Annotated in this window: 52 protein-coding genes, 1 tRNA gene and 1 pseudogene (1 of these 54 cut by a window edge); 20 read left to right on the top strand and 34 right to left on the bottom strand. The window is 59.1% G+C overall.

From position 1 onward, the window contains the following. A protein-coding gene (ppsA, locus tag ACIQY3_RS16515; RefSeq protein WP_054053998.1) for a phosphoenolpyruvate synthase crosses the window boundary here: on the bottom strand, positions 1-1002 show its start. The gene continues 1374 nt to the left of window position 1, outside the view; 1002 of the gene's 2376 nt are visible here — the first part of the coding sequence; it begins with the start codon at positions 1000-1002; its stop codon lies off the left edge, out of view. Between the two features lie 175 nt (positions 1003-1177). Between ppsA and ACIQY3_RS16510 the strand changes: the two genes are divergently transcribed. Then, on the top strand, positions 1178-1996 hold the full coding sequence (locus ACIQY3_RS16510) for a pyruvate, water dikinase regulatory protein (RefSeq protein ID WP_290025270.1): 819 nt from the start codon (positions 1178-1180) through the stop codon (positions 1994-1996). Positions 1997-2107: 111 nt separating this feature from the next. Here ACIQY3_RS16510 and ACIQY3_RS16505 read toward each other — a convergent pair whose 3' ends face one another. Then, entirely contained in the window at positions 2108-3517 is a 1410-nt protein-coding gene (locus tag ACIQY3_RS16505) for a PLP-dependent aminotransferase family protein (protein WP_403021206.1), read from the bottom strand. A gap of 140 nt (positions 3518-3657) precedes the next feature. Here ACIQY3_RS16505 and ACIQY3_RS16500 point away from each other — a divergent pair, with 140 nt between their 5' ends. Next, complete coding sequence (locus ACIQY3_RS16500; RefSeq protein WP_403021312.1) at positions 3658-4545, top strand: DMT family transporter; 888 nt, start codon at positions 3658-3660, stop codon at positions 4543-4545. Positions 4546-4662: 117 nt separating this feature from the next. On the opposite strand, the gene prpD is transcribed toward ACIQY3_RS16500, so the two are convergent. From prpD to ACIQY3_RS16470, 6 genes are all read right to left on the bottom strand, one after another. Next, complete coding sequence (gene prpD, locus ACIQY3_RS16495) at positions 4663-6147, bottom strand: 2-methylcitrate dehydratase (RefSeq protein WP_403021204.1); 1485 nt, start codon at positions 6145-6147, stop codon at positions 4663-4665. 290 nt (positions 6148-6437) lie between these two features. Beyond that, the gene (prpF, locus tag ACIQY3_RS16490) at positions 6438-7628 is read right to left on the bottom strand and encodes a 2-methylaconitate cis-trans isomerase PrpF (RefSeq protein WP_403021201.1); all 1191 of its coding nucleotides are present in this window, start codon (positions 7626-7628) and stop codon (positions 6438-6440) included. A 54-nt stretch (positions 7629-7682) separates the two neighbouring features. Further along, a complete protein-coding gene (gene acnD, locus ACIQY3_RS16485) occupies positions 7683-10274 on the bottom strand; it encodes a Fe/S-dependent 2-methylisocitrate dehydratase AcnD (RefSeq protein WP_403021199.1) in 2592 nt (863 codons plus the stop codon). Positions 10275-10479: 205 nt separating this feature from the next. Next, on the bottom strand, positions 10480-11607 hold the full coding sequence (gene prpC / locus ACIQY3_RS16480; protein WP_290025277.1) for a 2-methylcitrate synthase: 1128 nt from the start codon (positions 11605-11607) through the stop codon (positions 10480-10482). Positions 11608-11835: 228 nt separating this feature from the next. Then, positions 11836-12726 (bottom strand): methylisocitrate lyase, encoded by an 891-nt coding sequence (gene prpB, locus ACIQY3_RS16475; protein WP_008146328.1) that lies wholly within the window; start codon positions 12724-12726, stop codon positions 11836-11838. Further along, on the bottom strand, positions 12723-13442 hold the full coding sequence (locus ACIQY3_RS16470) for a GntR family transcriptional regulator (RefSeq protein ID WP_403021309.1): 720 nt from the start codon (positions 13440-13442) through the stop codon (positions 12723-12725). Before ACIQY3_RS16470 ends, prpB begins: the two co-directional genes overlap by 4 nt. Positions 13443-13750: 308 nt before the next feature. Here ACIQY3_RS16470 and ACIQY3_RS16465 point away from each other — a divergent pair, with 308 nt between their 5' ends. The 4 genes from ACIQY3_RS16465 (at position 13751) to pabB (ending at position 18466) form a co-directional block, all read left to right on the top strand. Further along, a complete protein-coding gene (locus tag ACIQY3_RS16465; protein WP_403021194.1) occupies positions 13751-14287 on the top strand; it encodes an ATP-dependent zinc protease in 537 nt (178 codons plus the stop codon). Between the two features lie 5 nt (positions 14288-14292). Then, positions 14293-15825, top strand: coding sequence for an inactive transglutaminase family protein (locus ACIQY3_RS16460; RefSeq protein ID WP_403021191.1), 1533 nt, complete (start codon positions 14293-14295; stop codon positions 15823-15825). Continuing rightward, a complete protein-coding gene (locus ACIQY3_RS16455) occupies positions 15825-16811 on the top strand; it encodes an alpha-L-glutamate ligase-like protein (RefSeq protein WP_054053975.1) in 987 nt (328 codons plus the stop codon). The genes ACIQY3_RS16460 and ACIQY3_RS16455 overlap by 1 nt, the downstream gene beginning before the upstream one ends. A gap of 317 nt (positions 16812-17128) precedes the next feature. Further along, positions 17129-18466, top strand: a complete 1338-nt coding sequence (gene pabB, locus ACIQY3_RS16450; protein WP_403021189.1) for an aminodeoxychorismate synthase component I — start codon at positions 17129-17131, stop codon at positions 18464-18466. 139 nt (positions 18467-18605) lie between these two features. Here pabB and thrH read toward each other — a convergent pair whose 3' ends face one another. After that, the gene (gene thrH / locus ACIQY3_RS16445) at positions 18606-19223 is read right to left on the bottom strand and encodes a bifunctional phosphoserine phosphatase/homoserine phosphotransferase ThrH (protein ID WP_213936975.1); all 618 of its coding nucleotides are present in this window, start codon (positions 19221-19223) and stop codon (positions 18606-18608) included. A gap of 173 nt (positions 19224-19396) precedes the next feature. Here thrH and ACIQY3_RS16440 point away from each other — a divergent pair, with 173 nt between their 5' ends. The 3 genes from ACIQY3_RS16440 (at position 19397) to ACIQY3_RS16430 (ending at position 23039) form a co-directional block, all read left to right on the top strand. Next, positions 19397-20137 carry a phosphoadenylyl-sulfate reductase gene (locus ACIQY3_RS16440; protein ID WP_008042297.1) on the top strand — a complete coding sequence of 247 codons (741 nt, stop codon included), beginning with the start codon at positions 19397-19399 and terminating at the stop codon, positions 20135-20137. A 575-nt stretch (positions 20138-20712) separates the two neighbouring features. After that, positions 20713-22254 carry an NCS1 family nucleobase:cation symporter-1 gene (locus tag ACIQY3_RS16435; protein ID WP_403021185.1) on the top strand — a complete coding sequence of 514 codons (1542 nt, stop codon included), beginning with the start codon at positions 20713-20715 and terminating at the stop codon, positions 22252-22254. Between the two features lie 56 nt (positions 22255-22310). Further along, complete coding sequence (locus ACIQY3_RS16430; protein WP_403021183.1) at positions 22311-23039, top strand: aspartate/glutamate racemase family protein; 729 nt, start codon at positions 22311-22313, stop codon at positions 23037-23039. A 117-nt stretch (positions 23040-23156) separates the two neighbouring features. Here ACIQY3_RS16430 and ACIQY3_RS16425 read toward each other — a convergent pair whose 3' ends face one another. Further along, positions 23157-24080 carry a LysR family transcriptional regulator gene (locus tag ACIQY3_RS16425; protein ID WP_403021181.1) on the bottom strand — a complete coding sequence of 308 codons (924 nt, stop codon included), beginning with the start codon at positions 24078-24080 and terminating at the stop codon, positions 23157-23159. 125 nt (positions 24081-24205) lie between these two features. Here ACIQY3_RS16425 and ACIQY3_RS16420 point away from each other — a divergent pair, with 125 nt between their 5' ends. Continuing rightward, positions 24206-24952, top strand: a complete 747-nt coding sequence (locus tag ACIQY3_RS16420) for a 3-oxoacyl-ACP reductase family protein (RefSeq protein ID WP_403021179.1) — start codon at positions 24206-24208, stop codon at positions 24950-24952. A gap of 124 nt (positions 24953-25076) precedes the next feature. Here the strand turns inward: ACIQY3_RS16420 and ACIQY3_RS16415 are convergent, their stop codons facing one another. After that, on the bottom strand, positions 25077-25772 hold the full coding sequence (locus ACIQY3_RS16415) for an HAD-IA family hydrolase (protein ID WP_403021176.1): 696 nt from the start codon (positions 25770-25772) through the stop codon (positions 25077-25079). Between the two features lie 261 nt (positions 25773-26033). Here ACIQY3_RS16415 and ACIQY3_RS16410 point away from each other — a divergent pair, with 261 nt between their 5' ends. Together ACIQY3_RS16410 and ACIQY3_RS16405 are read left to right on the top strand one after the other, a co-directional pair. Beyond that, positions 26034-30899, top strand: a complete 4866-nt coding sequence (locus tag ACIQY3_RS16410; protein WP_403021174.1) for an RHS repeat-associated core domain-containing protein — start codon at positions 26034-26036, stop codon at positions 30897-30899. 3 nt (positions 30900-30902) lie between these two features. Next, positions 30903-31301, top strand: coding sequence for a hypothetical protein (locus ACIQY3_RS16405; protein ID WP_403021171.1), 399 nt, complete (start codon positions 30903-30905; stop codon positions 31299-31301). A 77-nt stretch (positions 31302-31378) separates the two neighbouring features. Here ACIQY3_RS16405 and ACIQY3_RS16400 read toward each other — a convergent pair whose 3' ends face one another. From ACIQY3_RS16400 to ACIQY3_RS16380, 5 genes are all read right to left on the bottom strand, one after another. After that, a complete protein-coding gene (locus ACIQY3_RS16400) occupies positions 31379-31597 on the bottom strand; it encodes a hypothetical protein (protein ID WP_403021169.1) in 219 nt (72 codons plus the stop codon). Between the two features lie 84 nt (positions 31598-31681). Continuing rightward, entirely contained in the window at positions 31682-31867 is a 186-nt protein-coding gene (locus ACIQY3_RS16395; RefSeq protein ID WP_403021166.1) for a hypothetical protein, read from the bottom strand. A 127-nt stretch (positions 31868-31994) separates the two neighbouring features. Continuing rightward, positions 31995-32417, bottom strand: a complete 423-nt coding sequence (locus ACIQY3_RS16390; protein WP_054053956.1) for a hypothetical protein — start codon at positions 32415-32417, stop codon at positions 31995-31997. Positions 32418-32582: 165 nt separating this feature from the next. Then, the gene (locus ACIQY3_RS16385) at positions 32583-32954 is read right to left on the bottom strand and encodes a bacteriocin (protein ID WP_403021163.1); all 372 of its coding nucleotides are present in this window, start codon (positions 32952-32954) and stop codon (positions 32583-32585) included. A gap of 322 nt (positions 32955-33276) precedes the next feature. Then, positions 33277-33465, bottom strand: coding sequence for a hypothetical protein (locus ACIQY3_RS16380; RefSeq protein WP_403021161.1), 189 nt, complete (start codon positions 33463-33465; stop codon positions 33277-33279). Positions 33466-33726: 261 nt separating this feature from the next. Between ACIQY3_RS16380 and ACIQY3_RS16375 the strand changes: the two genes are divergently transcribed. Beyond that, entirely contained in the window at positions 33727-34440 is a 714-nt protein-coding gene (locus ACIQY3_RS16375) for a hypothetical protein (protein ID WP_403021159.1), read from the top strand. Positions 34441-34480: 40 nt separating this feature from the next. Here the strand turns inward: ACIQY3_RS16375 and ACIQY3_RS16370 are convergent, their stop codons facing one another. Next, positions 34481-34801, bottom strand: a complete 321-nt coding sequence (locus ACIQY3_RS16370) for a YbjQ family protein (protein WP_403021156.1) — start codon at positions 34799-34801, stop codon at positions 34481-34483. A 155-nt stretch (positions 34802-34956) separates the two neighbouring features. Here ACIQY3_RS16370 and ACIQY3_RS16365 point away from each other — a divergent pair, with 155 nt between their 5' ends. Further along, positions 34957-35592: a hypothetical protein gene (locus ACIQY3_RS16365; RefSeq protein ID WP_403021154.1), complete on the top strand. Its 636-nt coding sequence runs from the start codon at positions 34957-34959 to the stop codon at positions 35590-35592. 16 nt (positions 35593-35608) lie between these two features. On the opposite strand, the pseudogene ACIQY3_RS16360 reads toward ACIQY3_RS16365, so the two are convergent. Then, positions 35609-35814 (bottom strand): annotated as a pseudogene (locus tag ACIQY3_RS16360) (6-aminohexanoate hydrolase); the annotation flags it as partial. A 216-nt stretch (positions 35815-36030) separates the two neighbouring features. Between ACIQY3_RS16360 and ACIQY3_RS16355 the strand changes: the two are divergent. Then, positions 36031-36798 carry a hypothetical protein gene (locus tag ACIQY3_RS16355; RefSeq protein ID WP_403021152.1) on the top strand — a complete coding sequence of 256 codons (768 nt, stop codon included), beginning with the start codon at positions 36031-36033 and terminating at the stop codon, positions 36796-36798. A 124-nt stretch (positions 36799-36922) separates the two neighbouring features. Here ACIQY3_RS16355 and ACIQY3_RS16350 read toward each other — a convergent pair. Continuing rightward, a tRNA-Ser gene (locus ACIQY3_RS16350) sits at positions 36923-37012 on the bottom strand. A gap of 309 nt (positions 37013-37321) precedes the next feature. Here ACIQY3_RS16350 and ACIQY3_RS16345 point away from each other — a divergent pair. The 3 genes from ACIQY3_RS16345 (at position 37322) to ACIQY3_RS16335 (ending at position 40051) form a co-directional block, all read left to right on the top strand. Further along, entirely contained in the window at positions 37322-38011 is a 690-nt protein-coding gene (locus tag ACIQY3_RS16345; RefSeq protein WP_403021149.1) for a crotonase/enoyl-CoA hydratase family protein, read from the top strand. Positions 38012-38224: 213 nt separating this feature from the next. Next, positions 38225-38947, top strand: a complete 723-nt coding sequence (locus ACIQY3_RS16340; RefSeq protein ID WP_403021146.1) for a 1-acylglycerol-3-phosphate O-acyltransferase — start codon at positions 38225-38227, stop codon at positions 38945-38947. Between the two features lie 132 nt (positions 38948-39079). Further along, on the top strand, positions 39080-40051 hold the full coding sequence (locus ACIQY3_RS16335; protein WP_054048547.1) for a magnesium and cobalt transport protein CorA: 972 nt from the start codon (positions 39080-39082) through the stop codon (positions 40049-40051). A 111-nt stretch (positions 40052-40162) separates the two neighbouring features. Here the strand turns inward: ACIQY3_RS16335 and ACIQY3_RS16330 are convergent, their stop codons facing one another. The 3 genes from ACIQY3_RS16330 to ACIQY3_RS16320 all read right to left on the bottom strand — a co-directional run bounded on the left by ACIQY3_RS16330 (position 40163) and on the right by ACIQY3_RS16320 (position 44361). Further along, complete coding sequence (locus ACIQY3_RS16330) at positions 40163-40891, bottom strand: amidotransferase (protein ID WP_403021144.1); 729 nt, start codon at positions 40889-40891, stop codon at positions 40163-40165. Positions 40892-40986: 95 nt separating this feature from the next. After that, positions 40987-43131 (bottom strand): 3-hydroxyacyl-CoA dehydrogenase NAD-binding domain-containing protein, encoded by a 2145-nt coding sequence (locus ACIQY3_RS16325; protein ID WP_403021140.1) that lies wholly within the window; start codon positions 43129-43131, stop codon positions 40987-40989. A 24-nt stretch (positions 43132-43155) separates the two neighbouring features. Then, positions 43156-44361 carry an acetyl-CoA C-acetyltransferase gene (locus tag ACIQY3_RS16320; protein ID WP_403021138.1) on the bottom strand — a complete coding sequence of 402 codons (1206 nt, stop codon included), beginning with the start codon at positions 44359-44361 and terminating at the stop codon, positions 43156-43158. Positions 44362-44957: 596 nt separating this feature from the next. Here ACIQY3_RS16320 and ACIQY3_RS16315 point away from each other — a divergent pair. Then, on the top strand, positions 44958-45779 hold the full coding sequence (locus ACIQY3_RS16315; RefSeq protein ID WP_403021135.1) for a c-type cytochrome: 822 nt from the start codon (positions 44958-44960) through the stop codon (positions 45777-45779). Between the two features lie 130 nt (positions 45780-45909). On the opposite strand, the gene ACIQY3_RS16310 is transcribed toward ACIQY3_RS16315, so the two are convergent. The 10 genes from ACIQY3_RS16310 to ACIQY3_RS16265 all read right to left on the bottom strand — a co-directional run bounded on the left by ACIQY3_RS16310 (position 45910) and on the right by ACIQY3_RS16265 (position 55076). Next, the gene (locus ACIQY3_RS16310) at positions 45910-46725 is read right to left on the bottom strand and encodes a transglutaminase domain-containing protein (RefSeq protein ID WP_403021132.1); all 816 of its coding nucleotides are present in this window, start codon (positions 46723-46725) and stop codon (positions 45910-45912) included. Then, the gene (locus ACIQY3_RS16305) at positions 46722-47672 is read right to left on the bottom strand and encodes an alpha-E domain-containing protein (RefSeq protein ID WP_133836635.1); all 951 of its coding nucleotides are present in this window, start codon (positions 47670-47672) and stop codon (positions 46722-46724) included. Before ACIQY3_RS16305 ends, ACIQY3_RS16310 begins: the two co-directional genes overlap by 4 nt. Positions 47673-47684: 12 nt before the next feature. Next, positions 47685-49094 (bottom strand): circularly permuted type 2 ATP-grasp protein, encoded by a 1410-nt coding sequence (locus ACIQY3_RS16300; RefSeq protein ID WP_403021130.1) that lies wholly within the window; start codon positions 49092-49094, stop codon positions 47685-47687. 440 nt (positions 49095-49534) lie between these two features. Then, positions 49535-49876 carry a ribonuclease E inhibitor RraB gene (locus ACIQY3_RS16295; protein WP_054048564.1) on the bottom strand — a complete coding sequence of 114 codons (342 nt, stop codon included), beginning with the start codon at positions 49874-49876 and terminating at the stop codon, positions 49535-49537. A 214-nt stretch (positions 49877-50090) separates the two neighbouring features. Then, a complete protein-coding gene (locus ACIQY3_RS16290; protein WP_054048566.1) occupies positions 50091-50324 on the bottom strand; it encodes a hypothetical protein in 234 nt (77 codons plus the stop codon). 223 nt (positions 50325-50547) lie between these two features. Then, positions 50548-51423 carry a polyamine aminopropyltransferase gene (speE, locus tag ACIQY3_RS16285; RefSeq protein ID WP_133836632.1) on the bottom strand — a complete coding sequence of 292 codons (876 nt, stop codon included), beginning with the start codon at positions 51421-51423 and terminating at the stop codon, positions 50548-50550. Between the two features lie 274 nt (positions 51424-51697). Beyond that, on the bottom strand, positions 51698-51889 hold the full coding sequence (locus tag ACIQY3_RS16280; protein WP_123403173.1) for a PLDc N-terminal domain-containing protein: 192 nt from the start codon (positions 51887-51889) through the stop codon (positions 51698-51700). A gap of 71 nt (positions 51890-51960) precedes the next feature. Then, positions 51961-52491: a hypothetical protein gene (locus tag ACIQY3_RS16275; protein ID WP_403021125.1), complete on the bottom strand. Its 531-nt coding sequence runs from the start codon at positions 52489-52491 to the stop codon at positions 51961-51963. Between the two features lie 143 nt (positions 52492-52634). Further along, the gene (locus ACIQY3_RS16270) at positions 52635-53153 is read right to left on the bottom strand and encodes an ankyrin repeat domain-containing protein (RefSeq protein ID WP_403021123.1); all 519 of its coding nucleotides are present in this window, start codon (positions 53151-53153) and stop codon (positions 52635-52637) included. 96 nt (positions 53154-53249) lie between these two features. Next, complete coding sequence (locus tag ACIQY3_RS16265) at positions 53250-55076, bottom strand: long-chain-acyl-CoA synthetase (RefSeq protein ID WP_403021121.1); 1827 nt, start codon at positions 55074-55076, stop codon at positions 53250-53252. A 343-nt stretch (positions 55077-55419) separates the two neighbouring features. Here ACIQY3_RS16265 and ACIQY3_RS16260 point away from each other — a divergent pair, with 343 nt between their 5' ends. Continuing rightward, positions 55420-55698, top strand: coding sequence for a DUF3509 domain-containing protein (locus ACIQY3_RS16260; RefSeq protein WP_054048577.1), 279 nt, complete (start codon positions 55420-55422; stop codon positions 55696-55698). A gap of 128 nt (positions 55699-55826) precedes the next feature. On the opposite strand, the gene mtnC is transcribed toward ACIQY3_RS16260, so the two are convergent. After that, positions 55827-56510 (bottom strand): acireductone synthase, encoded by a 684-nt coding sequence (gene mtnC / locus ACIQY3_RS16255; protein ID WP_403021118.1) that lies wholly within the window; start codon positions 56508-56510, stop codon positions 55827-55829. Between the two features lie 4 nt (positions 56511-56514). Beyond that, a complete protein-coding gene (locus ACIQY3_RS16250) occupies positions 56515-57060 on the bottom strand; it encodes a 1,2-dihydroxy-3-keto-5-methylthiopentene dioxygenase (RefSeq protein WP_403021116.1) in 546 nt (181 codons plus the stop codon). Positions 57061-57145 lie beyond the last annotated feature (85 nt).

Below are 57145 nucleotides of genomic sequence, written 5' to 3'. Positions count from 1 at the left end.
GGTTTCAGGGCGGGCCTGAACGATGTAGAGCTTGCCGTCGTCGCCGTCTTTGGCCCATTCGATGTCCATCGGGCACTTGTAGTGCTTCTCGATGATCATCGCTTGCTTGGCCAGCTCGCTGACTTCAGCGTCGGTCAGGCAGAAGCGTGCGCGATCGGCCTTGTCCACGTCGATGGTCTTGACCGACTTGCCGGCCGTGGCCACTTCGCCGTAGATCATCTTGATGGCTTTGCTGCCCAGGTTGCGGCGCAGGATCGCCGGACGACCGGCTTCAAGCGTTTGTTTGTGGACGTAGAATTCGTCCGGGTTCACCGCGCCTTGTACGACGGTTTCGCCCAGGCCGTAGGCGCCGGTGATGAACACCACGTCACGGAAACCGGATTCGGTATCGAGGGTGAACATCACGCCGGCGGTGCCGGTTTCGGAGCGGACCATGCGCTGCACGCCGGCCGACAGGGCCACCAGCTTGTGGTCGAAGCCCTGGTGGACGCGATAGGAAATGGCGCGGTCGTTGAACAGTGAAGCGAACACCTCTTTGGCGGCGCGAATGACGTTTTCGACACCACGGATGTTCAGGAAGGTTTCCTGCTGACCGGCGAAGGAAGCGTCCGGCAGGTCTTCGGCGGTAGCGGAAGAGCGCACGGCCACGGCCATGTCAGGGTTGCCGGCCGACAGCGTGGCGAACGCGGTGCGGATCTCGGCGTTGAGCTTCTCGGGGAATTCGGCTTCCATGATCCATTTGCGGATCTGGGCGCCAGTCTTGGCCAGGGCGTTGACATCGTCGACGTCCAGGGCGTCGAGGGCGGCGTGGATCTGATCGTTCAGGCCGCTCAGTTCCAGAAAATCACGATAAGCCTGAGCTGTCGTGGCGAAGCCACCGGGCACCGATACACCGGCACCTGCAAGGTTACTGATCATCTCGCCCAGGGATGCGTTCTTGCCCCCTACGTGCTCTACATCATGGACGCCGAGCTTATCGAGGGAAACTACGTACTCTACCAAGGTGATCTCTCCACTAACTGTGTTGGAAAAGCTCAGAAGCCGGCGGCTCGGGGGAGCCTTTGCCGACTGTATGGCCTGGACCTGGAAAATAAGTGAGAATGCGGGCCAACTGGCGGCCTACAAATCGCGTCTATCATATCCAGAAATCTTCACTAGCTTAAGGCCCAAGGTGCAAATGAAACGATCTGCTTTCTTCATCTCCGATGGCACGGGTATTACCGCCGAGACCCTCGGGCAAAGCCTGTTGGCGCAGTTCGAAAACATTACCTTCAGCAAATTCACGCGGCCCTACATCGACAACGTGGATAAAGCGCGGGCCATGGTACAACAAATCAACAAGGCCGCCGAAACCGACGGCTTCCGGCCGATCATCTTCGACACCATCGTCAATCAGGACATTCGTGAGATCCTCGCAACGTCCAATGGTTTCATGATCGACATTTTCTCGACCTTCCTGGCGCCTCTTGAACAGGAACTGACCGAGCATTCTTCCTACACCGTCGGCAAGTCCCACTCCATCGGCACCAACTCCAATTACATGGAGCGGATCGAGGCGGTGAACTTCGCCCTGGACAACGATGACGGTGCGCGCACGCATTATTACGACAAGGCCGACCTGATCCTAGTGGGCGTGTCGCGTTGTGGTAAGACGCCGACGTGCCTGTACATGGCGATGCAATTCGGCATCCGCGCCGCCAACTATCCGCTGACCGAAGACGACATGGAGCGCCTGACCCTGCCGGCCGCCCTGCGCGCCCACCAGCACAAGCTGTTCGGCCTGACCATCGACCCGGACCGCCTCACCGCGATTCGCAACGAGCGCAAGCCCAACAGCCGCTATTCGAGCTATGCCCAGTGCGAATTCGAAGTGCGCGAAGTGGAGAATCTGTTCCGCCGCGAGAACATCCCGCACATCAATTCCACGCATTTTTCCGTGGAAGAGATTTCGGCGAAGATCCTGGTGGAGAAAGGGGTTGAGCGGCGGTTCAAGTAGGCCTTTAGCACCTGCCCGACCGCCTTCGCGAGCAGGCTCGCTCCCACAGGAAACCGCGTCTATCACTCTACACGCGGTCAATGTGGGAGCGAGCCTGCTCGCGAAGAACGATTACACGGTTTCGGATAATGCCCCCACCAACGCCCCAAACCCATCCAGCAACAACCGATCATCCCCCGCCGAATTGCACACACTCGCCCGAATAAACTGCGGCACCGCCCCATGCCCCACCGCAAACGCCTCGGCGGTGGTCACCAGGTAATTATTCTCCTTAAGCTCCGCCGCAATTTGCGACGCGCGCCACGGCTCGGGCACTTCGATCCAGAAGTGTGGGCTATGGGGATGCGTCTTGTAGCCGACTTCTTTTAACACCGCGCTGACCAACCGCTTGCGACGGCTGATTTCGGCGATCTGCTGCCCGAGCAACTGTTCGGCGATACCGTTTTCGATCCACCCGGTCGCCAGTTCCATGGATAGCGGGTTGGCCATCCAGCACGTCCCGCACACCGCCGCGCTCAAGCGTCCGATCAACGGTTGCGGTGCGTGCAGATAACCCACGCGCAAACCCGCCGACACCGCTTTGCTCAGGCTACCGATCAACACCGAGCGCTCCGGGGCAAAGTGGCTCAAGGGCAAGGGACGCTGCTGTGCCAGCACGGCGTGGGCTTCGTCTTCGATGATCAGCAGGTTGTGCTGGCGACAGACCTCGACGATCGCCTCGCGCCGTGGGACCGACATCACCGCCGCCGTAGGATTCTGGATCGTCGGCGTGCAGTACAACGCGGCGACCCGATGCTGTTGGCAAACGTCCGACAGCGCATCGGGCAGCAGTCCTTCGTCATCCATCCCGACGCCGATCAGTTTTATCCCGAGCATGCGTGCGACGCTGATCAAACCGGGGTAGGTCAAATGCTCGGTCACCAGGGTGTCGCCGGGCTTGAGCAGCGCCATCAACACGCAGAGCAAACCGTGCTGGCCGCCGTTGACGCAAATCACCTGCTCGGCGTTCGGCACAAAGTCCAGATGCCGCAGCCAATGGGCGCCCGCCGCACGGTGTCGCGGTAATCCGCCGTCAGCCGTGTAGCCGCTGAGCAACTGCAAGGTCTGCGGATCACTGGCCAAGGCTTGCAGGCTCTGACTCAGGAAGGCCGCTTCCTGCCCCGGAATCGGCTGATTCCGACTCATATCGAAGAACGGCTGAGGCTCGTCGCTGACATTGCGAAAGCCGACATCCCGCGAACGTTCCATCCCGCGCTGACGCACATAAGTGCCGTCTCCTACACGGGCCACCACCAGCCCTACCCGCTCCAGCTCGCCATAGGCGCGACTGATGGTGCCGATGGTCACGCCGAGGCTGTCCGCCAACAGTCGATGAGGCGGTAACTTGCTGCCCGGCTCGATCAAACCCTCGCCAATGCTTTTTTCCAGCGCCTCGGCCAGGCGCTTGTACTTCACGCCGCGCCCATGAGCCAAGCCTTCGCGCAGGATTGACACCGTGGCAATACTTACTTTGACAGTCATTTCCGTCCCGAATAGCGTGCTGAAAACAGGTTCAATCAGGGATAGACCCTTTCCGTTATCAGGTCAATTACGCCGACCCACAAAGGAGCTTGAGCATGTCGATTGCCATCAGCACACCGTCCATCACGGGAAAACCCTGGCTGGCGGGATTGATCACCAGCACCTTGTTCCTGATCGTCTGCCTGAGTTGGGGCACGACATGGCTGGGGATCAAGATTGCCGTCGAGAGCGTGCCGCCCCTGACCGCCGCCGGCCTGCGCTTTCTGATCGCCTTTCCGCTGTTCTTGAGCTTCGCCCTGCTGCGTCGCGAGCCGTTGCTGTTTCCACGGCAGAGTCGCTGGTTTTTCGTGTTCGTCACGCTGTCGTATTTCAGCCTGCCATATTACTTGCTCAACTACGGCGAGATGCACGTGTCATCCGGCCTGACCGCGCTGCTGTTCAGCTGCATGCCGGTGTTTATCCTGATTTTTTCCGCTGTGTTTTTGCGGGAGAAAATCTATCCCTCCCAGGTGATTGGCATCGCCATCGGGTTTGGCAGTTTGTTCATGATTATTCGCAGCCAGGGCCTGCACCTGGACCATGCTGAATTCTTCGGTGTACTGGCGATTCTGGCGGCGGCGCTGATGCATGCGCTGTGTTACGTGATTACCAAGAAACAAGGCAGTGCGATCAGCGTGATTACCTACAACACGCTGCCCATCGGCCTGGCGGGATTGATGCTGTTTGTCGCGGGATTGAGTTTTGAGACGCCGGTGTTCGACGACATCACCGCACGCTCGTGGGGCGCCCTGCTCTATCTGGGCCTGGTGGCGTCGGTGGGCGGGTTTATCGTTTACTTTTTGCTGCTCAAACGGTTGAGCCCGATCATTTTGTCGTTCGTGTTTATTATTTTTCCGGTGTTCGCGGTGGTGATTGGGGCGTGGTACGAGGGGCAAAGTCTGAGCCGGGAGTTGATGATTTACTCGGCGGTGTTGCTGGCGGGGTTTGCCATTACCAAATTACCCGTCGAGAAATGGCTCAAGACCTGAACACATCGCCCCGTAGGACCTGCCGAAGGCTGCGATCTTTTGATTTTGCTTTTTAAAATCAAGATCAAAAGGTCGCTGCCTTCGGCAGCTCCTACAGGAGATTTTGTGTTTATCCGATCAGATCACGAACAGGTCGACAAACCGGTTAACCGGTGTCGCTTCCAACGCAGCCTGATCCTTGCACAACGCAAAAATCTCGGCGCTGCGCTGACCGGTGAAACGCGTCGCCAGGTTGGCCTTGAACTTGTCTTCCAGCAGCGGAATGCCATCGGTACGGCGACGGCGATGGCCGATCGGGTACTCGACCACCACGTTCTCGGTGCTTGAGCCATCCTTGAAAAACACCTGGATCGCGTTGGCGATGGAGCGCTTGTCGGCTTCCAGATACTCGCGGGTGAAACGCGGCTCCTCGACGATGACCATTTTCTCCCGCAGCACGTCGATGATCGGGTGCGCGGCGTGGAAGTCGTCTTCGTATTGCTCGGCCACCAGATTGCCGAAGGCCAGCGGCACGGCGGTCATGTATTGAATGCAGTGATCGCGGTCGGCGGCATTCGCCAAGGGGCCGACCTTGGAAATAATGCGGATCGCCGATTCGTGGGTGGTGATGACGATCTTGTCGATTTCGTGCAGGCGATTGCGGACCTGAGGATGCAGGGTCACGGCAGCTTCGCACGCGGTCTGCGCGTGAAACTCGGCGGGGAAGCTGATCTTGAACAGCACGTTTTCCATCACGTAGATGCCGTACTGGCGAGAGAAGCTGAACGCGCGTTTGTCGTCGGGCTTGAGCGCCAGATCGTTATTGGTGTGGCTGAACAACACGTCATAGAAACCCCACTGCTTGGCGGTCAGGACGCCGGGGATGCCCATCTCGCCACGCATCGCAATGTCCGCCAGACGCACGCCACGGCTGGAGGCATCGCCGGCAGCCCAGGATTTGCGCGACCCGGCGTTCGGCGCATGACGATAAGTGCGCAGCGCCTGGCCATCGGCAAAGGCGTGGGACAGCGCCGACAGCAACTGCTCGCGATTGGCGCCCATGAGTTTGGCGGTGACCGCTGTGGAAGCGACTTTCACCAGCATGACGTGATCAAGGCCTACACGGTTGAAGGAGTTTTCCAGCGCGATCACGCCCTGAATCTCGTGGGCCATGATCATCGCTTCGAGCAGCGCGCGGATGGTCAGCGGCGCGTCGCCATTGGCCAGGCGTTTTTGCGACAGGTGATCCGCCACCGCGAGAATCCCGCCGAGGTTATCCGACGGGTGCCCCCACTCGGCGGCGAGCCAGGTGTCGTTGTAATCGAGCCAGCGCACGATGCAGCCGATGTCCCACGCGGCTTTGACCGGGTCGAGACGAAAGGAGGTGCCGGGTACTCGAGCGCCGAACGGGACGACGGTGCCCTCGACGATAGGGCCCAGGTGTTTGGTGCACTCGGGAAAGCGCAGGGCCAGCAGGCCACAGCCGAGGGTGTCCATCAGGCAGTTGCGGGCGGTGTCGAGTGCTTCTGTGGACTCGATTTTGAAAGTGAGGACGTAGTCAGCGATGTCCTGCAGGACCGTGTCGTAGTCGGGGCGGTTGTTCAGGTCGACGTTGGCGCTCATTCGGGGTTACTCCAGTGAAGGAATGATGGGGTTGTTGTGTTCCTCAGCGGCAGGTTGGGTTGGTTTTTTGCAGGTCTTGGGGTGCCTGCTTGATGTGTATTTTTTCAGTTGCATCGACCCCTCACCCCAACCCTCTCCCCAAAGGGGAGAGGGGGAAAGGGAGCCGATCTCCATGCTTTTCAACACTTGAGTTCGGTTCGGAATGGCAGGTCGCTGTTGCTATCAAGAACAACTCGGTCAGCCCCCTCTCCCCTCTGGGGAGAGGGTTGGGGTGAGGGGTGGCTTTCAGATCAGAAAGAATCACCCGGCACGCGAACGTAACCTTCCATCAACACCCGCGCACTGCGGCTCATGATGGCTTTGTTGACGGTCCATTCACCGTTCACCTGACTGGCCTCGGCACCCACACGCAACGTCCCGGACGGATGCCCAAAACGCACCGCATTGCGCTCGACACCACCCGCCGCCAGGTTCACCAACGTGCCGGATATCGCCGCCGCCGTGCCAATCGCCACCGCCGCCGTGCCCATCATCGCGTGGTGCAATTTGCCCATGGACAACGCACGCACCAGCAGGTCGACATCCCCCGCCGCAATCGCCTTGCCGCTGGACGCCACGTAGTCTGCCGGTTTGGCCACGAACGCCACTTTCGGCGTGTGCTGCCGCTTGGCCGCTTCGTCCAGGTCCTTGATCAAACCCATGCGCAACGCGCCGTAGGCACGGATGGTTTCGAACATCGCCAGGGCTTTCGGGTCGCCGTTGATCGCGCCCTGCAACTCGGTGCCTGTGTAGCCGAGGTCTTCGGCGTTGATAAAAATCGTCGGGATACCGGCATTGATCATGGTCGCCTTGAAGGTCCCGACGCCGGGCACTTCAAGGTCATCCACCAGGTTGCCGGTGGGGAACATCGAGCCACCGCCGCCCTCTTCTTCCGCCGCTGGGTCCATGAATTCGATCTGCACTTCGGCGGCCGGAAAGGTCACGCCGTCGAGTTCGAAATCACCGGTTTCCTGCACTTCACCGTTGGTGATCGGCACATGGGCGATGATGGTCTTGCCGATGTTGGCCTGCCACACCCGAACCACGGCAACGCCGTTGTGCGGAATTCGGCTGGTGTCCACCAGACCGTTGCTGATGGCGAACGAACCGACTGCCGCCGACAGGTTGCCGCAGTTGCCGCTCCAGTCCACGAAAGGCTTGTCGATGGACACCTGGCCAAACAGGTAATCCACGTCGTGATCGGCCTTGATGCTTTTCGACAGAATCACGGTTTTGCTGGTGCTGGACGTCGCGCCGCCCATGCCGTCGATTTGCTTGTCGTACGGGTCGGGGCTGCCGATGACCCGCAGCAATAAGGCATCGCGGGCCGGACCGGGAATCTGTGCCGCTTCGGGCAGGTCTTTCAGGCTGAAGAACACGCCTTTACTGGTGCCGCCGCGCATGTAGGTGGCGGGGATTTTGATTTGAGGTACGTGAGCCATGTCATTCCTCTATTGGCCGACAGGGGACGTGAAATCCCCTGCGGCCCTGGATGTTTAAACGGCGACGGCCGATTCAAGGAAGTCCTGGGCAAAGCGCTGCAACACGCCGCCCGCTTCGTAGATCGACACTTCTTCAGCGGTGTCGAGACGGCAAGTGACCGGCACTTCGACACGCTCGCCATTCAGACGATTGATCACCAACGTCAACTGCGCACGCGGGGTACGGTCGCCGATCACGTCGTAGGTTTCGCTGCCGTCGATGCCCAATGTGTGACGGTCGGTGCCCGGCAAAAACTCCAGCGGCAACACGCCCATGCCCACCAGGTTGGTGCGGTGAATGCGCTCGAAACCTTCGGCGGCAATCGCTTCCACACCGGCCAGGCGCACGCCTTTCGCCGCCCAGTCACGGGACGAACCCTGACCGTAGTCGGCACCGGCAATGATGATCAGCGGCTGCTTGCGCTCCATGTAGGTTTCGATGGCTTCCCACATGCGCATGACCTGGCCTTCCGGCTCGACGCGGGCCAGCGAACCCTGCTTGACCTTGCCGTTTTCCCGGACCATTTCGTTGAACAGTTTCGGGTTGGCAAAGGTCGCGCGCTGCGCGGTCAAGTGGTCGCCACGGTGGGTCGCGTAGGAGTTGAAGTCCTCTTCCGGCAGGCCCATTTTCGCCAGGTATTCACCCGCCGCACTGTCGAGCATGATCGCGTTCGACGGCGACAGGTGATCGGTGGTGATGTTGTCCGGCAGCACCGCCAGCGGGCGCATGCCCTTGAGCGGACGCGCCCCAGCCAGCGCGCCTTCCCAGTACGGCGGACGGCGGATGTAGGTGCTCATCTCGCGCCAGTCGTACAGCGGCGTGACTTTCGGGCCGGTGTCTTCGTGGATGGCGAACATCGGAATGTAGACCTGGCGGAACTGCTCCGGCTTCACCGAGGCTTTCACCACGGCGTCGATTTCTTCATCGCTCGGCCAGATGTCTTTCAAGCGAATGTCCTTGCCATCGACCACGCCCAGCACATCTTTTTCGATGTCGAAGCGGATGGTCCCGGCGATGGCGTAAGCGACCACCAAGGGCGGCGAAGCGAGGAACGCGTTCTTGGCGTATGGGTGAATCCGCCCGTCGAAGTTGCGGTTGCCGGAGAGCACAGCGGTCGCATACAAATCGCGGTCGATGATTTCTTGCTGGATCACCGGATCGAGTGCGCCGGACATGCCGTTGCAGGTGGTGCAGGCGAAGGCGACGATGCCGAAACCGAGTTGCTCCAGCTCACTGGTCAGCCCGGCTTCGTCGAGGTACAGCGCAACGGTTTTCGAACCCGGCGCCAGGGACGATTTGACCCACGGCTTGCGGGTCAGACCGAGCTTGTTGGCATTGCGCGCCAGCAGGCCGGCGGCGATGACGTTGCGCGGGTTGCTGGTGTTGGTGCAACTGGTGATGGCGGCGATGATCACCGCGCCGTCCGGCATCTGGCCGGGCACTTCGGTCCATTGGCCGGAGATGCCTTGGGCCGCGAGGTCCGACGTGGCAACGCGAGCGTGCGGGTTGCTCGGGCCGGCCATGTTGCGCACCACCGAGGACAGGTCGAAGCTCAAGCCGCGCTCGTATTGCGCGCCCTTCAGGCTGTCGGCCCACAGGCCGGTGGTCTTGGCGTAGTTCTCGACCAACTGCACCTGATCGTCTTCGCGGCCAGTGAGTTTCAAGTAGTCGATGGTTTGCTGGTCGATGTAGAACATCGCCGCAGTGGCGCCGTATTCCGGGGCCATGTTGGAAATGGTTGCGCGGTCGCCGAGGGTCAGCGCCGAAGCACCTACGCCGAAGAATTCCAGCCACGCGCCGACGACTTTTTGTTTACGCAGGAACTCGGTCAGCGCCAGCACCATGTCGGTGGCGGTGATGCCCGGTTGCAACTTGCCGGTCAGCTCGACGCCGACGCTTTCTGGCAGGCGCATCCACGACGCGCGACCGAGCATCACGCTCTCGGCTTCCAGGCCACCGACGCCGATGGCGATCACGCCCAATGCATCGACGTGCGGTGTATGGCTGTCGGTGCCGACGCAGGTATCGGGGAAAGCCACGCCGTCACGCACCTGGATCACCGGAGACATTTTCTCCAGGTTGATCTGGTGCATGATCCCGTTGCCCGGTGGAATTACATCAACGTTCTTGAAGGCTTTTTTGGTCCAGTTGATGAAGTGGAAACGGTCTTCGTTGCGACGGTCTTCGATGGCGCGGTTCTTCTCGAACGCTTCCGGATCAAAGCCACCACGCTCGACGGCCAGGGAGTGATCGACGATCAATTGCGTCGGCACAACCGGGTTCACTTGCGCCGGGTCGCCACCTTGCAGGGCGATGGCGTCGCGCAGGCCGGCGAGATCGACCAGGGCGGTTTGGCCGAGGATGTCGTGGCACACCACGCGGGCCGGGAACCACGGGAAATCGAGGTCGCGCTTGCGTTCGATGAATTGCTTCAGGGAATCGGTGAGCGTGGCCGGGTCGCAGCGGCGCACCAGGTTTTCCGCGAGCACGCGGGAGGTGTACGGCAGGGTGTCATAGGCGCCAGGCAGGATCGCTTCGACCGCCGCACGGACGTCGAAATAATCCAGATGGCTGCCGGGCAGCGGTTTGCGGAATTCTGTGTTCATCGGTCAGGACTCGGTCACGGTAGTTGCAAAAGGTGGGGCCTGGCACAGGTCTTGAAATTCACACCGGTCCATTGTGGGAGCGGGCTTGCTCGCGAAAGCGGTGTATCAGTCGACATCAATGTTGGATGTCAGTCCGTCTTCGCGAGCAAGCCCGCTCCCACAGGGGTTTGCGGTTTATTCAGTAGCCTGCGCTAGCCTCCACCGGTCAGCGTTGTTCGATTGGCACGAACTTGCGCTGTTCGACGCCGACGTACTCGGCGCTCGGGCGGATGATGCGGTTGTTGGCACGTTGTTCGAACACATGCGCCGCCCAGCCGGTCAGGCGCGAGCAGACGAAGATCGGTGTGAACAATTTGGTCGGGATGCCCATGAAGTGGTACGTCGACGCATGGTAGAAGTCGGCGTTCGGGAACAGTTTCTTTTGCTCCCACATGGTTTTGTCGATGGCTTCGGAAACAGGGAACAACACGGTGTCGCCGACTTCGTCCGCGAGTTTTTTCGACCAGCCCTTGATCACCTCGTTGCGCGGATCGTTGTCCTTATAGATCGCGTGACCGAAGCCCATGATCTTGTCCTTGCGCTCGAGCATGCCGAGGGTGCCTTTGATCGCCTCTTCCGGCGACTTGAAGCGTTCGATCATTTCCATCGCCGCTTCGTTGGCGCCGCCGTGCAGCGGACCGCGCAGAGAGCCGATGGCGGCAGTGATGCAAGAGAACATGTCCGACAGGGTCGACGCGCAAACACGGGCAGTGAAGGTCGAAGCGTTGAACTCGTGTTCCGCGTAGAGGATCAGCGACACGTTCATCACTTTGACGTGCAGATCGCTCGGCTTCTTGTCGTGCAGCAAGTGCAGGAAGTGGCCGCCAATCGTCTGTTCGTCAGTCACGCAATTGATGCGCTTGCCGTCGTGGCTGAAGCGATACCAGTAGCACATGATCGCCGGGAATGCGGCCAGCAGGCGGTCGGTGACGTCGTGTTGCGCGCCGAAGTCTTTCTCCGGCTCGATGTTGCCCAGGAACGAGCAACCGGTGCGCATCACGTCCATCGGGTGGGCGTCGGCGGGGATGCGTTCCAGCACTTCTTTAAGCGCTTGCGGCAGGTCGCGCAGCTTGCTCAGTTTGTCGATGTAACCTGCCAGTTGCGCTTTGGTCGGCAGTTCGCCGTACAGCAGCAGGTAGGCGACTTCTTCGAACTGCGCGTCAGCCGCCAGTTCGCGAACGTCATAGCCGCGATAGGTCAGGCCTGCGCCCGACTGGCCCACGGTGGACAGTGCGGTTTGCCCGGCTACCTGGCCACGGAGCCCGGCGCCACTGAGTACTTTTGCTTCGGCCATTGCTGTCTCCAATCTTGAAATTTTTAGGGAATCTGCAATTTCTTTCGGTTTACATCGCTCTCTCTGTAGCAGCTGTCGAGCACCGCGAGGCAGCGTCCGGCGGCGCAGCCGTCGTAAACCCGGCATACGCGGTATAACCGGAAAAACTCAATCGCCTGGTTAGGCGAGTCCTTCGGCCTCGTACGCAGCCTCGCAGGCTCGGCAGCTGCTACAAAAGCGCGCGCTTCTTCATTTCTTCGCGGCAAACAACGCATCGAGCTTCTGCTCGAAGGTGTGGTAGTCGATGCGATCGTAAAGCTCCATGCGGGTTTGCATGGTGTCGATCACGTTCTGTTGCGTGCCGTCGCGGCGGATCGCGGTGTAGACGTTTTCCGCAGCCTTGTTCATCGCGCGGAACGCCGACAATGGGTATAGCACCAGCGACACGTCGGCAGCGGCGAGTTGCTCGGTGGTGTACAGCGGCGTCGCGCCGAATTCGGTGATGTTGGCCAGGATCGGCGCTTTCACGCGGCTGGCGAACAACTTGTACATGTCCAGTTCGGTGATGGCTTCCGGGAAAATCATGTCGGCGCCAGCCTCGATGCACGCGGCAGCGCGATCCAGGGCAGATTCCAGACCTTCGACGGCCAATGCATCGGTGCGCGCCATGATCACGAAGCTGTCATCGGTGCGGGCATCGACGGCGGCTTTGATGCGGTCGACCATTTCCTGCAGCGACACGATCTCTTTATTAGGACGGTGACCGCAGCGCTTGGCGCCGACCTGGTCTTCGATGTGGATCGCCGCCGCGCCGAACTTGATCATCGACTTGACGGTGCGCGCGACGTTGAACGCCGAGGAACCGAAACCGGTGTCCACGTCCACCAGCAGCGGCAGGTCGCAGACGTCGGTGATGCGGCGCACGTCGGTCAGCACGTCATCCAGGCCGGTAATCCCTAAGTCCGGCACGCCGAGGGAGCCGGCAGCCACCCCGCCACCCGACAGGTAGATCGCCTTGAAACCGGCGCGCTTGGCCAGCAGCGCGTGGTTGGCGTTGATCGCGCCGACCACCTGCAAAGGATGCTCGCTGGCGACCGCATCGCGGAAACGCTGGCCTGGAGTGCTCTTGTTGGAACTCATGACTCACCTCGTTCAGTGGCTGTCTTAGTGGCGCCGTCCTGGTAGTGACGGGCGATATTGCGTTTGGAGGCGCCGATGTGGCGGCGCATCAACAACTCGGCCAGCTCACCGTCACGGTCGGCGATGGCGTCGAGAATCCGGTGGTGCTCGGCAAAGGCCTGGCGCGGGCGATTGGGCGTGGTGGAAAACTGGATGCGGTACATGCGCACGAGTTGATAGAGCTCGCCGCAGAGCATCTGGGTCAGGGTGCGGTTGCCGCTGCCCTGGATGATCCGGTAATGAAAGTCGAAATCGCCTTCCTGCTGGTAGTAGCCGACGCCGGCCTGGAACGCCGCATCGCGCTCATGGGTTTCGAGGACCCGGCGCAGCTCGTCGATTTCTTCGAGGGTCATGCGCTCGGCGGCCATGCGACAGGCCATGCCTTCCAGGGATTCGCGAATTTCGTAGAGCTCCAGCAACTCGGCGTGGCTCAGGGAAACGACGCGCGCACCGACGTGCGGTATGCGCACCAGCAGGCGCTGGCCTTCCAGACGATGGATCGCTTCGCGCAACGGTCCGCGGCTGATGCCATAGGTGCGGGCCAGCTCCGGCTCGGAGATCTTGCTGCCCGGGGCGATCTCGCCCTTGACGATGGCCGCCTGGATGCGTCGGAAGACGTTCTCGGAAAGTGTTTCCGAATCGTCCTGCGCAATAACCGGGGGATCGAGTTGATCCAACATGATTGTCGACACCTTGTTAGGCAATGCGGCAAAAACTAGCGAATACAGGCCGTATAGTCAAAGGATAAATAGGTATTGTCGACAATCGTCTAATAACCGCTTGCACCATAACGACGCAGCCCCCTGGTTTATAGCCCCCTGCCAGCGGTGGCGCCATAAAACCACCGTGCTAGAATGCCGCCCGCATTTGTTTGTCATTTGCATCTGCACGGCTTGTCATAAATAGCTGATAGGCATACGAGGGAGCTTGCGCAGCGATGCCAGGGCCTTGAATCGAAGCACGGACCGTTGCGCACCCAGGATTTATGAGACTCAAGCCCTTCCCCACCTTCCTTTATTTCCTGTTCCTGCCCGGTGTCGCCGCCGCGGGGGAAAAAACCGTGTACGGCCTCAACGAGTACGCCTCGTTGAACGGCATTGAACTGGAAGTCGCCGCCAAACTCGACACCGGGGCGAAAACCGCGTCCTTGAGCGCCCGCGACATCAAGCGTTTCAAACGCAATGGCGAATCCTGGGTGCGCTTTTATCTGGCGATCGATGCCGCGCACTCGCACCCGATCGAACGGCCACTGGCCCGGGTCAGCAAAATCAAGCGCCGGGCCGGTGACTACGACCCGGAAGAAGGCAAGAAATACACGGCCCGCCCGGTGATAGAGCTGGATATCTGCATGGGTTCGGCGTTGCGCAGCATCGAAGTGAACCTGACCGACCGCAGCGCCTTCCAATACCCGCTCCTGATCGGCTCCGAGGCGCTCAAACGCTTCGATGCGCTGGTCGACCCCAGTCTTAAATACGCTGCTGGCAAACCCGCCTGCGCCACCGACGCTCATACCGCAGAGTAATTCCAATGCGCTCTATTAACCTCCACCTGAAAATCCTGATCGCCATTCTGGTGGTGCTGGGCATTTCAGTTACGGCCTACCAGATCTTCGTGCTCGGCATTCCCGTCACCGAAGACGCCACGGACGACTTGTGGAACATCGACGCCAAGGTCGAGTTCGTCGCCAGTGCCAAGGACCCGGTCAAGATCCAGATGTTCGTGCCGCCCCTGAGCCGCGACTATGTGAGCCTGAACGAAAGCTTCATCTCCAATAACTACGGCGTGGCGGTGAACCGGGTCGACGGCAACCGCAAGGTCACCTGGTCGGCGCGTCGGGCCAAAGGTAACCAGACTCTTTATTACCGCTTGGTGCTGACCAAGCGTTACAGCGGCGAAAAATCCAAGATCAAAGGCCCGACCTTCCGCGACAGCATCGCCGTCGAAGGCGCGGAAAAAGTGGCTGCCGAAGCCCTGCTCGCGCCGATCCGCCAACACTCGGCCGACGTCGAAACCTTCGTCGGCGAAGCGATCAAGCGAGTCAACAATCTCAACGACGACAACGTGAAGCTGCTGCTCGGCGGCGATCCGTCCACCGCCAACAAAGCCCGGATCGTCGAGCTGGTCCTGTCCATTGCCCACGTGCCGGTGGAAAAAGTCCACACCATCCGTCTGGTGGCCGACCAACCGCAAATCCCTGAACTGTGGCTGCGCAGCTTCAACGGCACCGACTGGCTGTACTTCAACCCGGAAACCGGCGAACAGGGCATGCCGACCGACCGCCTGCTGTGGTGGACCGGCGACGAAAACCTGATCACCGTCGATGGCGGCAAGAAAGCCAACGTCACCTTCAGCCTGAACAACAGCGAAATGAACGCCATTCGCCTGGCCAAGCTGACCGACGAAAACACCGACGCCAACTTCCTCGAATACTCGCTATACGGCTTGCCGCTGCAAACCCAGCAGACCTTCATGATCATGGTGATGATCCCGATTGGCGTGCTGGTGATCCTGATCTTGCGCAACCTGATCGGCCTGCAAACCCTCGGTACCTTTACTCCGGTGCTAATCGCCCTGGCCTTCCGCGAGACACAACTGGGCTTCGGGATTGTGCTGTTCACCATCATCACGGCGCTGGGGCTGTCGCTGCGTTCCTACCTTGAACACTTGAAGCTGCAAATGCTGCCGAGGCTGTCGGTGGTGCTGACCTTTGTCGTGGTGCTGATCGCGGCGATCAGCCTGTTCAGCCATAAACTCGGCCTGGAGCGCGGGTTGTCGGTGGCGCTGTTCCCGATGGTGATCCTGACCATGACCATCGAACGCCTGTCGATCACCTGGGAAGAACGCGGTGCCGGGCACGCCCTGAAAGTAGCGATTGGTACGCTGTTCGCCGCCTCCCTGGCGCACCTGATCATGAGCGTGCCGGAACTGGTCTACTTCGTGTTCACCTTCCCGGCGATCCTGTTGATCCTGGTGGGTTTCATGCTGGCCATGGGTCGCTATCGCGGCTACCGCCTGACCGAGTTGGTCCGCTTCAAAGCGTTCCTCAAGGCTGACTCGTAATGTTCGGTTTCTGGAAGACCTGGAAGGCCCTCGAAGCCCGGGGCATCATGGGGATCAATCGGCGTAACGCGGACTACGTGCTCAAATACAACAAACGCAGTCTGTACCCGATCGTCGATGACAAGATCATCACCAAGGAACGGGCAATCGCCGCCGGCATTAACGTGCCGGAGTTGTACGGGATCATTTCCACCGAGAAGGAAATCGACAACCTCGACAAGATCATTGGCGGGCGCAGCGACTTCGTGATCAAACCGGCCCAGGGCGCGGGCGGCGACGGCATTATTGTGGTGGCGGACCGTTTCGAGGGTCGTTATCGCACGGTGTCCGGCAAGATCATCAGCCATGAAGAAATCGAGCACCATGTCTCCAGCATCCTCACCGGCCTGTATTCCCTGGGCGGGCACCGGGATCGGGCGTTGATCGAATACCGCGTCACGCCGGACCAGATTTTCAAGAGCATCAGTTACGAAGGCGTGCCGGACATCCGCATCATCGTGTTGATGGGGTATCCGGTCATGGCCATGCTGCGCCTGCCGACCCGCCAGTCCGGCGGCAAGGCCAACCTGCACCAAGGCGCGATTGGCGTCGGTGTGGACCTGGCCACCGGCCTGACCCTGCGCGGCACCTGGCTGAACAACATCATCACCAAACACCCGGACACCACCAACGCGGTGGATGGCGTGCAACTGCCGTACTGGGACGGGTTCATGAAACTCGCCGCAGGCTGCTATGAACTGTGCGGCTTGGGTTACATCGGCGTGGATATGGTGCTCGACCAGGAGAAAGGGCCGCTGATTCTTGAGCTGAACGCCCGGCCTGGGTTGAACATCCAGATTGCCAATGATTGCGGCCTGACGTTGCGCACCCATGCGGTCGAGGCGCGGCTGGAAGAGCTGAAGGCTCGCGGGGTTATTGAGACGGTGCAGGAACGAGTGGAGTTTGTTCAGGAGATGTTTGGGCATATTCCGCCGGTTGAGGGTTAGGTCTGGATTTTTCGGACTCAGTCAGATCCACCCCTCACCCTAACCCTCTCCCCAAGGGGTAGAGGGAACCGACCGAGTAGTTTATTCGAGCTACATCGACCTGAAATATCGAGTCGAACTCAGGTTCTGAAAAGCCCCCCGATCTGCTCCCTTTCCCCCTCTCCCCTCTGGGGAGAGGGCTGGGGTGAGGGGTGGTTTTTGATTCAGACACCAATCTTGAGACCACCTACCTGCCAATCCCCGACATCCCCTCTAGGAGCAATTCCTACAGAGGACTACAATCGCCACCCCGCCTCGATGGCTGATTCGCGCCGCTCATGTTGACCTGTTCCGTACACCCGCTCCCCTATCGCACAAACCCCGCCGACTACTTCGCGGCGATTCGTCATGCCCCCGGCGCCGTGCTGCTCGACAGCGGCCGGCCAAGTGCCGATCGCGGGCGCTTCGACTTGCTCAGCGCCTGGCCGCTGGAGCAGTTGGCCGTGCTCGCGGAGGAAAGCGGTGCCGATTTCCTGCAACGCCTTAGGGACAATCTGACACGGCTGGGCGAAGCGTCCGTTCCGGATGAGCTGCCTTTCGCCGGCGGCCTGATCGGTTACCTGAGCTACGACTTCGGCCGTCATCTGGAAAACCTGCCGAGCCAGGCCCAAGACGACCTGCATTTGCCGGATGCGCGTTTCGGCCTGTATGGCTGGGCGTTGATCAGCGATCACCAGCGCATGACCAGTCAGTTGGTGTTCCACCCGACGCTGGCCGACAGTGAGCGGCAGCGTTTGATCGCGCTGTTTACACAGCCTGAGGTTGATGCGGTCGAGCCGTTCAAATTGAACAGCCCAATGCAGGCCGACCTTAGCGCAGACCAATATCGCCAGGCCCTTGAGCGGATCCAGCAATACATCCAGGCCGGCGATTGCTATCAGGTCAACTTCGCCCAGCGCTTTCGTGCGCAATGCCAGGGTGATCCATGGGCCGCGTATTGCGCGTTGCGCGCAGCCTGCCCGACACCGTTTTCCGGGTTCCAGAGCCTGCCTGACGGCGGCGCGGTGTTGAGCCTGTCACCAGAACGCTTCGTCAAAGTCAGCGAACGCCAGGTGGAAACCCGCCCGATCAAAGGCACCCGCCCCCGCGGTCTGACCCCGGCCGAAGACGCCGCGAATGCCGCCGAACTCCTGGCCAGCCCCAAGGATCGCGCGGAAAACCTGATGATCGTCGATTTGCTGCGCAACGATCTCGGCCGCACCTGCCGTATCGGTTCGGTGCGAGTGCCCGAGTTGTTCAGCCTGGAAAGTTATCCGAATGTGCATCACTTGGTGAGCAGCGTGACCGGGGAGCTGGCGGATGACAAAGATGCGCTGGACCTGATCGCTGGCAGCTTCCCCGGCGGCTCGATCACCGGCGCGCCGAAGATCCGCGCGATGCAGATCATTGATGAACTGGAACCGACCCGTCGTGGTTTGTACTGCGGTTCATTGGTGTACCTGGACGTGCGCGGCGAGATGGACAGTTCCATCGCGATTCGCAGTCTGCTGGTCAAGGATGGGCAGGTGTGTTGCTGGGGCGGCGGCGGGATTGTTGCGGACTCGGAATGGCAGGCCGAGTATCAGGAATCGATTACCAAGGTGAAGGTGTTGCTCGATACCCTGCAGAACCTGTAGGAGCTTTCGAAGGCTGCGATCTCTTGATTGATCGTTCCCACGCTCTGCGTGGGAATGCAGCCCGGGACGCTCTGCGTCCCATAGCGGACGCGGAGCGTCCATTGAGGCATTCCCACGCAGAGCGTGGGAACGATCAGGTTTACAGGCTGAGTGCGCGGTTGGAAGCCTTGATAAATTCCTGCTTCAAATCCGCAAAGCTGTGCACCGCCGGAAACTGCGGGAATTCGCGAATCACGTTGTCCGGCGCGTGGAACAGAATCCCGGCATCCGCCTCGCCCAGCATCGTCGTGTCGTTGTAGGAATCCCCCGCCGCAATCACCCGGTAGTAGAGGCTCTTGAACGCCAGAACTGACTGACGCTTGGGATCTTTCTGACGCAACTGATAGCTGGTAACCCGCCCGGCATCGTCGGTAATCAGGCGATGGCACAGCAACGTCGGGAAGCCCAATTGACGCATCAGCGGCTGGGAAAACTCATAAAAAGTGTCCGACAGGATCACCACCTGGAAGCGCTCGCGCAGCCAGTTGACGAATTCGATGGCGCCGTCCAGCGGCTGCAGGGTCGCGATCACTTCCTGAATGTCGGTGAGCTTCAGGCCATGCTCATCAAGGATCCGCAGGCGCTGCTTCATCAGCACGTCGTAGTCGGGAATGTCCCGGGTGGTGGCCCTGAGGGATTCGATTCCGGTTTTTTCGGCGAAGGCGATCCAGATTTCCGGGACCAGCACACCTTCAAGATCCAGACAGGCAATTTCCACAAGACACTCCCATTTGTATTGATTATTGAGTCGAGCGAGCAAAAGGACTGCCGAACTCTAGCGACTCGGGCCAGCCTGTGCAACGCAGAGGGCGCGCCAGCGGCCATGGGTTTTTGTTACCATCGGCCCCATATAGAGCGCCCAGCGCCACCGACCTGTAGGAAGCCGCCCTGATGAGCCCATCGTTCGATGTCGTGGAACTCGCCACGACCTATGCCAACAAATCCGCCCAGGACATCCTGAAACTCGCGTTCGCCGAGTTCGGTGATGACCTGTGGATATCTTTCAGCGGCGCCGAGGACGTGGTGCTGGTGGACATGGCCTGGAAGCTGAACAAGAACGTCAAGGTGTTCAGCCTCGACACCGGCCGCTTGCATCCCGAGACCTACCGCTTCATCGATCAGGTACGCGAGCACTACAAGATCGACATCGAACTGGTGTCGCCGGACTACACGAAACTTGAACCGTTCGTGAAGGAAAAAGGCCTGTTCAGTTTCTACAAGGACGGCCATGGCGAATGCTGCGGCATCCGCAAGATCGAGCCGCTGCGCCGCAAACTGTCCGGCGTCACTGCCTGGGCCACCGGCCAGCGTCGGGACCAGAGCCCCGGCACCCGTAGCGCAGTCGCCGTGCTGGAAATCGACACCGCGTTTTCGACCCCGGAACGCACGCTGTACAAGTTCAACCCGCTTGCGCAGATGACCAGCGAAGAGATCTGGGGTTACATCCGCATGCTCGAATTGCCTTACAACAGCCTGCACGAGCGCGGTTTCATCAGCATCGGCTGCGAGCCATGCACCCGCCCGGTATTGCCGAACCAGCATGAGCGTGAAGGTCGCTGGTGGTGGGAAGAAGCGACGCAGAAAGAATGCGGGTTGCATGCCGGGAATATCATCAGCAAATCCAAGGCATAACCCCCAGCCTTTTTTAGATCCAAATGTGGGAGCGGGCTTGCTCGCGAAAGCGCCAGAAACAGTCGACATCAATGTTGAATGTTAAGCCGCATTCGCGAGCAAGCCCGCTCCCACAGGTTCAATTTATGGCTTTATAAATGTGTACACACGAATGTCACCATAGGTGCCATTTATGTGTGCACTTTTAATTTAAGCGCCCCAAAAAGTTACACCCTCCAGTCCCGACTCCTTAGTCACCGTTCCTCACCAATCCACCAAAAAATAAATACCTGTTCAATCGGTCAATTTATAGCGTTTTATTTTCAGCAAGTTAGCACCATTCAATAACAAAACGAAATTACCCATGAAGTTTATAGATCCTGAGCTGGCATAGAACTGGCTTAAGTGCGTTTATGTTTTGTATACAATCATAATCAAAACATACACACACTTTCGATCCGCAAGCCTGAAGCGCCCTATCCCGTACAGGCTGCAGATGCCCCGTAACCAATGATGCTTACGGCCCGCGACGAAGATTTGTCGAGCCCTCGCTCAAGCACAGTCATCGCGACGCCAAGCCTCAGGAGCCTGCCGGAATGCGTACTAGCCTATCCAATAACAACATCGCGCTGGATCTGCCCTCCTCTCAACCTGCCCTCAACGTTCACGACCAACCGCATCAAGCCCCGGTGGTGCTCAGTCCTCGCCTGCACAACAAGGACCTGGCGCCGACCAAGGCTGAAGGTCGGCGCTGGGGGCGCTACAGCATCTTTGCCCTGTGGACCAACGACGTTCACAACATCGCCAACTACTCGTTCGCCATCGGCCTGTATGCCTTGGGCCTGGGCGGCTGGCAGATCCTGTTGTCCCTGGGGATCGGCGCCGCGCTGGTGTATTGCTTCATGAACCTCTCCGGCTACATGGGCCAGAAAACCGGAGTGCCGTTTCCGGTGATCAGCCGGATCAGTTTCGGCATTCACGGGGCGCAAATTCCTGCACTGATCCGCGCCGTTATCGCCATCGCCTGGTTCGGGATTCAGACGTACCTGGCCTCGGTGGTCTTTCGCGTATTGCTGACGGCGGTGCATCCCGGCTTCGCCGATTACGACCATGACTCGATCCTCGGCCTGTCGACCCTGGGCTGGATCTGTTTCGTCGCCATCTGGTTCGTGCAGCTGGCGATCCTGGCCTACGGCATGGAAATGGTGCGGCGCTACGAGGCGTTTGCCGGACCGGTGATCCTGCTGACCGTCGCTTCCCTTGCCGGGTGGATGTACTTCCAGGCCGACGCAACCATCGCCTGGTCGATCCGCGAACCGCTGACCGGTGGCGAGATGTGGCGCAACATCTTCGCTGGCGGTGCGCTGTGGCTGTCGATCTACGGCACGCTGATCCTCAACTTCTGCGACTTCGCCCGTTCCTCCCCGTGCCGCAAGACCATCAAGGTCGGAAATTTCTGGGGCCTGCCGGTGAATATTCTGGTGTTCGCCAGCATCACTGTCCTGCTTTGCGGTGCGCAATTTCAGATCAATGGCCGGATCATCGAAAGCCCGACGGAAATCATCGCTTCAATCCCGAATACGTTCTTCCTGGTACTCGGTTGCCTGGCCTTCCTGATCGTCACCGTGGCGGTGAACATCATGGCCAACTTCGTCGCCCCGGCCTTCGTGCTCAGCAACCTGGCGCCGAAATACCTGACCTTCCGCCGCGCCGGGTTAATCAGCGCAACAATCGCCGTGCTGATCCTGCCGTGGAACCTCTACAACAGCCCGTTGGTGATCGTGTATTTCCTGTCCGGCCTCGGCGCCCTGCTCGGCCCGTTGTACGGGGTGATCATGGTTGACTATTGGCTTGTACGAAAAGGTCAGATCAACGTGCCGCAGTTGTACAGCGAAGACCCCAGTGGCGCTTATTACTACAGCCGTGGCGTCAATCTCCGCGCGGTGGTGGCGTTTATTCCCGCAGCCTTGATCGCCATCGTCCTGGCGTTGATGCCGGGTTTCCACAGCGTGTCGCCGTTCTCCTGGCTGATTGGCGCCGGGATTGCAGGGATGCTCTACCTGATCATCGCCAAACGGCAGCCGCACTACGCCGATGTCAGCGGTGAAAGCATCGCGGTCGATAACGTCAGCCATTAATCCCCTGGCGGCCCGGCAGCGTCGGGCCGCAGAACCACCCGCTATAAGGACTTCCCATGCGAATTCTCGTGGTCAACGTCAACACCACCGAATCCATCACCCAGGCCATCGCCCGCCAGGCCCAGTCCGTGGCTGCGCCCGGCACTGAAATCGTCGGCCTGACGCCGCATTTCGGTGCCGATTCCATCGAAGGCAATTTCGAAAGCTACCTGGCGGCCATCGCGGTGATGGACCGGGTCATGTCCTACGACCAGCCCTTCGACGCGGTGATCCAGGCCGGCTATGGCGAACACGGTCGCGAAGGCTTGCAGGAATTGCTCAACGTGCCGGTGGTGGACATCACCGATGCCGGCGCCAGCACCGCCATGTTCCTCGGCCATGCCTACTCGGTGGTCACCACCTTGGACCGGACCGTGCCGCTGATCGAGGATCGCCTCAAGCTCTCGGGACTGTGGGATCGTTGTGCGTCGGTGCGGGCCAGTGGCTTGGCGGTGCTGGAACTGGAATCCGATCCGCAGCGCGCGCTGGAGGCGATTGTTCGCCAAGCGGAATTGGCGGTGCTGGAGGACAAGGCCGAGGTGATTTGCCTGGGCTGCGGCGGCATGGCCGGGCTGGATGAGCAGATTCGCCAGCGCACCGGCGTGCCGGTGGTGGACGGGGTGACGGCGGCGGTGACCATTGCCGAGTCACTGGTGCGGCTGGGGTTGTCGACCTCGAAAGTGCGGACCTATGCGACACCGCGGCCGAAGACGATTATTGGGTGGCCGGGGCGGTTTGGGCGATAGACCGCGTTATCGTTCTTCGCGGGCAAGCCTCGCTCCCACATTTGATCTGTGTCGTTCACAAATCCCCTGTGGGAGCGGGCTTGCTCGCGAAGGCTGCACCTCGGTCTTCAATCGGACTCAAAGCGCACTAAACCGCTCCCCCAACCCCCGCTCTGCAAACTGCTCAATAATGAAATCCACAAACGCCCGGGTCTTGCCCGGCAACAGTTTGTGTTCCGCGTAATAGATCGAAATATTGCCATCATCGACATACCAGTCAGGCAATACCCGCTGTAACGTCCCGGCCTCGAGATAACCCGCGGCAAACGGCATGCTCACCAGCGCGATGCCCAACCCCTGGGCCGCCGTGGCACACGCCGCTTCCGAATCGCTCATGGTCATGCGCGCCTTGAGCACCAACGGACTGTGTTGCCGGGTGCGACTGGTCAGTTGCCACGAGCGCACGCGGCCGGTTTGCGGGGAGCGGATCAGAATCCCGTCACACAGCTTGAGGTCGTCAGGTTCCACGATCGCCTCGCGCCCTGCCAGATACTCGGCTGACGCCACCAACACCCGATGGGCTGGGGTCAACTTGCGCGCCACCACGCCCTGAGGCAGTTCGAATCCGCCGCCAATCGCCGCATCGAAACCCTGAGCGATCAGATCGACCTGGCGATTATCGAAATGCCAGTCCGGGTTGATCGCCGGAAAGCGTTTCAGAAACTCCCCCAGCAGCGGCACCACATACAACCGCCCGAACACCGTGCCCATGCTGACTTTCAGCGTGCCCGCCGGACGTCCTTCAGCGCTGGCGAGGTTGGCCACGGCGTTTTGAATGGTGTGCAGGCTGGCGCTGACTTCACTCAAAAACAACTGACCGGCTTCGGTCAACGTCAGACTGCGAGTGCTGCGCTGAAACAGCCGCACACCCAGTCTCGCTTCCAGTTTAGCGACGCTCTTGCCCACGGCCGCCGGGGTCAGGCTCAGGCGCCGCGCGGCTTCGGCGAAGCTGCCAACCTCGGCGCTGCGCACGAAGCATTCGATACTGCTAAAGGTTTCCATGATCGCCACTATAAACTTTTGGTTTACACAGACTATCGCAATTACCCTCTACACAGCATGTAATCCGGAATCGATACTAGGCTCCATCAACCGAGACATCTCGCCTCGGGACTTTGGAGATCGACATGACTACTCAGAACCTCAGCGGCAAAGTGGCTTTGATTCAAGGCGGGTCCCGCGGTATCGGCGCAGCCATCGTCAAACGCCTGGCCGCTGAAGGCGCCGCGGTTGCCTTTACCTACGTCAGTTCCACCGCCAAGGCTGAAGAATTGCAAAACAGCATCACCGGCAACGGCGGCAAAGCCCTCGCCATCAAGGCCGACAGCGCCGATGCCGACGCCATTCGCAACGCCGTGAACGCCACCGTCGAAGCCTTCGGTCGCCTCGACATCCTGGTCAACAACGCCGGTGTGCTGGCCGTCGCCCCACTGGAAGATTTCAAACTCGAAGACTTCGACCAGACCCTGGCCATCAACGTACGCAGCGTGTTCATCGCCACCCAGGCCGCCGCCAAACACATGACCGAAGGCGGCCGCATCATCAACATCGGCAGCACCAACGCCGACCGCATGCCCTTCGCCGGTGGCGGCCCGTACGCCATGAGCAAAGCGGCGCTGGTCGGCCTGACCAAAGGCCTGTCCCGCGATCTCGGCCCGCGCGGCATCACCATCAACAACGTGCAACCGGGCCCGGTCGACACCGACATGAACCCGGCCAGCGGTGACTTTGCCGAGAGCCTGATTCCGTTGATGGCGGTAGGTCGTTACGGCAAAGCGGAAGAGATCGCCAGCTTCGTCGCTTACCTGGTCGGCCCGGAAGCGGGTTACATCACCGGTGCCAGCCTGACCATCGATGGTGGTTTCGGCGCCTGATACAGGTCTGCCAATGCCGATCAAATGTGGGAGCGAGCCTGCTCGCGAAAGCGGACTAACAGTCAACATTGTTGTTGAATGTTAAGCCCTCTTCGCGAGCAGGCTCGCTCCCACATTTTCTGCGTTACGCCCATTCAAGCGCTGGCAAACCACATTCACTCGGCGTGAACGCCTTCAACGTACGAAGAATCCCATCAGCATGTGCGTACTTTTCATCCGCCATGGCCGCATCCGGGATCGCAATCGCGGTCATCCCCGCCGCTTTCGCCGCCGTGACGCCAAACGGCGAATCCTCGAACACCAGGCAGTCCTCGGGTGCAACACCCAGGCGCCGCGCGGCGGTCAGGAAGATATCCGGCGCCGGTTTGGCTGCGCCCACTTCCGGATCATCTGCAGTAACAACAAAGTCAAACAACGCAAACCAGTCGCGGTGCAGCGTGGTTTTCTGGCCGAACGATTGACGGGATGAACTGGTGCCCACCGCAATCGGAATGTTGTTGGCCTTCAAGTGCCGAACCAGCTCCTCGGCACCCGGCATCGCCAGTGCCTTGGGGAAACGCTCGCGCATCAGCGGCTCACGGATCACCAGGAACTCTTCGGCGGTGATCGGCAATTCCAGCGCCTCGACCACATAACGCGCCAAATCACCCGCCCCACGGCCGATGATGTTCTGTTTGATGCTCCAGTCGAAGGTGCGGCCATAACGCTCGACAATCATCGACGTGACCTCGGTGTAAATGCCCTCGGTGTCCAGCAATAAGCCATCCATGTCGAAAATCACGGCCTTGATCGGGCCAAACGCTTTCAGTGGTGCATTCATCGCATCTGATCCGTTTTTCATGACATCCCAGGCGGCTCAGGTACGGCCAGTACTCGGATCGATTAAAGGGTTCAGCAGCATAACGAGCGCGGCTGGCATAGGGCAACGGGCAGCGACCGATGGGTGAAAAAACCTGTATCCCTGTGCTGCCGATGATTTAGCGATTATCCCTACAGCAAACACCTCCTTTCCCGACTTCTTTCCTCGCTGATCCCCCGCAAAGTCTCGCGTTCCTTTATTGAAGCGCGCGAGTGACTGCGAATGTTCGACCCCGATGAACTCCTGGCCCTGAACAACACCATCGGCCTGATGGTGGTCGCCGCCATGAACCCGGACCAACCGAACGTCGAAACGTTACTCGGTGAGTTCCGCCTCTGCCTGAACGACTACGAGCGCTGGGCGGAAAACTTCTGGACCGGCTGGACGCTGGATGTCGAGCAGGTGTTCAAGGTCGATAACGACGTTCGTATCCGCGCACCGCTGAACGGCACCACACCAGTCAGCTCCGTGGTAACCCAATGCCCCGCCGAAGGCCCGTTGACCCTGGTGCATATGTTCGAGGCGGCGCGTTTCGTGCCGATCGGCAACACGCCGGTGATGCTCGAACCGGTGATCGCCGATCGCAATGGTGAGCTGACATTCGGCGAGCCCGTCCACAAGACCATCGGCCCGAGCGGCATTCTTGAGGTTTCCGATTGCAGTCGGGGCCAGCGTTATCGCATCACCTTCTTTCCCGATGTTTCCGCCGAGCACGTCAAGGTGCTCTATGCGTCTTATCAAGGCTTGATCGACGAGCTGGAAGTCTGGCTACGCGCGGAGTGGGACAACGAGTTCGAGCCGCTATGGACTGAGTTCGCCAGCGCCGGATTCCTTGAGCGTTACGGCCAGTTGCAAGAGGCGGACTGGCTGGGCGTCAGGAATTCGTTGCAGGGTGTTTGGGATGACGTGAAACAGGTCTACGCCCTGCTCGCCGATCTGCAAGCCAATAGCGAAAAGTTGCTGGAGTACCTGACCCAGGCCGAGCTGGACGCGCTGCTAAATACCTCCGCCGACGCCATCGCCAATGGCTTGTTACTGCTGAGTGATGAGCCGCTGCTGTTTATTCATCTCGCCGCGTTTACCAGTTGGCTGAGGATGCTGCCGCCACAATTCGTCGCCGAGGTGGTGGCGGAAATTCGTACAGACCTGCTGATCGCTTTCCTACTGACGACGGTGACCGGCGGATTAGGCGTGAAGCTGGGTTTGAGCACCAAGGTACTGGCTAAGATCAAATCCCCACGGGCACGGCAATGGCTGGCCGCCGCCACCTTGCGCCTGGGCGAGTTGACCGCTGAATCCAGACTGACCGCCCACGCAAGCGCGTTCAAACCGCTGGCAGTCAATGCCCGCCGTGCGCCGGTGAAGCCAACGCCGACGGTGCCATTGGAGATACGCAACGGTGATTCTCCGATTTTGGTGGTGAAAAATCCCGCCGCCATCGCTCGCGACAAAACCGACGCACAAACGCGATTGGTCCCACACGAACCTCGGCATGACGCGCCGGACCAGGCGAAAAATCCCAACGGTGACAGCGCCGATTGCGGGGCATTGACCTGCACCAACGGCTGTCCGGTGTCGATGGTCACCGGTGAAGAACTGCTGACCCTGACTGATGGTTCCCTCGACGGAATCCTGCCCTTCGACTTCACCCGCCTGTACCGCACCAGCGCGGTGGAACTCGACTGTGGATTGGGCTGGGGCTGGACCCATTCCCTCGCCCATCGCCTGGAACTGGACGGTCAGCAGGTCATCTGGATCGATCACGAAAACCGCCGTACGACGTTTCCGCTGCCGAGTGTCGAGCGCCCGGCGATTCATAACAGCCTGTCACGGGCAGCAATTTATTGGGGGGATACACCGGAGGAGCTAATTGTTGCGCTGGCGAGCCAGACGCCGAGGTTTTATCACTTCCACAATGGTCGACTGACGGCGATCAGCGATGCCTACGACAACCGGCTACACATCACCCGTGATCGCCAGGACCGCATACAACGCCTCGACAACGGCGCCGGGCGTTCGCTGCTGCTGTGTTACGAACGCCGACACCTCGTCGCGATCGAGTATCAGACGTTTCATCCGGCCGAATCCCTGAGTGACGCCTGGCGTACAGAGCAAACGCTGGTTTCCTACCGCTACGACGCCCGTCATCACCTGATCGAAGCAACCAATGCCGCGGGCGAAAGCGAACGGTACGACTACGACGACCAACACGTGATCCTGCAGCGGCAATTGGCCGGTGGGGCGAGTTTCTTCTGGGAGTGGGAAAAGTCTGGAAAGGCTGCGCGATGCATCCGCCACCGGGCGAGTTTTTCGCAGATGGACACGGCTTACGCCTGGGATGACCAGGGCGGCGTGGTGGTTAAAAACGTCGACGGCAGCGAAGAAGCTTACGTCCACGACGATAAGGCGCGGTTGGTGCGTCGGGTCGAACCCAATGGCGGTGAACATCGCAAGGCCTACGACGACAAGGGCCGATTGATTGCCGAGCAGGGCCCGCTCGGGGCGGTCACGGAATACCGTTATGACGAAGTCGGACGTCTCGTGGCGCAAATTCCGCCAGAAGGCGAGCCGACGTCCTACGAGTATCGCAACGGTTTCCTGCATGCCCGGCGTCGCGGCAAAGCAGTGTGGAAGTATCAGCGCAATGCTCAGGGGGACATCACTGAAGCCATCGATCCAGACGGGCACGTTACCCATTACCACTACGACGCTCGGGGACGGTTGCTGTCGATCCGTTATCCGGACACCAGCCGGCATGTGTTTGTCAGGAACGGCTTGGGGCAATTGATCGAAGAGACGTTGCCGAACGGTGGGCAACGGCGGTTTTCCTACGATTTGCTGGGCCGGAGGATTACCAGTCAGGACGAACACGGTACCGTTACCCGTTACCAATGGGACGCCGTTGGACGACTGGTCCAGACGACTTTACCTACAGGTGCCATCCGCGCTTTCAGCTACAACGCCTACGGCAAGATCACTGCCGAGCAGGATGAACTGGGCCGCATCACCCGCTATGAATACGCCGACGACCTGCACCTGGTCAGCCGCCGTATTAAGGCCGATGGCACCCAGCTGACGTATCGCTACGACAACGCGCAGTTATTGCTGACGGAAATCGAAAACGAATCCGGCGAAAAATATCAGCTGGGCTACACGCCGAACGGATTGATCCGACAGGAAACCGGATTCGACGGGCGCCGTACAGCGTATGCCTATGACCTCAACGGGCACCTGCTGGAGAAAACCGAGTTCGGCGATGACGGCTCGACACTCGTCACCGGTTATCAGCGGGACTCGGCCGGACGGTTGCTGGTCAAGACACTGCCCAACGGGGAGACGATCCAGTATCGCTACGACAGCCTCGGACACCTGGTCAGCGTTGACGACAACCATGATCATCCGCTGGAGTTCGAGTACGACCAGCAAGACCTGCTGATGACCGAGCACCAAGGCTGGGGCACCTTGCGTTATGGCTACGACGCTTGCGGCCAGCTCAACCACATTCGCCTGCCCGACAACAGCAAGCTCGACTATCACCACGCCAAGGGCGGCGCGCTGACGGCCATCGACCTCAATGGCGCGCGGCTGACATCTCACACTTTCGCCACCGGGCGCGAACGGCATCGCCAACAAGGCTTGTTACTCAGCGATTACCAGTATGACGACCAAGGTCGGCTGAAGGCTCATTCCGTCAGCCAACAGCGACAACCGCTGTATCGCCGCGATTATGCCTACAGCGCCAACGGCAATCTCGACCACATCGCAGACACCCGCCACGGCCAACGCAGCTACCAGTACGACCCGCTCGACCGGCTGATCCGCGTCCGCCACTCCCGCGACCACCTGCCGGAAAGCTTCGCCCACGACCCGGCGGGCAACCTGCTGATGCAGGATCGTCCCGGTCTGGCGAGCGTTAAAGGCAATCGCCTGCTGATGCAGGGCGATCGTCATTACGACTACGACGCCTTCGGCAACCTCATCCGCGAACGGCGTGGCACTGCGCAAAAACTTGTCACTGAATATCGCTACGACTGTCAGCATCGGTTGGTGGGCGTCACGTTGCCGGATGGGCGTTGTGCGAATTATCGCTACGACGCCTTCGGTCGCCGCATCGCCAAAACCGTCGACGGCAAGACGACCGAGTTCTTCTGGCAAGGCGATCAGGTGGTCGCCGAAAGCGGTCGCGAACACCATCGCAGCTATGTGTATGAGCCCGGCACCTTCCGCCCGCTGGCCATGCTCGACGGCAAAGGCCCGCGCCAGGCCTGCCCGTTCTACTACCAACTCGACCACCTCGGCACACCCCAGGAACTGACCGACTACAGCGGCGAAATTGTCTGGGCCGCGCAATACACCGCCTACGGCCGACTGACCCGCCTCAACCGTGACACCCATCAAGTGCTGGACCAGCCGCTGCGATTTCAGGGGCAGTACTTCGATGCGGAAACGGGACTGCATTACAACCGGCATCGGTATTACAACCCGGAGGTTGGACGGTATCTGACGCCGGACCCGGTGAAATTGGCGGGTGGGCTGAATCAGTACCAGTACACGCCGAATCCGACGGGGTGGGTTGATCCGTTGGGGTTGAATACTTGTCCTGGGGCGGATGGGTGTAAGAGGCCGGCGTTTGGGGAGGAGGATCCGGTTGGGGCGGTTGGGGTTGATGAGGGGGAGGCAAAGCTTCCTGTACCCATCGAAGAACGATATTTGTATCGCGGCGATGGCCGTCATCCAGATGTGATTTTTGAGCAGGGCTTTCAAACCAAAGGAGATAGTAATGATTTACTGCTTCACTCGCTTGACAGCAACAAGCCTCCAAGCAACTTTGTTAGCACTTCTCCAGTAAGGGAGGTAGGAATAGACTTTGCGACGAAATTCAATATGAGAAGCGGATTTCTGTACACCATTCGGATGATCCCTGGCCGAGATCTCAACGCGGAGCTTGGTAAAAAATACAAATTTGGCAGCGAGCGAGAAATAGCAATTCAAGGCGGTATTAAAAGAGAAGACATTCTTGGAGTGACACCTATAGGAGCTAATGGCCGCGCCTCTAGTCACACTATTTTGAATCCAAATCGGAGGTAAAACATGGACAGCGTCGAGATCTTCATCATCAAAGAAGGCAAGCGCCAAACTGCCAGGCTTCTCTGCGACACTGAAATGCTGACGATTAAATTCGTATTGGAGAATGGGTACAGTAAAGTTTACTCTGGTGATGATTTCTACGAGTGTCTAGGCCTAATCAGAAAGGAACACTCAGATCTAACATTTCTATGTAAAGGGGCAAAAATAAATGTCCATCCTTCCAGTATGTCTTCACAGATGTCACAAGGTGTAAAAGCATATGAACTCACGCTTGGTAAGTACGCATTAAGGAGCGATATTGTGAGCATTTTTGACTATGAGGAAAATAATCTGACAAATGACCCTCAGATACAGAAAGAGTTTTTTCTTCGTTGGGTTGAAACAGATATTCCTGAAATATAACTAGATATAGGTCCAAATCAAAAAGCCCAACAATATGCTGGGCTTTAACATCTAAAACTTATCCCCGAACATCCTCTTCAACTCGGCTCCCCCGACCCATCCTCCCCCGCAATATCCGGATCATCCGGACTCGCCTCCACATCGCCCCGCTTCACATCATCATTCGGCACCTGCTCCATCCCGGCGTCATCCTCATCATCAGGCGGACGCTGATCACGGCTCAGGGAATCAGTCGGTGAAGGCAGCGGATATTCAGGGGTTTCGTCACCGTCAGTGACTTTCGGATCAGCGTTCATAAGCACCTCTCGGAAGGCCTGAAAAGCAGGCCCTGATATTTCGAGGATGGGGTTATGCAAGCGTTCGGTACGGGGGACGATCGGTCAATCTTCGTCCGAGTCTTCCTCTTCATACTCAGTGTTGCCCACATCCCCTGCATCATCAGAGTCGTTGAGCGGCACGGTTGCATCGTCCATCAACGAACCCGGATCTTCATTACCCGGATCGTTCAAATACGGCACGCCCGTAGAGTCCTCTTTCTTATCCTTGTCTTCGGTTTCAAGTGTCATGGCGCGCCTCACAGTTTTCAGGAGTGTATGAAGTTCGGGGCGTCTTACAACCAATCGCTTAAGAGCCCCGACTCACAGATACAAAACCGTCGCTCGGCCGGGTTTGTCCCGTCGCTAGACAGTCAAACTAGCGATGTTTGTTTCTGTGTTTGTTCTTGTGCTTGTGGCCGCCACCGGAATGGGAGCTGCCGCTGTCGCTACCCAGGTTGTTGCCGACTGCACCACCCGCCGCACCGCCCAGGCCTGCGCCAATGGTCGAACCGGTGGAGCCGCCCAGGCTATGGCCGACCACCGAGCCGCCCGCCGCCCCGATACCACCACCGACGGCCGCTTCTGTGCGGCTGCCCTTGCGCGCGCCGACCGCGCTGCCTGCGGCGCCGCCCACACCCGCGCCGATCGCTGCGCCGGTGCTGCCACCCATTTGCTGGCCGACCACATTACCCAGCGCACCGCCAAGACCACCGCCAACTGCTGCGGTGCCATCGCCGGCCGCCATGGCGCCCTGAGCGACCAAAAGACCAAGAACCAACGTGGACAATGTCAAACGCATGATATGAACCTCAATTCCGTATTGGAGGAGCGCAAGTGTCTCAACCTGCTCCCACAGTACTCTGCTAGTCGAGAGGGTTGTAAGAGTTTGGAGGCGCGCTGAAAAAAAACGTTCAGAAACGAAAAAGCCCGGCATGAACCGGGCTTCTTGAGCTGACCCTCAGGATCAGTGGCGCTTGTGGCCTTTCGACAGGTTGGTACCTACCGCGCCGCCTGCTGCACCGCCCAGGCCGGCGCCGATGGTTGCACCGGTCTTGCCGCCCAGGCTGTTGCCAATCACCGAACCGCCGGCCGCGCCGACACCGCCGCCGATAGCCGCTTTGGTGCGACTGCCCTTCGGCGCTGCAATCGCGCTGCCTGCCGCGCCTGCTACGCCTGCACCGATCGCTGCGCCGGTGCTGCCGCCCATGTTTTGGCCGACGACGTTACCCAGCGCGCCACCCAGACCACCACCGAGCGCGGCAGTGCCTTGACCGGCAGCCATCGCACCTTGAGTAACCAGAAGCCCCAGAACCAGAGCAGGCAGTGTTAAACGCATGACGAAAACCTCAAAAAAGGGGGAAACGAAAAGGCGGAGATTGAATGCTTTAGTGAAGGCAAAGTCCAGACACAAACCGGCGCAACCTCGCTATAGGCGACGGTTGGACAGCGTTTATGGAAAAGGTTTTATGACAGGCAAAAAAAAGCCCGCTGGGGAGACGGGCTGGAGTACTGCTTTCTAACGGATGAGCTGAGACTACGTAGGACCTTGTGAAAAGTTTGTGAAAGAAAACTGCACTCATGTCTGTAGGGCATTTTCCCACCATCCAAAAGCCAGACATAAAAAACCCCGCTCAATGGCGGGGTCGCTTTGCTGACGATTATTTCCTGGAAGGTGCTGCAACCTTGGGCAAAAATTTCGACTTCGGCCCTCGAGGTGCCGCCGATTTGATCTTGCCAGTCTTGACCTGATCCTCGCCAAAACCAGCTACATACTCAGTCTGGCCGCACTGCACGCAATTGTTGATTGGAAACTCAGCCCCGTCGTCTTCGATATACGGATCAGCCATCTCTTCGCCCCTTTCAAAAATGGGTCGATACCGGCAAGCCCGTTCTGCCTGAAAAATATCGACCACCAAGGCTTTTGAGACTAGCCGGTCATTACTGGACTTGTGGTTCAGATTGCCGCGTGCCCGACGAATGGCCGACGCCGACGTCCTACAAGACAACAAGTGAAATAAACAGAAACACACCATCTGTCTCGGCACCCTCAAGAATTCCGGCTACAGGCCGTTGCCCTGATTCCAATGCAAAAAACTCAGGGAGAGAACATGGAAATCAAGGGAATGCCGTCACTGATCAACACCACGCCCATCACGCTCACACCCGAGCAGATCGCGGCCGGTAAAGCAGGTGGCGAAAAAATCAAAGAGATGATCGACTCCGGCGCGATCGACATGAAAAACCCGGCCGGCATGCCGCCGAACTCCAGCGTTATCTATCACCCGAGCAATCCGTCGCCGACACCGCCCACCGAGCCAGGCCCTCCCCTGGTCGCTGTCGAAACCTACATCGGCCGCACCGAACCCACCAAAGACTTCCCTGCCGCCCATGACCGCTTGATGGCAGCTCATGAAAACCTCAAGACGACGTACATGCAGTTTCTGGACGATTTGAAAAACATCGACCCGGCACTTGAGGAAAAAGACTTCGGCTTTACCGTCGATCCGCAAGGCCAGCTCAAGGCTACATCACCCTCCGGCTCGATCAGCGCCGAAGACCTTGCCCGTCTTTCCGACTTCATGAATCAGTCCGGCGCATTGAAAGATGCCGCCAACGAATACGCTAAAAGTTCGTTCGACTTTGTGAAGGAAGACCGGGAATACCTGGGCACCGGCGGCTTCGTTCTGAACAAGGACAACTTCGAAAAAACCATCGACCTCGGCCAATTGTTTACCTATCAAAAGTCGGGAAACATGAACATGAGTAATTATTTTTTCAACCAGGTCTACACCAAGGGCGAACGCGCCCCGCATACCGTCTGATCAGCCTGACGACGCCCGTGCGCTGACCGCCACGGGCCTCTTACTTCAACTTGACCGCTGTCCCGGTCACAAACACCACCACCATCCCGCCCTTGCCCGCCGGCATGCTGATCTCGAAATCGAGCCCCACCACCGCATCCGCCTGCAACGCCCGCGCGCGCTCCTTGATCTCGTCCGTCGCTTGAATACGCGCCTCCTTCAAGGCTCGCTCCAGCGTCTGCGAACGCCCACCAAAAAAATCCCGCATCCCGGCGAACATATCGCGAATCACGTTCACGCCCTGCACCGACTCGGCGCTGACGATGTCCAGGTAGGCGGTGATTTGGCGACCTTCGATGGTGTGGGTTGTGGTGGTGATCATGGTGCAGCCCTTGATGGAGAAACAGGATTGAAGTTTAAAGCGCGATGACGACCTGCGTCCTTCATCATTCCATGAGGACCACTCAACTTGACGATCAAGTTACTCAGTTCGCTGCCGCTAGTATTACGACAATCCGCACTCATGGACGTAGCGATATGGAAATCAACGCAAACAATCTTTTTGGTTTTGTGCCAACACTGAAGACAGATCCAGCCGTCAAACCCGTTAACGCAGCGACAACGCCCACCACAAGTGCCAACGCTCCAGGCACCTCGAAAGAAGTTGGTGATCAGACCAATACCGACAGTGCGCCGAAAGAAACCAGCGGATATTCGGCCAGGTACGAACAGGCTGCCGCAGCACGTAATGCAGCAGGGTCGATATTTTTCTCCGCATTTAAAGGCTTCATGCAGGGAGTTCTCAGCGCCGATCCTGACTTGGGAAAAAGCATTATCGGGATCGGGATCGACCACAAAACCGGCAAAGCAACGTTTTATGATTTCAGCCACACGTTAAGCGATGAGCAGATGCAGCGCTTCAACAAACACGTCAGCGCTTCGCCCGACCTTCTGAGCAAGCTCGATGTATTTGCTGCCGCAGAAATAGATTTCGACAACGCCTGGAGGGATGAGGAAGTGGATTGGATGAACCCTGCCGACGTCAATCTTCGCGACATGGCGTCCGAGACAACCCCACCTCCCGTGCGTCCCAAAATGACAATGGGCCAATGGTTGGCGCTAGAACTTTGGAACAATGGATTTACGATGTCCCGGCTCCACGAAACCGCTTGATACCAAGATCGGCCACTCACGGTATCGCGTTCAGACGCTCGGCCAATGCCTCAAACGCCGTCAAGGTGACAGGGTCATTGGCCGAATTGTTGGCCACCGGGTGTCAGCCTTCGGATCGACATAGATTCGCTGTCCATGCACCCCACGCGCCATAAATGCCCCACCCTCCTTGTTCGTCACCCACCACATCGAGCGGTAGCTCCAGCCTTTCAGCAAGTCATAAAGTTTCAATGTCGGCTGCGTTGGCGAGTGAAGACACGAAGCACATCAGCAGCGCCATTCGGTGGATAGCCATTAGTCGATTCCGTTCGAGGGGGCCGACAGTCTATAGCGGGCATGAGGGATTCAGGCTAGTGAACGAACTGTTTTCACAGGCCCTGCTACAGTCTCCGCCATGACTGTAAACAGAAAAATACAGCCACACAGGGAGGAACGACTATGCCATGGAACCTCGTACAACCCGGTACGCTAAGGGCGTTAACAAACGAGACCCTACTCGCGCTGACGCACGGAGACGCGCCCATCCCGCGATTCTTCATGACCGGTGACGGGCATGCGATTCCTCCTTTTGCCTGGACCGAGGCATGCAGCGATCTCACCGTGTACTTCCAGACCCTGATTGCGGCAGATCGTTTGTGCCTGCATGTAGAGGAACAACAATCAGCCATCACTCATGACTCTGTACCTGAGCGTCTACAGGGACTGGTTGACCGGCAGCGGGTATTCGGTTGGGAGTTATCAGTTTTTGATGCGCTTGGGCCTGCGCTGGAGATATGCAATGAACTGGCCGCGAACGGGAACTACCAGTCCATACCACCGATTTATGAGCAAGTGGTAGAGCTCGACCGCACCATCGTTAGAGCACATGCCCTTTTATGGGAGCTGGCGAATCCCCCTGCACTTTTTTCCGGGCGGGATATATCGTGGAGTTACCGCGAATATTGCAAACGCCGGCTGAACGGCGCGGTGCGCAACCCGGCAATCGAGGCCCAGTATGGTGCCATGGTGTTCAACTACCGCAAGGCGATCATGCAAGTACGTATCAGTGGCAATCCGTTCATTGGTCGCAAGATTCAAGCTTCCATCGACCGATTCCCTCACAGTACGCACTTAATAACCTGTGGCGACGGACACATTCTGGAAAACCCGCTGCAAAACTACGTGCGCATACCGGACAACGCTGTCGGTATCGTGGATGCCTACTGAACATGAAGTTGGGCGCCGTTGCCGCCCGATTTCCACATAACAGCGCCCTATTCGACATTCAGACCCCAGAAACCACAAAACCCCTGACTTCTTTCGAAATCAGGGGTTTTGGTTACATCGAATTTGGCGGTGAAGGAGAGATTCGAACTCTCGATACAATTTCTTGTATACACACTTTCCAGGCGTGCTCCTTAAGCCACTCGGACACTTCACCGTATCTCTTCAAACATGTTCTGTCTGTCGAGGCGCGCTAATGTAGTCGAAAGCTTTTCCGATGGCAAATTTTTTTTTTCAGAATTTTCATGCGGTTAGCGATTCAGGCGCTGCGGCGGGTTCGGGGCCATGGCAAACCGGCCAATCTCCGGCTTCGTCCCCTCTTCTATATAGAGGGGAATGCACGGCCAGTGCGGCCGGCTACGCTTGCCGGACCGGGAAAGCATGACCGGCGGGTCAGTCACGGCGCTTTACCTGGCCTGCGGCGGTGGGTAACGTCTGCCTCAACTTTCATACAAGGAATAGCGTCATGAGTGAGTTGATTTCCTACCACCTCGAAGACGGTATCGCGACGCTGACGTTAAGCAATGGCAAGGTCAACGCCATTTCCCCGGACGTGATTGCGGCGTTTAATGCTGCGCTGGATCAGGCGGTGACTGATCGTGCGGTGGTGATCATTACCGGCCAGCCGGGGATTCTGTCCGGCGGTTATGACTTGAAGGTGATGACGGCCGGTCCTAAAGAAGCCGTGGCGCTAGTGACAGCGGGTTCAACGCTGGCTCGTCGTCTGTTGTCGCACCCGTTCCCGGTGATTGTGGCGTGCCCTGGGCATGCGGTGGCCAAGGGCGCGTTCCTGTTGTTGTCGGCGGATTACCGCATTGGTGTCGACGGCCCGTTCAGCATTGGCCTGAACGAAGTGCAGATCGGCATGACCATGCACCACGCCGGGATTGAACTGGCCCGTGATCGCCTGAGCAACGCGGCGCTGCATCGGTCGGTGATCAATGGCGAAATGTTCAATCCGCAGAGCGCGATCGCCGCCGGTTTCCTCGATGTGGTGGTGTCGGCCGAGGAGTTGCAAGGTGCGGCCCTGGCGGCGGCGCGTCAGTTGAAGAAGATCAACATGACCGCCCACAAGGCCACCAAGTTGAAAGTGCGCAAGGCGTTGCTGGAGACCCTGGACAACGCGATCATCCAGGATCAGGAACATCTGGGTTAAGCCCTACCCGCCTGAACGAAAAGCCCGACCGTCGTGTCGGGCTTTTTCGTACGTGTACTGTTGAAAACCCTTCAACCGCTCTAGGCCGCGTCTGACCCACAAGTCGGAAACATGCGCTTAAACATCGCCTATCTCCCACCTCTATAGCGGCAATTGCCGAAAACAGTGCACATCCGTACACTGCGCCACCTTTTGTCCCGGTGGGGCCTGTAAATGCTGTTTGTGTTTCGTATGTTATTGATGGGCCTGCACTTTATTCTGGCCGGTGTGCTGGGGGTGATCCTGGGCCTGTGCCGGCCATTCAACCCGGACAACAGCCGTTTATGCGCACGCCTATATGCCTGGCCGGCGATGTGTATTTTGCGTCTGCGGGTGAAGACCGACGTCGGGCCGTTGATGGACAAACCCGAAAGCTGCGTGATCATCGCCAACCACCAATCCAACTACGATCTGTTTGTGTTCGGCAACGTGGTGCCCCGCCGCACCGTGTGCATCGGCAAGAAGAGCCTGAAGTGGGTGCCGCTGTTCGGCCAGTTGTTCTGGCTGGCGGGCAATGTGTTGATCGACCGGGGCAACGCGCACAAGGCGCGCCAGTCGATGCTCACCACCACTCACACCTTGCAGCATGAAGACACGTCGATCTGGGTGTTCCCGGAAGGCACGCGCAACCTTGGCGAAGACCTGCTGCCGTTCAAGAAAGGCGCGTTCCAGATGGCCATCGCCGCCGGAGTGCCGATCGTCCCGGTGTGTGTCAGCAGTTACGTCAAACACATGCGATTAAACCGCTGGCGCAGTGGGAAAATTCTGATTCGTTCGCTGCCGGCGATTCCTACTGCCGGGTTGAGCATGGACGACATGCCCCTGCTGATCGCCCAGTGCCGCGAGCAGATGCGAGACTGCATCGCCTCGATGGATCGGCAACTGCAAGCCGCCTGAAAACAAACCCGCCCTGTGCGGGTTTTCTTTTGCCCCTGAACTCTGCAGATTTCACTGAATCTCTACAAGCAGAAGGCTAAGCTGGACACTGCCTGCCACTGTCATTGTATTAATAAGAAGTGAACCAACATCATGGGTAGAGTTGTTGCTGCTGCGGTTTACAGCGCCGGTAAAAAAATCACCAATATCACCCTCGATGAAGGCGCAGCCTGGGCGGCCAAGACCGGCCATTTTGTGTGGATCGGCCTCGAAGAGCCCAACGCCCAAGAGCTGACCAACCTGCAACGCCAGTTCAACCTGCACGAACTGGCCATTGAGGACGCCCTGGAAAAACACAGCCGGCCGAAGCTGGAAACCTTCGGCGATGCGCTGTTTATCGTCACGTACTCGCCGATCCGCCATGAAGGCAAGCTGGAGTTCATCGAGACGCATATCTTTGCCGGTAAGGGTTACATCATCACTGCCCGCAACGGTCATTCGGCGTCTTACGCCCATGTGCGCCAACGCTGTGAGGCGCGTCCGCTGTTGTTGGAGCATGGGGAAGATTTCGTACTCTATGCCATCCTCGATTTCGTGATCGAAAACTACCAACCGGTGGGCGAAGCGATCCACGCCGAGATCGATGAACTGGAACGCAACGTGCTGTGCAGCGCGTTGAATGAACGCGACATCCAGAACCTCCACAGCCTGCGTCGAGATGTGCTGCGCTTGCGTCGCTATGCCGCGCCGATGGTGGAAATCGGCGAAGAACTGCAGAAGCTGAGCTTCCCGTTTATCGACAAGAACATGCGGCCCTACTTCCGCGATGTGCAGATCCATGTCACGCGGCAGATGGAAGACCTGACGACCCTGGCGGACATTGCCAGCCAGACCATCGAGGTCGGAGTGTTGCTGGAGGCGTCACGCCAGAGCGTGGTGCAGCGCAAGTTTGCGGCGTGGGCGGCGATTCTGGCGTTCCCGACGGCAGTGGCCGGGATTTACGGGATGAACTTCCAGAACATGCCGGAGTTGAGTTGGCACTATGGGTATTTCGCGGTGTTGGGGTTTATAGCGGTGGGGTGTGTCGGGTTGTGGGCGAGTTTCAAGAGGTCTGGGTGGTTGTAGTAGGCAAGACCGAGTCGTCTGTGCAATTCGCGAGCAGGCTCGCTCCCACACCGATCTCTGCAACAACGGAGATCCCTTGTGGGAGCGAGCCTGCTCGCGAAGCTTTTAGCTTTAAACCGCCCCAACCTCAGGCTTATGCGCCACAAACCGCATCATCCACTCCGCAACCGTAGTGCCGTGATGTTCATGCTCAAGGCTGGCAACGCCTTTGGAATAAACCTGTGCGCCCAACGCTTCCTGGCGAATTTCCAGCAGCGCCCGTGAGTAATCGTGAATGAATTCCGGATGCCCCTGGAAGCACAGCACCTGATCGTTGATGTGGTACGCGGCGAACGGACAGAAATCACTCGAGGCAATCACCGTGGCGTTTTCCGGCAGCGCGGTCACCTGATCCTGGTGACTGATCAACAACGTCAGCTCTTCCCGCACCGGGCTCATCCACGGTGCCTTGGCGGCGAGTTTGTAGTTGTGGATGCCCACGCCCCAGCCTTGGGTCGCACGCTCGCTCTTGCCACCCAGCAGCAACGCCAGCAGTTGATGGCCGAAGCACACGCCCAGCAGTTTGTCGCCGCGTTCGTAGCGGTTCAGCAGATAAGTTCTGAGGGTTTCGATCCAGGGGTCAGTGCCGAAGGAATCGGCCTTGCTGCCAGTGATCAGGTAGGCATCGAACGTCAGCTCATCGCTGGGGTATTCGCCCTGCATCACGTTGTACACGGTGAACTCGGCAGCGATGGGTTGCTGCGAAAACAGACGCTGGAACATCTGCCCATAACCCTGATATTGATCGACCAATTCCGGACGCAGGATGTCGGTTTCCAGAATGCAGATGCGTAACGACATAAAAAATACCTGACACGTGATGGGAATAATGCACACCCCAGAGCCTGCCTTGAAACACGGTGGCAAGGCAAGCCCCGGAATGCGTCATCGGTCCCTTAGAACGTCTCCCCTTTGGCGGCTTTCTCCAGCAGCAGCGCGGGCGGAGCGAAGCGTTCGCCATACTGCTCAGCCAGGTATTGGGCGCGGGCGACGAAGTCTTTCACGCCATATTGGTTGATGAATTGCAGCGCGCCACCAGTCCAGGCTGCGAAGCCGATGCCGAAGATCGAGCCGACGTTGGCGTCCGCCGTCGAGGTCAGCACGCCCTCCTCCACACAGCGCACGGTTTCGATGGCTTGCACGAACAACAGCCGATCGCGCACGTCCTTCGGCGAAATCTGCCCGTCGGCCTTCTCGAAACGGGTTTTCAGCTCCGGCCATAGATGTTTCTGCCCACCGGCCGGGTAATCGTAGAAACCACCGCCAGCCGCCTTGCCCGGACGCTTGTATTCGTTGAGCAGCAAGTCAATCACGGCGAACGCCGGGTGTTCTATCAGCGGTTTCCCTTCCGCTTGCAGGTCTTTGGCCGTTTGTTGACGGATATGGCTCATCAGGCTGAGGGAAACTTCGTCGGAGATCGCCAGAGGCCCGATGGGCATGCCGGCCTTGCGCGCTTCGGTCTCGATCATCGGCGCGCTCACACCTTCGCCGAGCATGGCGATCCCTTCATTGGTGAAGGTGCCGAACACCCGCGAGGTAAAGAAGCCGCGACTGTCGTTGACCACAATCGGGGTTTTCTTGATTTGCAGGACGAAATCGAAACCACGAGCCAGGGTTTCGTCGCTGGTGTTCGCGCCTTTGATGATTTCCACCAGCGCCATTTTCTCCACCGGACTGAAGAAATGCAGGCCGATGAACTTGCTCTGGTCCGGCACGGCGGTGGCCAGGCCGCTGATCGGCAAAGTCGAGGTATTGGAAGCGATCACCGCGTCCGCGCCGACAACTTTCTGCGCCGCCGCCGAGACGTTGGCTTTCAGTTCGCGATCTTCGAACACCGCTTCAATGATCAGGTCGCAACCGGCCAGATCCCCATCGCTTTCAGTGGTGTGAATCCGCGCCAGCACCGCGTCGCGCTGCTCGGCGCTCAACTGGCCACGGGAGACCTTCTTGTCCAGTAGCGCCGCCGAATGCGCCTTGCCCTTCTCCGCGGCTGCAAGGTTGACGTCCTTGAGCACCACGTCGATGCCCGCCGAAGCACTGACAAAGGCAATCCCGGCGCCCATCATTCCAGCGCCCAACACACCCACCCGGCGCGTGACATAAGGCGCAAAACCCTTCGGTCGCGAACCGCCGGCATTGATCTCATTGAGCTGGAACCAGAACGTACCGATCAGGTTTTTCGAGACCTGGCCGGTGGTCAATTCGGTGAAGTAACGGGTTTCAATGAGATGCGCCGTGGCGAAATCCACCTGGGCGCCTTCCACCGCCGCGCACAGGATTTTTTCCGGCGCCGGCATCGTGCCCTGGGTTTTAGTGCGCAGGATCGAGGGCGCGATGGCCAGCATCTGCGCGACTTTCGGGTTCGACGGTGTGCCGCCCGGAATCTGATAGCCCTTCACATCCCAACGCTGCACTGCGGTCGGATTGGCCAGAATCCACGCCCGCGACTTGGCCAGCAGCTCATGGTGATCCGCCGCCAGTTCATTGATCAAACCGGCCTGCAACGCCTGCTGCGGCCGGACTTTTTTGCCTTCAAGCAAGTACGGCAGGGCTTTCTCGATACCCAGCATGCGCACCATGCGCACCACCCCGCCGCCGCCCGGCAGCAGGCCGAGGGTCACTTCCGGCAGGCCGAGTTGCACCGACGGGTTGTCCAGCGCCACGCGGTGATGACAGGCCAAGCAGATTTCCCAACCGCCGCCCAACGCCGCGCCGTTGATTGCGGCGACCACCGGTTTGCCGAGGGTTTCCAGTGTGCGCAGTTGCCCCTTCAACGTCAGCACCATGTCGTAGAAGGCTTTGGCCTCGGGTTTGCCGACCTTGATCAGTTCATTGAGGTCGCCGCCGGCGAAGAAAGTCTTCTTGGCCGAGGTGATGATGACCCCGGCAATGCTGTCCTTTTCCGCGACCAATTGAGTGACGCGGGCGGCCATGGCCTCGCGGTACACCGCGTTCATGGTGTTGGCGCTCTGGCCCGGCATGTCGATGGTCAGGACGACGATCTGGTCCTGGCCTTTTTCGTAACGAATGGCTTCAGTCATGTCACAGTTCCTTGAAATCGGTGCTCAGAGGCGTTCGATGATGGTGGCAATGCCCATGCCGCCGCCGACACACAGGGTCGCGAGGCCATAGCGCAGGCGCCGGGTTTCCAGTTCATCGAGCAAGGTGCCGAGGATCGCGCAACCGGTGGCGCCCAGCGGGTGCCCCATGGCGATCGAGCCGCCGTTGACGTTGACCTTGTCCGGGTCGACGGCCATGTCCTTGATGAACTTCAACACCACCGAGGCGAACGCTTCGTTGACCTCGAACAAATCGATGTCTTCAACCCGCAACCCAGCCTTGGCCAAGGCCTTGCGGGTGGCCGGCGCCGGGCCGGTGAGCATGATGGTCGGATCGGTGCTGGTGACTGCCGTGGCGACGATTCGCGCCCGTGGTTGCAGGCCCAGCGCCCGGCCCTTGGCTTCTGAGCCGATCAGCATCAGTGCCGCGCCGTCGACGATGCCGGAGCTGTTGCCCGGCGTGTGTACGTGATTGATCCGCTCGATGTGGCTGTAAACCCGCAGCGCCGTGGCGTCGAAACCCATTTGCCCCATCATTTCGAAACTCGGCTTGAGTTTGCCCAGGCCTTCCAGGGTCGATTCGGCGCGGATGAACTCATCGTGATCGAGCAGGATGATGCCGTTCTGGTCCTGTACCGGCACCAGGGATTTGTTGAACGAACCGTCCGCGCGAGCCCGCGCGGCTTTTTGCTGGGAATGCAGCGCGTAGGCATCGACGTCCTGGCGGCTGAAGCCTTCAATCGTGGCGATCAGGTCGGCGCCCACGCCTTGGGGCGTGAAGTGGCTGTGCAGGTTGGTTTCCGGGTCCAGCGCCCAAGCCCCACCGTCGCTGCCCATGGGTACGCGAGACATCGACTCGACGCCACCGACCACCACCAGGTCTTCGAAACCGGAACGGACTTTCATCGCGCCGAGGTTAACCGCCTCCAAGCCCGAGGCGCAGAAGCGGTTGATCTGCAGACCCGCCACGCTGACATCCCAATCGGCGACCTGCGCCGCAGTCTTGGCGATGTCGGAGCCTTGATCGCCGATGGGCGTGACGCAGCCGAGCACCACGTCATCGACCTGGCTGGTGTCCAGGGACGTTCGCTGCTGCAACGCCGTCAGCAACCCGGCCACCAGGTTCACCGGTTTGACGCTGTGCAACGCGCCATCGGCCTTGCCTTTGCCGCGGGGCGTGCGTAACGCGTCGAAAATCAGAGCTTCGGTCATGTGGTCCTCGAACCTATGCAGGAGAAAATGCTGTGTTCTCACCTTAAGCCGAGCAGCGCCGGATTCAATGACCGCAATGCTCACGGACGTTGACGCTCACGCTCAGACGGACGGTAGTCAGCTATCGGATTAACCGATTCACGTGACGAAGCTGTCTAGCAAACGGGCGTCAAAGAAGCTGGCAATAGGCCTCATGCCTTTTTAAGAGCTTTTAACGTCATGACCATACGAAATGGATCTAAACCAAGTGTGACGCGGGCTCTAAGGTGAAGATGTACGAAGTTGTCGTCGGGTTTTGCCGAGGCACTCGTCTCACAGGAAGTGCAGCGCTTTGCCGTCATGGAGATATGCAGGCAAGCATCAGGAAATAACAAAAAAGGCGGTCAGCCATGTTCAAACATTCGAAAGTACGTCAAGCCGGACTCATCCTATTCGCCACTACGCTGTTGTTGATTTTGCCGAACCTGACCAAGGTGATCGGTTGATTCTCTGTAAAAGAAAGCAGCGCAAAGGTTTTATATCGCTTCGTTAAATATGTGACTGGCTCGCTACCCGGGCCAGTGTGGCTGTGCCAACCTTCACGGCACTTCCACGACATGGACGGCGATCACTTGAAAGCACTTTTTCTATTGGGGGCCCTGCTGGTCGGCTCGCCCCTGTATGCCGCGCAGCTGAACCTGGAGCTGGGCGCGAGCAGTCGCACCTGGCAAACCGAGGAATTGCTCAAGCACCCTCAGGTCCAGACCATCAGCATCTCCAACGACGTTTCCTATAAACGCGACATGAGTTATCGCGCCGTGCCGTTGGCTGCGTTGCTGACCGGCATCAAGCCTGACGACCACCTGCAAGCCGTGGCACTGGACGGTTTTGCCGCCGAACTGGCGGCGGCGCCGTTGCTCAATACCCAAGGCGCACAGGTCTGGCTGGCGATTGAAGACCCGGCCAACCCGTGGCCGCCACTGTCCGGGGGCAAGCACAGTGCCGGGCCGTTTTACTTGGTCTGGACCAATCCCCAGGCCGGTAATATCAGCCCCGAGCAATGGCCGTTCGAAGTCGCCAGCATCAAGCGCATGGCGCCCGTCGCCCAGCGCTTCCCTGCCCTGCTGCCCGATACTGCGTTGAAGGCGGACGATCCGGTGAACCAGGGCTTTGCCTTGTTCCAGAAGAATTGCCTGGCCTGCCATCGACTCAATGGCGCGGGCGATGCGCAGTTCGGGCCGGACCTGAATATCCCGTTCAACCCCACCGAGTATTTCGGCGCGGATTTCCTCAAGCGCTACATTCGTGATCCGCAGAGTTTGAGGCAGTGGCCGCAGGCGAAGATGCCCGCGTTTTCAGAGCAGGTATTGCCGGCGGGGGATCTGGATTTGTTGGTGGGGTATTTGAAGCATATGGCAGGGCGTAAGGTTAAGCCTTGAATGAAATTAGTTGATCGTTCCCACGCTCTGCGTAGGAATGCCTCAATGGACGCTCTGCGTCCGCTTTTTTGGACGCGGAGCGTCCCGGGCTGCATTCCCACGCAGAGCGTGGGAACGATCCGCGCGCGGGTTATTGCTGCTGGACTGAGATCACCGGCGCAAACACCGGCGTCGGCGATACAAACACCTTTGCATGCATCTGCTCGCAGCCACCGCCCCGACGCATCCCGCGCACCGGGCAGGCATCCAGGTAATCCAGGCCTACCGCCAGTTTCAAATGGCGCTCCGGCCGGGCCAATTGGTTCGTCACGTCAAAGCTGTACCACGCGTCATCCAGCCAGGCTTCGGCCCAGGCGTGGCTGGCCAGGTGTTCGCTGTTCTCACTATACAAATATCCCGACACATAACGCGCCGGAATGCCCAGGCTACGGGCGCAGGCGAGGAACGCATGGGTGTGGTCCTGGCAAACACCGGAGCGCCCGGCAAAGGCTTTGGCCGCGCTGGTGTCCACTTCGGTGGAGCCCGGCGTGTAGGTCATGTGCTGATTCAAGCCCTGCATCAAGTCAATCAGCGCGGTGCGATCCCGACGTTTTTTGCATTCCTTCTCCGCGAACGCACGCAAGGCTTCGTCGGCTTCCGTCAGGCGGGTGAAACGCAGGAACGGCAGCGCCGACTGGCTCTCATGCTCGGCTTCACTCAATTCATCGATATCGACCTGGCCACGGGCACCGATGATGATCGCTTCATGGGGCTCGTCCATGGTCAGCACATGCAGGATGTTGCCGAACGGATCGAGCTGCGCACGCACCGGGCGCGGCAGGTCGAGTTGCCAACTGAGCACATGCTGGCGCTCGCTGTCGTGGGGTGTCAGTCGCAAGTACTGGATGCTCGCCCGCACCTGATCTTCGTAGTGATAGGTGGTCTCGTGGCTAATGGAAAGTCTCATGCAGCCTCCAGGTAGGAACTGTGAATGGCGTTGCCCAACTGGCGCACCAGCGGGATGAACTCGGTCAGCCAGGCGTGCAGGCCTTCGTCGAGAATTTCGGAGATGCCGGTGTAGCGCAGGCGCGCGTCCATTTCCGCCGCCAGGCGTTGCGCGGGACGGCCGTTGGCCCCCGGCAACTGGGCGAGGATCTGGTCGATTTCTTCGGTGCAGGCGCGCAACGAACGCGGCACGTCGGCGCGCAGCAACAGCAATTCGGCGACATGCCGGGCGCCGGGCGCATCGCGGTAAATCTCGGTGTAGGCCTCGAAGGAGGACAACGCCCGCAGCAACGCGCTCCACTGGTAATAGGCGTGCGCCGTGCCATCGCTGACCGCTTCGGCCTGATCGCCGGCCATTTCGTAACGAGCGTCGAGCAGGCGCAAGGTGTTGTCGGCCCGTTCGATAAACGTGCCCAGTCGAATGAAACGAAACGCATCGTTACGCATGATGGTGCCGTAGGACGCGCCGCGAAACAGATGGGAACGTTCCTTGATCCACTCGCAGAAACGGCTCATGCCGTAACGACTCAAGCCCTGCTCCGCGATCCCGCGAATTTCCAACCAGGTGGCGTTGATGTTTTCCCACATGTCGGCGGTGATTCGCCCACGCACCGCATGGGCACTGGCCCGCGCCGAACCGAGGCAGCTGTAGATGCTCGCCGGGTTTGCCGCGTCCAAAGCGAAGAAATGCAGCAGCCGTTCGGCATGCAGTTCGCCGTGGCGCTCCAGGTAATCGTCCAGGGTGCCGGTGATCAGCAGCGGCATGGCGAGTTCGTGCAGACCGTCGCCACGGCCATCCTGCGGCATCAGCGACAGCGAATAACTGATGTCGAGCATCCGTGCGAGGTTTTCCGCCCGCTCCAGGTAACGCGACATCCAATACAAATCCGAGGCAGTTCTACTTAACATGGCAGGCTTCCTTCAATCCTCGACCACCCAGGTGTCCTTGGTGCCGCCGCCCTGGGAGGAATTCACCACCAGGGAGCCTTCACGCAGGGCAACACGGGTCAAACCACCGGGCACAACCCGGGTTTCGCGGCCAGACAATACAAACGGACGCAGGTCGATGTGGCGTGGCGCGATGCCGTTTTCGACAAAGGTCGGACAGGTCGACAGGGACAACGTCGGTTGCGCGATGTACGCGTGGGGCTTGGCTTTGATCCGTGCGCGGAACGACTCGATTTCCGCCGCCGTCGCCGCCGGCCCCACCAGCATTCCGTAACCGCCGGAGCCCTGGGTTTCCTTGACCACCAGGTCGGGGAGATTGGCCAGGACGTGGGACAGTTCTGAAGGGTTGCGACACTGGAACGTCGGCACGTTCTTCAGGATCGGCTCTTCATCCAAGTAGAAACGGATCATGTCGGTCACGAACGGATACACCGATTTGTCGTCCGCGACCCCGGTGCCGATGGCATTCGCCAGCACTACGTTGCCGGAGCGATAGGACGACAGCAGCCCCGGCACGCCGAGCATCGAGTCCGGGTTGAACGCCAGCGGATCGAGGAACGCATCGTCGAGGCGACGATAGATCACGTCCACGGCTTTCGGCCCATCCGTGGTGCGCATGAACACCTTGTCGTCGCGCACGAACAGGTCCGCGCCTTCCACCAGTTCCACACCCATTTCCCGCGCCAGAAAGGCGTGCTCGAAAAACGCGCTGTTGAAACGGCCAGGGGTCAGCACCACCACGCTCGGGTTATCGATCGGGCTGGAGCTTTTCAGGGTGTCGAGCAACAGGTTCGGGTAGTGATCGATGGGCGCAATGCGTTGCGCCGAGAACAACTCGGGGAACAGGCGCATCATCATCTTGCGGTCTTCGAGCATGTAGCTCACGCCGCTCGGTGTTCGCAGATTGTCTTCGAGCACGTAGTACGTGCCGTCGCCATCGCGCACCAGATCGACGCCAGAGATGTGGGAATAGATATCCCGGTGCAGATCCAGCCCTTGCATCGCCAACTGGTATTGCTCGTTGGCCAGCACTTGCTCGGCCGGGATGATGCCGGCCTTGATGATGCGCTGCTCGTGATAGAGGTCGGCGAGGAACATGTTCAACGCCTTGACCCGCTGGATGCAGCCGCGTTCGACGATCCGCCATTCGCTGGCGGGGATGCTGCGGGGAATGGTGTCGAAGGGAATCAGGCGCTCTGTCCCCTGCTCATCACCGTAGAGCGTGAAGGTAATCCCGGCACGATGGAACAGCAGATCGGCCTCGCGTCGCCGTTGTGCCAAAAGCTCGTCAGGCGTTTCGGCCAGCCAACGGGCAAACTCCCGATAATGCGGGCGGACCAGGCCGCCGGCATCGTACATTTCATCAAAATAGGTGCGGATCATGCCGTACTCCTTGTCACCCGGACATCTAGGCTTCGCAAGGCCCGTGCCATCGGCATAAACGCTTTGATTTCAATCAGTTGGATAATCGCCCCAAAAGCACCGCACCAATCCTGTGCGGCAAACGCCCCAACCCGATCGCCCCCGCTTCATTGCGAAGCAATGTTGTCGCCTATCACCAGCATAGTCAGAGTTGATTTCACTGCCCGGGAGTTGGTGCGGATAATCGGCGCATTCGTTTCAAAACCTCTCGAACTTCCCTTTGGCCGCCTGTTCAGGCGGCTTTTTTTTGGGTTTTTGAAACGTTGTGAATCAAAAGCAAGATCAAAAGATCGCAGCCTCGTTTCACTCGACAGCTCCTACAGGGGGTTGGGTAAATCGTAAAAACGAAAACGGCCAACCCGAAGGTCAGCCGTTAGTGAATGTTGTCGCTGTTCATAGTGTTATGCGAGTAGCCCTCGTACCTCCTGTTTGACGCCCCATCCTTCGATGATCCCGCCCAGAGGTTCGACCACGGCCTCGAAGTCCTGCTCAAAGTCGCCGATGCCGTCGTAGGTGGCGTACATCACTTTGCTCAGTTCCAGATGCCACGCGCCGTCGTCGCGCACGCTGATCTGGGCATTCAAGGATTCACCACAAAAATGACCTGCTGCCCTGCGTGCCCGCTCCTCGTCCGGGAAAATCGCGTAGAACTCGATGGGATGGAATCTTGAAAAGTCGAAACCGCCTTCCTTCATGCGGCGCAGTACGCTGGTACTGATGTCTTCTTGATAGGCTGTGCTCATGAATCGTCCTCCTAAAACCATATGGATAGACTTTCCGTACTCCCGACGCCCGCAACCGATTGGTGGAGGCGATACGGCAACCAGGTTGCCGCCGGGGTTTAAGCATGTAGCTGACAAGACCAGACCTTAGCGATCCGTTCGCTGATCTCGCTTGCAGAGTAGCCCCAAGTCGGAGCTGCTGCCAAGGTCTGGATGTGAATGAGACAGGTGAGGTTCAGACAGGAGTAATGCCGAGGATTTGAATGCTGTTCTGGGTCTTGAGACTTTTTACGCTGGCGTCATCGGTTCGCCCTTCCAGATCGTTCAGATCCAGTTCGGCAGCGACTGGCAGGAGCCGGGCCTTGATGAGTTTGGCCGCGTGCTCGTTATCCGGGCACTCGTCGCACTCAAAGACTTCATCGAGCGTTTCGCCGTGATCATCCACGAAAGTGATCTTCCACTTTTGCATCAGTGCCTCCTCGATCAAACCCGCAAATGGGCTTACAACTATCTGGACTTTTGGCCTGACTGATCGTTCCAACGAATTACCTGATACACCCTCTAAAAAACACCACGCCCCATTGCGGGAGCGGGCTTGCTCGCGACGGCGTCGTGTCAGTCGACATTAATATTGACTGACACACCGCTTTCGCGAGCAAGCCCGCTCCCACAAGTAGGTTGTGGATAACTTTTTAGTCGTTACTTGGCTTGTTGATCGCGTTCAGCACGTATTGCGGCATGGCGAAGGCACCGATGTGGATTTCCGGGTTGTAGTAGCGGGTGATGATGCCGCTGCCGGCGAAGCGCTGTTGCAGGGTTTCCCGGGACAACTTGCGGTAAGCAGTGTTGGTCGCGCCCCAGGCGAACGTCATCGCGCCGCCGATGTAGGTCGGCACGGCCGCCTGATAGAAGTGCCAGTCCGGGAACAGGCTGCGCAGGCGCCCGGCGGTGGTCTGCACTTCGCCCAGCTGCATGAACGGCGTGCCGTTCTGGGTCACCAGGATGCCGCCTTCGTTCAGGCAGCGGTGGCAGGCCTGGTAGAAGTTTTCCGAGAACAGCACTTCGCCCGGACCGATCGGGTCGGTGGAGTCGGAAATGATCACGTCGAATTTTTCGGTGGTGGTGGCGACGAAACGCATGCCGTCGTCGATCACCAGGTTCAGCCGTGGGTCGTCGTACGCCCCCTTGGAGTGGTTCGGCAGGAACTCTTTGCACATGTCGACCACGGTGCCGTCGATCTCGACCATGGTTATGTGCTCGACGCTGCCGTGCTTGGCCACTTCACGCAGCATGCCACCGTCGCCACCGCCGATGATCAGCACACGCTTGGCGGAGCCATGGGCGAGGATCGGCACGTGGGTGAGCATCTCGTGGTAGATGAATTCGTCGGCTTCGGTGGTCTGGATCACACCGTCCAGCGCCATGACCCGGCCCATGCGCGGGTTTTCGAAGATCACCAGGTGTTGGTGCTCGGTGCGCACTTCGTGCAGCAGTTTTTCCATGCGAAAACGCTGGCCGTAGCCTTCGTAGAGGGTTTCCAGGTATTCGCTGGTCTTGGTGGTGGTCATGGGAAGTGCTCCGATGAATGCGGCGGCAACGGACGGTTACCCGCCCATGATGGCCAATCGAAAGGCTCGATTGCCCGGGAAAGGCGCGCATTCTACGTTGCGGAACATGACAGGTCGAACGTCACTTGCTGACACGCCACAATCCCCTTGTGGGAGCGGGCTTGCTCGCGAAGGCGGCTTATCATTCAACATCACAGTTGACTGACACTCCGCTTTCGCGAGCAAGCCCGCTCCCACAGGTTCTGTGTTCCTACAGGTAAACAGGATTCACCTGTCAGATGCGGACATTACCCCGTGGCCCGGCGATGGCCCAGATGATCAGGCCCAGTACCGGCAGCAGCAGGATCAGCAGCACCCAGATGATTTTCATCCCGGTTTCGGCGCCACTTTTCAGCACGTTGATGATGGCCCAGATGTCCAGGGCAAGAATGATCAGGCCAACCAGACCGTTAAAACTGGAACCCATGGTGTCGCTCCCAAGATAGTGGCATGCAGTCTTAGGATAGTCGGCCCCTGCAAGGGTTCCGTTTTATTCCATTAAACGTGGATCGCCACTTTCAGGGCTTCCAGGGAAGGTGCGGCGGCGATGCCGACCTCGGCGCACAGTTCGAGTACGCGGGGCACGTCGTTACCGTAGACCAGCACCACTTGCAGTTCATCGTCGAGCAACTGGCTGAAGTTCAGCAGCGTGTAACCGCCGTTTTCCTTGTTCATGCTGCCCATCTGCACCTGGATGCGATTGAGCGCGGTCAGGGCTTCGGTCTTGGCCAGTTGCTTGGGCTTGATGTTGAAATCAACACCCGGGCCGAACGAGGCAACGATTTGCGCGAACAGATCCACGTAGGTGTCGGCCTGGAACAGCACGGTTTCCGGCAGGCTGCCCACCACGACCCATTCCCCCAACGGCATCGGGAAGGTGTCGTCGTAGTTGATGTCCGGATTGGCTGTCAGAAAAGCCTGCGGATCAGCGTAGGCCTGGGCCGCTTCGTCAGCGATCTTCAGGATTTCGTCATCGCCCATGCACCCGGAGCTGATTTTGCTGATGAGTTCGACGAGTGCGGTTTTCATGGGGATGGATCCTGTAGCGAGGGAAATTTTAGGGCGCGAAGGATAACCCATTGATCGCGTTTGGCCCATTCGCGAGCAAGCCCGCTCCCACAGGGAAACGCATTTCCAAATGTGGGAGCGGGCTTGCTCGCGAAGACGGACTATCAGCCCATCAGTTTCTCAAGCTGAGCAGTGGTATCCACGGCCCCCATGGTCTTCGCCGCATCCAGCGCAGTCACGCCATTGGCGTCCTTGGCTTTCGGGTCGGCGCCTTTGCTGATCAGGTAGTCGACGATTTCAACGCGGTTGAACATCGCCGCCATCATCAGCGCAGTGCGGCCATCGAACGACGAACCTTCCACTTGCGCCCCGCCGTCGACCAGCGCCTTGACCACCGCCAGGTCGCCCTTGAACGCGGCGCCGGCAATCGGGCTCTGGCCGTTGTCGTTGCGGATTTCCGGGTCAGCCTTGTGTTCCAGCAATACTTTCACGGTTTCCACGTGGCCGTGGTACGCGGCGAGCATCAGCAAGGTGTCGCCCTTGTGGTTGCGCAGGTTCGGCGGCAGGCCTTTGGTCAGCAGCGCAGCCATCATGGCGGCGTCGCCCTCGCGCGCTTTGTTGAACACCTGTTCGGCGAATTCGGCAGCTTCTTCGGGCGTCATCTGGCGGCTTTGGTCTGACATGGGAGACTCTCTATTCGGTCAATCGGAAAGTCGACAGTTTCCCGAGCGCCCCGGCGCCTGTCACTCCTTTTTTCTCATGGGCAGCCATAGCCAGATTCAATAACGGTACTTGCCCGCGTGAATATCCGCCAGCACTTCCCCCGTGACTTGTACGTAGGTCTGGGTGCCCGGCAGCCAGGCGTAGATCGGGTCATCGCCGGTCTTGCCGGGGTCGAAGGCTTCGTCCTTGAGGCGGGTCTTCTGGTATTTGAAAGTCCCAGTAGTCTCCATTTTTACTTTCACTCGAAGGAACAACGGCACGGCATAGACCGGCATTTGCTGGCGGGCAAAACTCAGCAATTCACTGAAATCCAGGGTCGCCAGGGATTCGGCAGGGGTAATCGCTGCCATTCCGGCGCGGCCATTGGTGTTGCGAATCTCCACGCCGTAGGCCACCGCCTCGCAAATATTCGGATGCTTCAACAGAATGTTTTCAACCTCGGTGGTGGAGACGTTCTCGCCCTTCCAGCGGTAGGTGTCGCCCAAACGATCGACAAATTGCGCATGACCGAAGCCGATATTGCGCAGCAAGTCACCGGTGTTGAAGTAGCGGTCGCCCTTGGCGAACACGTCGTGGAGCACGACCTTCTCGGTTTTCTGCGGATCGGTGTAGCCGTCCAGCGGTGCCTTGTCGTCGATTTTCGCCAGCAACAAGCCCTGCCCGCCCTTGGCGACTTTGCTCATCAAACCCTTGGCGTTGCGAATCGGCGCGCCGCTGTCGTGGTCGTACGCCACCAGCTCCCAGGACATCAGGGAAAAACCAATGGTGTTGTCGAAGTTGAGGATGTTGGTGAACCCGATGTTGCCGTCGCTGGCCGCGTAGAGCTCGCAAATGTGGCTCACCCCAAAGCGCGTCTTGAACTCACGCCAGGCACCGGGGCGCAGGCCATTGCCGATCATCTTGGTCACGCCGTGCTTGCTGTCGTCGGCACTGACCGGTTGATCCACCAGGTAGCGGCACAATTCGCCGACGTAACCGAGGGTGGTCGCCTGGTATTTGCGCACGTCGTTCCAGAACTGACTGGCGCTGAACTTGCGGCGGATGGCAAACCCCGAGGCGCCGCTGATGGCCGAGCCCCAGCACACGCAAAGCCCGGTGGCGTGGTAGAGCGGCAAGGTGCAATAGACGACGTCTTGCGGCTGCATATCCAGGGCGATCATGCCGAAACTGGCAGCGCTGCGCATCCAGCGCCCGTGTTTGAACACGCCAGCCTTGGGCAACCCGGTGGTGCCGGAGGTGTAGATATAGAAACAGGTGTCGTCGAAAAACACCTGCTGGCTGCTGGCCGGGTTGTCGTCGGGGGCGTCGGCGCAGGCCATCATCAGGTTGACGAAACGATCGGGCGAAATGCCCGGATAGCTGAACGTATCGCGATCCGCCACGAACCAGGTGCGCGTCGCCGGGATTGAAACCCGCTCGCGTACCGCCGAAAACGCCGGCACCAGCTCTTCGCCGACGATGATCGCCACCGGCGCCACCAGATTCAGGCTGTGGGCCAGGGTATCGCGGGTTTGCGAGGTATTGAGCAAGGCGCTGATCGCCCCGACCTTGGCCACCGCCAGGATCGTGACCAGCAATTCCGGGCGGTTCTCGATGAAGATCGCCACCACGTCGCCCTTGCCGATGCCTTGGCTGATCAGGTGATGGGCGATGCGATTGGCCCACTGATTGACCTGTGTGTAGGTCAGCAACACCTCGTCTTGCAGCAAGGCAAGGCCATCGGGATTGCGCAATGTCGCCTGTTCAAAGCTCCAGCCGAGGCCACACGGTTGGGTCGGGTCCTTGACGTTGGCGACCTTCATGCCTTTCACCACGCGGGGAATGGCTTTGGCGATGGTCGGCAGTTTGCGGAGCATCATGCCCCAGGTAATCGTGTCGCTCATGGTAGCTCCCGGTCGATCTTCTTATTGTCGGGCGGCGTTGATTGAGCCCGAAAATACGTCAGCCGTTCTGGAGCTGTACACGCGGTTTTTGCAATGTTTTGTATCCGCCTTTGAGACCCGCGCAAACGCGAACCCTGGCCGTGTCATTCGTTCCATCGAATTACGCCCGACCTCGCAAAATGCAGGATGCACGATGGCCATTCATGCAGATTGCACGAAAGCAAAAAACCGACATATAAATAACTTATTGATTTATAACAACTTTTAAAAATTCAGGTGCTGGCACAATCGCTGCAACTACCTCTCCATGCTTGCTAATTAAGCGCTAACGGAGCTGATAGACATGAGCCTGATCCAAGAAAAATTTACCTCGCTGTTCTCCAACTTCGACGTGACCACCCAGGCACGCCCTGACGGTGGCATCCTGCTGACACTGCGCAGCACCGAAGGCAAAGTGTTTAAACGCTCGATTTCCTACCAGCAATTGCATGCTGGCGATCAGCTGTCGTGGGTGATCAGCGCCATCCGCCGTGACCTGGCCGAACAGGCCAGCGAGCTGCCGCAGATCTCTATGCTGCAAAGCCAGCAACGGTTTGCGCTGCCGACTTATCACTCGGCGTAAATCGTTCGACGCTGTAAACAAACTTGTGGGAGCGGGCTTGCTCGCGAAGGCGGTGTATCAGTCGACTGAGATATTGACTGAGACACTGCTTTCGCGAGCAAGCCCGCTCCCACAGGGTTATGCGGGGTTTAGAAAGTAGATGGGTTGATTCGCGCGAAGCTGTCTACGGTCACATGCCCCGCCAACTCACCACCCTCTCGCGCCAACCCGCAAGTCGCCATGCCCGCCGTGCGCGCCGCGTCGAGTTCTTCGACGATGTCGGACAGGAACAGAATCTGCGCAGGTTCCAGCCCAATCGCCTGAGTAATCCGCGCGTAAGACTGCGCCTCACGCTTCGGCCCCGACGTGGTGTCAAAGTAACCGCTGAACAGCGGCGACAAATCCCCCGCGTCCGAGCAACCGAAGATCAGTTTCTGCGCCTGGATCGAGCCCGAGGAATACACAAACAGTTGATAACCGTCCTGATGCCAGCGCTTGAGCGCGTCAACGGCGTCCGGGTAAACGTGGCCTTTCAACTGCCCCGCCTGATAACCCTGCGCCCAGACCATGCCTTGCAACGCCTTGAGCGGCGTGGCCTTGCGGTCTTCGGCGATCCAGCCCAAAAGAATTTCGATGGCCCGCTCAACGTTTGCCTCGGGTTCATTGCTGTCCCGGCGCACGACGTCCAGTTGCTCGGCAACGCCCGCCCGTGCGGCGTGCTGGCGTACAAAATCCGGCAGGTGCTTGGCCGCATAAGGGAACAATACGTCGAATACAAAACTCACCGCGCTGGTGGTGCCTTCGATGTCGGTGAGAATCGCTTTGATCGGCATCGGCTCAGTCCTCCAGGCGCGGGAAGCGGCTGGCGATGTCTTCGCCGGTAAAGTTGGCGACCCAGCCTTCCGGGTTGTTGAACAGGCGGATCGCGACGAAATGCGGATGCTCGCCCATGTCGAACCAGTGCGGCGTGCCGGCCGGCACCGAGATCAGGTCGTTTTTCTCGCAGAGCACGGCGTAGACGTAATCGTCGATGTGCAGGGTAAACAGCCCACGACCAGCGACGAAAAATCGTACTTCGTCCTCGCCATGCCGATGTTCATCGAGGAACTTGGCGCGCAGTTCGGCTTTTTGCGGGTGATCGCTGTTCAGGCTGATGACATCGACCGTAACGTAGCCACGCTCGGTCATCAGCTTGTCGATTTGTTCCTGGTACGCGGCGATCACTTCTTCCTGGCTGGCGCCGGGCTGGATTTTCGCGGTGGCTTGCCAGCGGTCGAAGCGCACACCCTGTTCGGCCAGGGTCGAGGCGATGTCTTCGAAGTGGGTCAGGACCTTGTTCGGTATTTCCGGGCTTGATACGTGATAAACGGACAGGCTGCTCATGGGGCAATTCCTCGGTATCGGCCGCGCCTTCCGGTTCTTTCAGACCGGTCAGGCCAGGCATTTCATCAGGCAAATGGGCTACTTC

Source organism: Pseudomonas sp. NPDC096950, from assembly GCF_044762525.1.
In the GTDB taxonomy this organism is placed as follows: domain Bacteria; phylum Pseudomonadota; class Gammaproteobacteria; order Pseudomonadales; family Pseudomonadaceae; genus Aquipseudomonas.
Note: the sequence above shows the minus strand (reverse complement) of the source record. Positions and strands in the feature narration are given on the sequence as shown.

Coding starts and splice junctions, on each gene's coding strand:
- ACIQY3_RS16510 (WP_290025270.1), top strand. CDS start 1,178: ATGAAACGATCTGCTTTCTTCATCTCCGATGGCACGGGTATTACCGCC.
- ACIQY3_RS16505 (WP_403021206.1), bottom strand. CDS start 3,517: ATGACTGTCAAAGTAAGTATTGCCACGGTGTCAATCCTGCGCGAAGGC.
- prpD (WP_403021204.1), bottom strand. CDS start 6,147: ATGAGCGCCAACGTCGACCTGAACAACCGCCCCGACTACGACACGGTC.
- prpF (WP_403021201.1), bottom strand. CDS start 7,628: ATGGCTCACGTACCTCAAATCAAAATCCCCGCCACCTACATGCGCGGC.
- acnD (WP_403021199.1), bottom strand. CDS start 10,274: ATGAACACAGAATTCCGCAAACCGCTGCCCGGCAGCCATCTGGATTAT.
- prpC (WP_290025277.1), bottom strand. CDS start 11,607: ATGGCCGAAGCAAAAGTACTCAGTGGCGCCGGGCTCCGTGGCCAGGTA.
- prpB (WP_008146328.1), bottom strand. CDS start 12,726: ATGAGTTCCAACAAGAGCACTCCAGGCCAGCGTTTCCGCGATGCGGTC.
- ACIQY3_RS16465 (WP_403021194.1), top strand. CDS start 13,751: ATGAGACTCAAGCCCTTCCCCACCTTCCTTTATTTCCTGTTCCTGCCC.
- ACIQY3_RS16460 (WP_403021191.1), top strand. CDS start 14,293: ATGCGCTCTATTAACCTCCACCTGAAAATCCTGATCGCCATTCTGGTG.
- ACIQY3_RS16455 (WP_054053975.1), top strand. CDS start 15,825: ATGTTCGGTTTCTGGAAGACCTGGAAGGCCCTCGAAGCCCGGGGCATC.
- pabB (WP_403021189.1), top strand. CDS start 17,129: ATGTTGACCTGTTCCGTACACCCGCTCCCCTATCGCACAAACCCCGCC.
- ACIQY3_RS16440 (WP_008042297.1), top strand. CDS start 19,397: ATGAGCCCATCGTTCGATGTCGTGGAACTCGCCACGACCTATGCCAAC.
- ACIQY3_RS16435 (WP_403021185.1), top strand. CDS start 20,713: ATGCGTACTAGCCTATCCAATAACAACATCGCGCTGGATCTGCCCTCC.
- ACIQY3_RS16430 (WP_403021183.1), top strand. CDS start 22,311: ATGCGAATTCTCGTGGTCAACGTCAACACCACCGAATCCATCACCCAG.
- ACIQY3_RS16425 (WP_403021181.1), bottom strand. CDS start 24,080: ATGGAAACCTTTAGCAGTATCGAATGCTTCGTGCGCAGCGCCGAGGTT.
- ACIQY3_RS16420 (WP_403021179.1), top strand. CDS start 24,206: ATGACTACTCAGAACCTCAGCGGCAAAGTGGCTTTGATTCAAGGCGGG.
- ACIQY3_RS16415 (WP_403021176.1), bottom strand. CDS start 25,772: ATGAATGCACCACTGAAAGCGTTTGGCCCGATCAAGGCCGTGATTTTC.
- ACIQY3_RS16410 (WP_403021174.1), top strand. CDS start 26,034: ATGTTCGACCCCGATGAACTCCTGGCCCTGAACAACACCATCGGCCTG.
- ACIQY3_RS16405 (WP_403021171.1), top strand. CDS start 30,903: ATGGACAGCGTCGAGATCTTCATCATCAAAGAAGGCAAGCGCCAAACT.
- ACIQY3_RS16400 (WP_403021169.1), bottom strand. CDS start 31,597: ATGAACGCTGATCCGAAAGTCACTGACGGTGACGAAACCCCTGAATAT.
- ACIQY3_RS16395 (WP_403021166.1), bottom strand. CDS start 31,867: ATGACACTTGAAACCGAAGACAAGGATAAGAAAGAGGACTCTACGGGC.
- ACIQY3_RS16390 (WP_054053956.1), bottom strand. CDS start 32,417: ATGCGTTTGACATTGTCCACGTTGGTTCTTGGTCTTTTGGTCGCTCAG.
- ACIQY3_RS16385 (WP_403021163.1), bottom strand. CDS start 32,954: ATGCGTTTAACACTGCCTGCTCTGGTTCTGGGGCTTCTGGTTACTCAA.
- ACIQY3_RS16380 (WP_403021161.1), bottom strand. CDS start 33,465: ATGGCTGATCCGTATATCGAAGACGACGGGGCTGAGTTTCCAATCAAC.
- ACIQY3_RS16375 (WP_403021159.1), top strand. CDS start 33,727: ATGGAAATCAAGGGAATGCCGTCACTGATCAACACCACGCCCATCACG.
- ACIQY3_RS16370 (WP_403021156.1), bottom strand. CDS start 34,801: ATGATCACCACCACAACCCACACCATCGAAGGTCGCCAAATCACCGCC.
- ACIQY3_RS16365 (WP_403021154.1), top strand. CDS start 34,957: ATGGAAATCAACGCAAACAATCTTTTTGGTTTTGTGCCAACACTGAAG.
- ACIQY3_RS16355 (WP_403021152.1), top strand. CDS start 36,031: ATGCCATGGAACCTCGTACAACCCGGTACGCTAAGGGCGTTAACAAAC.
- ACIQY3_RS16345 (WP_403021149.1), top strand. CDS start 37,322: ATGAGTGAGTTGATTTCCTACCACCTCGAAGACGGTATCGCGACGCTG.
- ACIQY3_RS16340 (WP_403021146.1), top strand. CDS start 38,225: ATGCTGTTTGTGTTTCGTATGTTATTGATGGGCCTGCACTTTATTCTG.
- ACIQY3_RS16335 (WP_054048547.1), top strand. CDS start 39,080: ATGGGTAGAGTTGTTGCTGCTGCGGTTTACAGCGCCGGTAAAAAAATC.
- ACIQY3_RS16330 (WP_403021144.1), bottom strand. CDS start 40,891: ATGTCGTTACGCATCTGCATTCTGGAAACCGACATCCTGCGTCCGGAA.
- ACIQY3_RS16325 (WP_403021140.1), bottom strand. CDS start 43,131: ATGACTGAAGCCATTCGTTACGAAAAAGGCCAGGACCAGATCGTCGTC.
- ACIQY3_RS16320 (WP_403021138.1), bottom strand. CDS start 44,361: ATGACCGAAGCTCTGATTTTCGACGCGTTACGCACGCCCCGCGGCAAA.
- ACIQY3_RS16315 (WP_403021135.1), top strand. CDS start 44,958: ATGGACGGCGATCACTTGAAAGCACTTTTTCTATTGGGGGCCCTGCTG.
- ACIQY3_RS16310 (WP_403021132.1), bottom strand. CDS start 46,725: ATGAGACTTTCCATTAGCCACGAGACCACCTATCACTACGAAGATCAG.
- ACIQY3_RS16305 (WP_133836635.1), bottom strand. CDS start 47,672: ATGTTAAGTAGAACTGCCTCGGATTTGTATTGGATGTCGCGTTACCTG.
- ACIQY3_RS16300 (WP_403021130.1), bottom strand. CDS start 49,094: ATGATCCGCACCTATTTTGATGAAATGTACGATGCCGGCGGCCTGGTC.
- ACIQY3_RS16295 (WP_054048564.1), bottom strand. CDS start 49,876: ATGAGCACAGCCTATCAAGAAGACATCAGTACCAGCGTACTGCGCCGC.
- ACIQY3_RS16290 (WP_054048566.1), bottom strand. CDS start 50,324: ATGCAAAAGTGGAAGATCACTTTCGTGGATGATCACGGCGAAACGCTC.
- speE (WP_133836632.1), bottom strand. CDS start 51,423: ATGACCACCACCAAGACCAGCGAATACCTGGAAACCCTCTACGAAGGC.
- ACIQY3_RS16280 (WP_123403173.1), bottom strand. CDS start 51,889: ATGGGTTCCAGTTTTAACGGTCTGGTTGGCCTGATCATTCTTGCCCTG.
- ACIQY3_RS16275 (WP_403021125.1), bottom strand. CDS start 52,491: ATGAAAACCGCACTCGTCGAACTCATCAGCAAAATCAGCTCCGGGTGC.
- ACIQY3_RS16270 (WP_403021123.1), bottom strand. CDS start 53,153: ATGTCAGACCAAAGCCGCCAGATGACGCCCGAAGAAGCTGCCGAATTC.
- ACIQY3_RS16265 (WP_403021121.1), bottom strand. CDS start 55,076: ATGAGCGACACGATTACCTGGGGCATGATGCTCCGCAAACTGCCGACC.
- ACIQY3_RS16260 (WP_054048577.1), top strand. CDS start 55,420: ATGAGCCTGATCCAAGAAAAATTTACCTCGCTGTTCTCCAACTTCGAC.
- mtnC (WP_403021118.1), bottom strand. CDS start 56,510: ATGCCGATCAAAGCGATTCTCACCGACATCGAAGGCACCACCAGCGCG.
- ACIQY3_RS16250 (WP_403021116.1), bottom strand. CDS start 57,060: ATGAGCAGCCTGTCCGTTTATCACGTATCAAGCCCGGAAATACCGAAC.